Annotated in this window: 51 protein-coding genes and 1 pseudogene (1 of these 52 only partly in view); 44 read left to right on the top strand and 8 right to left on the bottom strand. The window is 45.7% G+C overall.

What is annotated here, in order from left to right:
* Positions 1–24: 24 nt before the first annotated feature.
* The 3 genes and pseudogenes from MHB80_RS26225 (at position 25) to MHB80_RS26215 (ending at position 2,499) form a co-directional block, all read left to right on the top strand.
* Positions 25–432, top strand: a complete 408-nt coding sequence (locus MHB80_RS26225; RefSeq protein ID WP_341279719.1) for an N-acetyltransferase — start codon at positions 25–27, stop codon at positions 430–432.
* Between the two features lie 835 nt (positions 433–1,267).
* Positions 1,268–1,429, top strand: a pseudogene (locus MHB80_RS26220) (transposase); the annotation flags it as partial.
* Positions 1,430–1,767: 338 nt separating this feature from the next.
* Positions 1,768–2,499, top strand: coding sequence for a helix-turn-helix domain-containing protein (locus MHB80_RS26215; protein WP_341279718.1), 732 nt, complete (start codon positions 1,768–1,770; stop codon positions 2,497–2,499).
* Between the two features lie 108 nt (positions 2,500–2,607).
* On the opposite strand, the gene MHB80_RS26210 is transcribed toward MHB80_RS26215, so the two are convergent.
* From MHB80_RS26210 to MHB80_RS26175, 8 genes are all read right to left on the bottom strand, one after another.
* The gene (locus tag MHB80_RS26210; protein WP_341279717.1) at positions 2,608–3,606 is read right to left on the bottom strand and encodes a 2,3-diaminopropionate biosynthesis protein SbnB; all 999 of its coding nucleotides are present in this window, start codon (positions 3,604–3,606) and stop codon (positions 2,608–2,610) included.
* A gap of 27 nt (positions 3,607–3,633) precedes the next feature.
* Positions 3,634–4,845: a hypothetical protein gene (locus MHB80_RS26205; protein WP_341279716.1), complete on the bottom strand. Its 1,212-nt coding sequence runs from the start codon at positions 4,843–4,845 to the stop codon at positions 3,634–3,636.
* Between the two features lie 30 nt (positions 4,846–4,875).
* Positions 4,876–5,115 (bottom strand): phosphopantetheine-binding protein, encoded by a 240-nt coding sequence (locus tag MHB80_RS26200; RefSeq protein ID WP_341279715.1) that lies wholly within the window; start codon positions 5,113–5,115, stop codon positions 4,876–4,878.
* A 19-nt stretch (positions 5,116–5,134) separates the two neighbouring features.
* A complete protein-coding gene (locus MHB80_RS26195; RefSeq protein WP_341279714.1) occupies positions 5,135–6,127 on the bottom strand; it encodes a YpdA family putative bacillithiol disulfide reductase in 993 nt (330 codons plus the stop codon).
* Complete coding sequence (locus tag MHB80_RS26190) at positions 6,124–7,095, bottom strand: BtrH N-terminal domain-containing protein (protein ID WP_341279713.1); 972 nt, start codon at positions 7,093–7,095, stop codon at positions 6,124–6,126. Before MHB80_RS26190 ends, MHB80_RS26195 begins: the two co-directional genes overlap by 4 nt.
* Before the next feature lie 2 nt (positions 7,096–7,097).
* Positions 7,098–7,922, bottom strand: coding sequence for a pyrroline-5-carboxylate reductase dimerization domain-containing protein (locus MHB80_RS26185; protein ID WP_341279712.1), 825 nt, complete (start codon positions 7,920–7,922; stop codon positions 7,098–7,100).
* A 127-nt stretch (positions 7,923–8,049) separates the two neighbouring features.
* Positions 8,050–9,024 (bottom strand): hypothetical protein, encoded by a 975-nt coding sequence (locus MHB80_RS26180; protein WP_341279711.1) that lies wholly within the window; start codon positions 9,022–9,024, stop codon positions 8,050–8,052.
* Between the two features lie 19 nt (positions 9,025–9,043).
* A complete protein-coding gene (locus MHB80_RS26175; RefSeq protein ID WP_341279710.1) occupies positions 9,044–10,030 on the bottom strand; it encodes a 3-oxoacyl-[acyl-carrier-protein] synthase III C-terminal domain-containing protein in 987 nt (328 codons plus the stop codon).
* 111 nt (positions 10,031–10,141) lie between these two features.
* Here MHB80_RS26175 and MHB80_RS26170 point away from each other — a divergent pair, with 111 nt between their 5' ends.
* The 41 genes from MHB80_RS26170 to MHB80_RS25970 all read left to right on the top strand — a co-directional run.
* Positions 10,142–11,068, top strand: coding sequence for a 3-oxoacyl-[acyl-carrier-protein] synthase III C-terminal domain-containing protein (locus tag MHB80_RS26170; RefSeq protein WP_341279709.1), 927 nt, complete (start codon positions 10,142–10,144; stop codon positions 11,066–11,068).
* 116 nt (positions 11,069–11,184) lie between these two features.
* Positions 11,185–12,396 carry an LL-diaminopimelate aminotransferase gene (locus MHB80_RS26165; RefSeq protein ID WP_341283084.1) on the top strand — a complete coding sequence of 404 codons (1,212 nt, stop codon included), beginning with the start codon at positions 11,185–11,187 and terminating at the stop codon, positions 12,394–12,396.
* Positions 12,393–12,791: a hypothetical protein gene (locus MHB80_RS26160; protein ID WP_341279708.1), complete on the top strand. Its 399-nt coding sequence runs from the start codon at positions 12,393–12,395 to the stop codon at positions 12,789–12,791. Before MHB80_RS26165 ends, MHB80_RS26160 begins: the two co-directional genes overlap by 4 nt.
* Positions 12,766–13,809 (top strand): hypothetical protein, encoded by a 1,044-nt coding sequence (locus MHB80_RS26155; RefSeq protein WP_341279707.1) that lies wholly within the window; start codon positions 12,766–12,768, stop codon positions 13,807–13,809. Before MHB80_RS26160 ends, MHB80_RS26155 begins: the two co-directional genes overlap by 26 nt.
* Before the next feature lie 57 nt (positions 13,810–13,866).
* A complete protein-coding gene (locus MHB80_RS26150; RefSeq protein WP_341283083.1) occupies positions 13,867–16,674 on the top strand; it encodes an AMP-binding protein in 2,808 nt (935 codons plus the stop codon).
* Between the two features lie 32 nt (positions 16,675–16,706).
* Positions 16,707–18,584, top strand: a complete 1,878-nt coding sequence (gene uvrB, locus MHB80_RS26145; RefSeq protein ID WP_341279706.1) for an excinuclease ABC subunit UvrB — start codon at positions 16,707–16,709, stop codon at positions 18,582–18,584.
* Positions 18,577–21,447, top strand: a complete 2,871-nt coding sequence (gene uvrA / locus MHB80_RS26140) for an excinuclease ABC subunit UvrA (protein ID WP_341279705.1) — start codon at positions 18,577–18,579, stop codon at positions 21,445–21,447. The genes uvrB and uvrA overlap by 8 nt, the downstream gene beginning before the upstream one ends.
* Positions 21,437–22,759, top strand: coding sequence for a diaminopimelate decarboxylase (locus MHB80_RS26135; RefSeq protein ID WP_341279704.1), 1,323 nt, complete (start codon positions 21,437–21,439; stop codon positions 22,757–22,759). The genes uvrA and MHB80_RS26135 overlap by 11 nt, the downstream gene beginning before the upstream one ends.
* Positions 22,760–22,761: 2 nt before the next feature.
* The gene (locus MHB80_RS26130; RefSeq protein ID WP_341279703.1) at positions 22,762–23,481 is read left to right on the top strand and encodes an acyl-CoA dehydrogenase family protein; all 720 of its coding nucleotides are present in this window, start codon (positions 22,762–22,764) and stop codon (positions 23,479–23,481) included.
* Complete coding sequence (locus tag MHB80_RS26125) at positions 23,474–24,613, top strand: acyl-CoA dehydrogenase family protein (RefSeq protein ID WP_341279702.1); 1,140 nt, start codon at positions 23,474–23,476, stop codon at positions 24,611–24,613. The genes MHB80_RS26130 and MHB80_RS26125 overlap by 8 nt, the downstream gene beginning before the upstream one ends.
* Before the next feature lie 30 nt (positions 24,614–24,643).
* The gene (locus MHB80_RS26120; RefSeq protein WP_341279701.1) at positions 24,644–24,910 is read left to right on the top strand and encodes an acyl carrier protein; all 267 of its coding nucleotides are present in this window, start codon (positions 24,644–24,646) and stop codon (positions 24,908–24,910) included.
* Between the two features lie 58 nt (positions 24,911–24,968).
* The gene (locus tag MHB80_RS26115; protein WP_341279700.1) at positions 24,969–25,751 is read left to right on the top strand and encodes an ABC-2 family transporter protein; all 783 of its coding nucleotides are present in this window, start codon (positions 24,969–24,971) and stop codon (positions 25,749–25,751) included.
* Positions 25,752–25,764: 13 nt separating this feature from the next.
* Positions 25,765–26,559, top strand: coding sequence for an ABC-2 family transporter protein (locus tag MHB80_RS26110; RefSeq protein WP_341279699.1), 795 nt, complete (start codon positions 25,765–25,767; stop codon positions 26,557–26,559).
* A gap of 25 nt (positions 26,560–26,584) precedes the next feature.
* On the top strand, positions 26,585–27,607 hold the full coding sequence (locus tag MHB80_RS26105) for an ATP-binding cassette domain-containing protein (RefSeq protein WP_341279698.1): 1,023 nt from the start codon (positions 26,585–26,587) through the stop codon (positions 27,605–27,607).
* 318 nt (positions 27,608–27,925) lie between these two features.
* Positions 27,926–28,900 (top strand): 2,3-diaminopropionate biosynthesis protein SbnA, encoded by a 975-nt coding sequence (sbnA, locus tag MHB80_RS26100; protein ID WP_341279697.1) that lies wholly within the window; start codon positions 27,926–27,928, stop codon positions 28,898–28,900.
* A gap of 43 nt (positions 28,901–28,943) precedes the next feature.
* The gene (locus tag MHB80_RS26095; protein ID WP_341279696.1) at positions 28,944–29,891 is read left to right on the top strand and encodes a cysteine synthase family protein; all 948 of its coding nucleotides are present in this window, start codon (positions 28,944–28,946) and stop codon (positions 29,889–29,891) included.
* 14 nt (positions 29,892–29,905) lie between these two features.
* Positions 29,906–30,658, top strand: a complete 753-nt coding sequence (locus MHB80_RS26090; protein WP_341279695.1) for an acyl-CoA dehydrogenase family protein — start codon at positions 29,906–29,908, stop codon at positions 30,656–30,658.
* Positions 30,658–32,067: a class I adenylate-forming enzyme family protein gene (locus MHB80_RS26085; protein ID WP_341279694.1), complete on the top strand. Its 1,410-nt coding sequence runs from the start codon at positions 30,658–30,660 to the stop codon at positions 32,065–32,067. Before MHB80_RS26090 ends, MHB80_RS26085 begins: the two co-directional genes overlap by 1 nt.
* A gap of 5 nt (positions 32,068–32,072) precedes the next feature.
* The gene (locus MHB80_RS26080) at positions 32,073–33,392 is read left to right on the top strand and encodes a nucleotide sugar dehydrogenase (protein WP_341279693.1); all 1,320 of its coding nucleotides are present in this window, start codon (positions 32,073–32,075) and stop codon (positions 33,390–33,392) included.
* Complete coding sequence (locus MHB80_RS26075; protein WP_341279692.1) at positions 33,385–34,353, top strand: NAD-dependent epimerase/dehydratase family protein; 969 nt, start codon at positions 33,385–33,387, stop codon at positions 34,351–34,353. The genes MHB80_RS26080 and MHB80_RS26075 overlap by 8 nt, the downstream gene beginning before the upstream one ends.
* 2 nt (positions 34,354–34,355) lie before the next feature.
* Complete coding sequence (locus tag MHB80_RS26070; RefSeq protein WP_341279691.1) at positions 34,356–35,441, top strand: glycosyltransferase family 4 protein; 1,086 nt, start codon at positions 34,356–34,358, stop codon at positions 35,439–35,441.
* Positions 35,442–35,452: 11 nt separating this feature from the next.
* Positions 35,453–36,169 carry a sugar phosphate nucleotidyltransferase gene (locus MHB80_RS26065; RefSeq protein ID WP_341279690.1) on the top strand — a complete coding sequence of 239 codons (717 nt, stop codon included), beginning with the start codon at positions 35,453–35,455 and terminating at the stop codon, positions 36,167–36,169.
* Positions 36,170–36,175: 6 nt separating this feature from the next.
* Positions 36,176–37,345 (top strand): DegT/DnrJ/EryC1/StrS family aminotransferase, encoded by a 1,170-nt coding sequence (locus tag MHB80_RS26060; RefSeq protein WP_341279689.1) that lies wholly within the window; start codon positions 36,176–36,178, stop codon positions 37,343–37,345.
* The gene (locus MHB80_RS26055; protein WP_341279688.1) at positions 37,342–39,132 is read left to right on the top strand and encodes a beta-galactosidase trimerization domain-containing protein; all 1,791 of its coding nucleotides are present in this window, start codon (positions 37,342–37,344) and stop codon (positions 39,130–39,132) included. The genes MHB80_RS26060 and MHB80_RS26055 overlap by 4 nt, the downstream gene beginning before the upstream one ends.
* Positions 39,129–40,160 (top strand): alcohol dehydrogenase catalytic domain-containing protein, encoded by a 1,032-nt coding sequence (locus MHB80_RS26050; protein WP_341279687.1) that lies wholly within the window; start codon positions 39,129–39,131, stop codon positions 40,158–40,160. The genes MHB80_RS26055 and MHB80_RS26050 overlap by 4 nt, the downstream gene beginning before the upstream one ends.
* 64 nt (positions 40,161–40,224) lie before the next feature.
* Positions 40,225–40,482: a phosphopantetheine-binding protein gene (locus tag MHB80_RS26045; RefSeq protein ID WP_341279686.1), complete on the top strand. Its 258-nt coding sequence runs from the start codon at positions 40,225–40,227 to the stop codon at positions 40,480–40,482.
* A gap of 22 nt (positions 40,483–40,504) precedes the next feature.
* Entirely contained in the window at positions 40,505–40,978 is a 474-nt protein-coding gene (locus tag MHB80_RS26040) for a (2Fe-2S)-binding protein (protein ID WP_341279685.1), read from the top strand.
* A 6-nt stretch (positions 40,979–40,984) separates the two neighbouring features.
* Positions 40,985–42,013: an XdhC family protein gene (locus MHB80_RS26035; RefSeq protein WP_341279684.1), complete on the top strand. Its 1,029-nt coding sequence runs from the start codon at positions 40,985–40,987 to the stop codon at positions 42,011–42,013.
* Positions 42,014–42,030: 17 nt separating this feature from the next.
* Complete coding sequence (locus tag MHB80_RS26030; protein ID WP_341279683.1) at positions 42,031–42,294, top strand: acyl carrier protein; 264 nt, start codon at positions 42,031–42,033, stop codon at positions 42,292–42,294.
* Complete coding sequence (locus tag MHB80_RS26025; RefSeq protein ID WP_341279682.1) at positions 42,295–42,780, top strand: peroxiredoxin; 486 nt, start codon at positions 42,295–42,297, stop codon at positions 42,778–42,780.
* Positions 42,781–42,794: 14 nt separating this feature from the next.
* A complete protein-coding gene (locus tag MHB80_RS26020) occupies positions 42,795–45,131 on the top strand; it encodes a xanthine dehydrogenase family protein molybdopterin-binding subunit (protein ID WP_341279681.1) in 2,337 nt (778 codons plus the stop codon).
* The gene (locus MHB80_RS26015; RefSeq protein WP_341279680.1) at positions 45,128–45,907 is read left to right on the top strand and encodes an FAD binding domain-containing protein; all 780 of its coding nucleotides are present in this window, start codon (positions 45,128–45,130) and stop codon (positions 45,905–45,907) included. The genes MHB80_RS26020 and MHB80_RS26015 overlap by 4 nt, the downstream gene beginning before the upstream one ends.
* Before the next feature lie 5 nt (positions 45,908–45,912).
* On the top strand, positions 45,913–47,076 hold the full coding sequence (locus MHB80_RS26010) for an acyl-CoA dehydrogenase (RefSeq protein WP_341279679.1): 1,164 nt from the start codon (positions 45,913–45,915) through the stop codon (positions 47,074–47,076).
* Positions 47,073–48,056: a 3-oxoacyl-[acyl-carrier-protein] synthase III C-terminal domain-containing protein gene (locus MHB80_RS26005; protein ID WP_341279678.1), complete on the top strand. Its 984-nt coding sequence runs from the start codon at positions 47,073–47,075 to the stop codon at positions 48,054–48,056. The genes MHB80_RS26010 and MHB80_RS26005 overlap by 4 nt, the downstream gene beginning before the upstream one ends.
* Before the next feature lie 21 nt (positions 48,057–48,077).
* On the top strand, positions 48,078–49,046 hold the full coding sequence (locus MHB80_RS26000) for a hypothetical protein (protein WP_341279677.1): 969 nt from the start codon (positions 48,078–48,080) through the stop codon (positions 49,044–49,046).
* Between the two features lie 420 nt (positions 49,047–49,466).
* The gene (gene cyoE / locus MHB80_RS25995; RefSeq protein ID WP_341279676.1) at positions 49,467–50,390 is read left to right on the top strand and encodes a heme o synthase; all 924 of its coding nucleotides are present in this window, start codon (positions 49,467–49,469) and stop codon (positions 50,388–50,390) included.
* A gap of 47 nt (positions 50,391–50,437) precedes the next feature.
* On the top strand, positions 50,438–51,115 hold the full coding sequence (locus tag MHB80_RS25990; RefSeq protein ID WP_341279675.1) for a DUF6273 domain-containing protein: 678 nt from the start codon (positions 50,438–50,440) through the stop codon (positions 51,113–51,115).
* 351 nt (positions 51,116–51,466) lie between these two features.
* Positions 51,467–53,032: a response regulator gene (locus tag MHB80_RS25985; RefSeq protein ID WP_341279674.1), complete on the top strand. Its 1,566-nt coding sequence runs from the start codon at positions 51,467–51,469 to the stop codon at positions 53,030–53,032.
* Positions 53,033–53,046: 14 nt separating this feature from the next.
* Positions 53,047–54,795, top strand: coding sequence for a sensor histidine kinase (locus tag MHB80_RS25980; protein ID WP_341279673.1), 1,749 nt, complete (start codon positions 53,047–53,049; stop codon positions 54,793–54,795).
* A gap of 123 nt (positions 54,796–54,918) precedes the next feature.
* The gene (locus MHB80_RS25975; RefSeq protein ID WP_341279672.1) at positions 54,919–56,610 is read left to right on the top strand and encodes an ABC transporter substrate-binding protein; all 1,692 of its coding nucleotides are present in this window, start codon (positions 54,919–54,921) and stop codon (positions 56,608–56,610) included.
* A 201-nt stretch (positions 56,611–56,811) separates the two neighbouring features.
* Positions 56,812–57,671, top strand: partial view of an ABC transporter permease subunit gene (locus MHB80_RS25970; RefSeq protein WP_341283082.1) — the 5' portion only. Its footprint extends 13 nt past the window's final position; 860 of the gene's 873 nt are visible here — the first part of the coding sequence; the start codon lies at positions 56,812–56,814; its stop codon lies off the right edge, out of view.

Genomic DNA, 57,671 nt, shown 5'->3' with positions numbered 1-57,671 from the left:
AATCAAAGGCAGGGGAAGAGTTGAATGGAACTCAAAATTGCATCGAATGTATATGGTCATCAAACAGTATCATTTTTCAATTCATATTTACGTCGAGATAACGATGCAATTTATTCGTTTGAATTTTTTTGTCCTGATGGGGTAAAGGCTGCTATAGGCAGAAAACAGATTCTTTTGGCTCTAGATAATCAAAGAATCGTTGGGGCTTTACGTTTTTATAAGAAAAAAAGCGGTGTCATATCACTTTATCAATTTGCTATTGATGAAGCATATAGAAAACAAAACTTACTTGTTGCAATGCTAGAAATGATCAAGGTGAGCAGTGTCGAATCCTTATGCCCTATCAATTCTACATTCAATGACTACTATAGAAAATCAGGATGGTCTTTATCAGGTCAATTTAAGAACTTAAACCGATGGACATATGGATGAATCAAGTTGAGTTTAGAGAACTTGATTAACGAAAAAACGCTTCATCGTAACACCGAAAGGCTTAGGTCTGTTCGGAAGTGCTGATGTAAGTACCACCCTAATTATATTATTATTAGGGTGGTACTTATCGATGTGGACGCCAAGAAGCGATAAAGATAACTTGATTGCTAAGATGTTTCGAGTAACGATAGCGCTTGAAAAACCGTGGGAACTTACGCATATTGAAATACGATGATAAAAATGAAGCCTGGCACTTGATTTGGACACATGCTCTCTTTATCTCATTCTTTCACAGCTTTTCAAATCATAAGCGATCCGCCTCAATTGGAATAGGCTGAATGAAACAATTAGCTGGTACGTGCGCTTCAGATCAACGGTTAACTTACGATATCCGCAGTTGTAGCCGTCGCCTGAAATCAGATCCATCCGCTGCCAAACATTTTGCTCGTATGCGCGGCGTTATTTCCACGTTGCTAAGCAGCATCTCCCCGTTCTCTCGTCTCTCTCCGATGCCTTAAAAGACCAATTCAACTTCTAAACCACCTAAGTAGTTACTCATGAAGAGACATTTTAGTAGATGCAAACAAATATTAGTTCATTTTGATGCTGATGGAAAGTGAAATATTTTAGCGATTTGCAGGATAAAAGGCAGGAAGGGAAAGTGTATCATCGTCAAACGGATCGTTTTCAACGTACTTAAGGTCAACCCCAAGCGGTAAAACATCCCCTTTTGCCCCGACAGGATAGAACCAGATACCTCCTGTATACAAGAGAGGAGAAGTTTGTAAAAGATCAATAAAGACCATCAAACGATTGGCTAGTAGAATAGGGGGTTGTGAATTCGCCGTGGGTTATCCCGCGATATTTAAATATTGAAGCACAGTTCCAAACAGTAGAAGTGTCATTTGATAAATTTCACGTCATGAAACAGGTCAATGAAGCCGTTGATGATATGCGCAAATCGGAACAGCGTGATGCGCCACAGCTAAAGAAGACCTGATAGCAACAGTGCTTCAAGTTCCCCATTCTTCGTTATACTAAATGCTTATGAAACTCTCAAAACCAGGCATTGCTATGAATCTAGTTAATAACTTGTTACTCGCTCAATAGAGCGAAGGGGTAAAAAACTCGTTTCTGTATAAAAGTTCCATTTAGAGGAATTGGTTGATTATTTTTCAAATTAACGTATGATTAACGATTAAAAAACATTATTTTATGGACTGCTGCAAAAAATTCCTGTAGAGTTGAATTATGGCGATTGATGCAAAACCATAGGTGAATAGTAGCTTTGGGTTGACTAAAAGTTGGCTAGAGAAACTAGGAGGGAAATAATTCATGAATATTGTGGTAGTTAGTGATGATAAAAGTCTCTTCACGGATACTAAGCAGTGTGTCTTGAATGATGAAGTCGGCATCATCCATCTTAGTGATATCGAGTATTTGCAGCCTATTATTTCATATATGGATGTTTTGGCAGTCATATGGTGTAGTTCTAATTTTGCTGGGAACAGTGTTAAAACATATATGGAGCTTGCTGGAAACTGGAACTGTCCTGTATTGATTTTAGGGGAAGCGCTTACATCAAATCATTTCCCAAAAATGGAATCTAATCGTAAAAATATTATGATTAAAAACTACAGTACGAACCCTATGCGTAGGGATCACCTTAAACATTTTATTCAAATGTTAGATAACAATCATAAAAAGATGGAAGGAGACATTGAAATATCTCCTCATATCATTTTGAGCACTGACTTTCAATTGTTATTAACTGAAGGGAACTTTATTCCTTTGCCTGGTAAAGAGTTCGAATTACTAATGTTTTTTGTAAAGAATAGGTATCGTTTTGTTAGTATTCAACACATTTTACTTACGATCTGGGATGAATATACGACCCCTGAGAACGCTAGGCAGTATATCTATAAATTACGGTGCAAGCTTCGCAGCGAAAAGCATCCCTCAGATATAATCATTTATAAAAAAGGTATGGGTTATATGCTACTAGATAATAAGACACAGGGTATTATGTCTCATTTGGCAAATTATCGATCCAGAGTTCAATCATAATCGTTGTTGATGAAAGAACGAAGGCTCCCTCATTTAAGTATTTGAATTACACTGAGGAGCCTTTAGCCTGATTCATGCATACTCTTTTTGAATATTTCAGTTATATTTTTATTGCATGTTGGTATACGGCGTTTGGGCTTCATCTCCAAGAGAATATCCAATTTCGTTTGCAAGCGCCAGTTGGTAATAATACGTACAAACAGCGATATCGAAAATTGCCATTCCCATAGGGTTAAAGAAGATGGGATGGTTCTCTGGAAGGGTCGAGAAGGCTTGGCCGCAGACAATATCTTCAATGGTTTGCACATGTTCTTTGTGCAAGCCTCGTTTGACATGTAGTACTTCAATGTCAGTGCCGGCTCGGCATACCTCCTCCCAATTATCTACAAAGATAGAGGGAGTGCAATCCATGATAGCTGGTGTAAAATCCCTTAGAGAAATATTCAGAAGAAGGGCATTGTTTTTAGGAGGCTGATCAATATAGCCCAATTTGGAAACTGTACAGGTGATGAAGATGTCAGACGCTTGGTATACCTCTTGCCAAGTTTTCTTTTGTTGAAATTTGCTGCCGTATGCTTTTTCGAATGGACCTGGATCGAAGCCGCACAAATCGTAGACGAGAATGCTGCCGATTCGATCACCTAGTAAAGCAGTAGCCATTTGCAAATGCATTTGGCCGATAGGTCCGAACCCAACGATACCCAGAGTGACGTCATCTAGGTGTCGATAGGCTTCAAGCTGCTGGATGATAAGTCCGCTAACGGCTGCCGTGCGGATTCCACTCAACAGGGCCGTATTGAATATCGCAAGCGGAACCCCGCTGTTCATATCGTTCAAGATGGTTACACAATGCGCTCGCGGAAGTCCCTGTTTTGTGTTGTTCGGAAAACTGGCGATCCATTTCAAGCCGGCCATGTTGGTGTTTCCCCCGACAGATGCCGGCATCGCAATGATGCGGTTTTCTGGATTGTTAAAATGCAGATACGGTTTAATAGGCTGTGTATAATCCCCTTGAGAGAGGGCAACTACACTTTCCTCAATTGTTCTAATCGCTGCATGCCAATTGATTCCGAGTTGTAAAATATGTTGGGTAGTCAAATATAACATTCATATCCCTCACTCTTTTGTATTCGATTAAACCTTCTGGACCATATGATAAGTTCGCTGCTCGTTCCATTTTACAAATTGGTGTTGAATGGCAGGAGGCCAGTTCTCTTTAGCTAAGCCGTATTGTGCAAGGAAGGCCAGAACCCATCGTTCTAATCCGAAGGCCAGGCAGCCAGTAACGGCAGGCTTGCCATCGGCTTTGATGGAGAAAGAATCACCAAATACATTGCCGTGGTAATTGCTGGATGCTACGGCTAGGCTTGAATTCAAATACGGAACGGTGAAGCGCAGCTCGTATTTCATCTCTAAATCTCTTTGGAAAAATGATTTAATATTGTAGTCGTTAGTGAAAAATGGATCATTGGCATTCTCAAAAAATCCGTCTGTCATCCATTCCGATAAGCATTCCTTTAATAATGTATGGGAGGCTGCTCTATTGGATTGGACGAATTCATCCGATCCAACGAAAATGATTTCCCTCATGGAAAAGTCAAGCAGTCTGCCAAATGCATCATGATTATTACTTTCATAGCGACTGCAGCGGCCTACGGCTGTGACAATTTGTCCTTCTTTGATTTGCTCAGCTTCAAGCGCTTGGTAACAGTGATAGCAAACTGCAGGGTTTTTGGTGTAAGGCGCTGGCTTCAAATGAGCGCTCTCTAACTGTTCGACATGTAATCCTCCTGAATCTTTGACAGACTGAGTAAAGTCGTCAATCGCTGTGAAGTCCTCGGATAAATGGCTTGTAAACAGTACATGCTGCGGAAAAGAGGTGAAGTGGTTCGTCTTGTTCAAGGTTGAGATGGAAATGAGCGATGGGTAATATTCCAACTTTGCTTTTAGCGGTCCAGCAATTTTGGAGACGATGTACTGATCCAGAAACTCAATCAGCAAGGAGAAGGGCTCCCGGTACGTATACATGCCCTGACCGCTGGGTATGAGAATTTTATTGCGGATAAGCTCTTCAAGAATGTTGGAAGAATAAGGAACAGATACCGAATTCGTAAACTCAATTTTTTGCTTATAGATGAGATTGCGTGGTCCGATTATCCGATTCAAGGCTTCATGCGTCAAATGAAGAGCTGTCGGTTCATCCAATTCCTCAAACGAAGCTATCAATACAGGACCTTCAGCCTGACATACACTAGAAAACTGGCTGGATACAAATTTCAGCAAATAGTTGAGCTGATCGATATGCTGAGGATCAATTTGCTTTTTCAAAGGAATGGTTATTTCCATTAGAGCTACCTCCAAGACCTTGCAGGTCTATTATTTTTTGGATATGGGACTTTTTAGATGAACGTATTGCATAATTTTTTGGATGGTTGAGAAGGTCTCGAAGGTCAAGTCGTTATCCGAAACTTCCATGTCAAACTTTAGTTCGAGATCAACAATGAGATGTATGAACTTAATGGAATTGAGACCTGCCAAAAATAAATCTTCATCATCCGAAATCGTAGGACTAACGGTCATTTGTTTGGAAATAAGCTCGATGATCAACTCTCTCACTAGGGATGATCTCCTTTCCTTATACGAGGATACCAATACGTCGGGCGATGTTGGTGATGATTTTGGAAGCATGGAATCGGCCTGTAGAGATTTGATAGGTGTTCACATCTCTACCACCTGCGTACACGCCTGCAACATAGATGCCTGGAACGTTTGATTCCATCGTACCGTCATTAAATAAAGGAGCTCCAGTATCAGGACTAAATTGTACGCCTAGCGAATCAAGCATTTCATATTGGGGTTGAAACCCAACTAATTTCAGCACAAAATCGTTCTCGATCGCAATCGGGCCATCTGGTGTATGAATATGAACGCGATCTTGCTCGATAGCCGTTACAGTTGAAGAGAAATGGGCTTTAATTTGACCGGCATCCATTAATTTGCGAGCCTCCGCCAACATCCATCTTTTTGGTGTATAAGAAAGATTATCTCCACGATGGACCAAGGTCACTTGCGCATCAACGGCGCACAAGTCGATTATGGCCTCTAGTCCGGAATGCCCGGTGCCAATGATAAGTACTTTTTGATTAGCGAAAAAATGGGCTTCCGTAAACAAATGCAGTACTTTCGGCAGTTCCTCTCCGTCAATTCCCAATTTTCGCGGGTTGCTGACAAACCCAGTTGCAAAAACGACATTGCGCGCCCGATAGACATTGGTTTGTCCACGTTGTTGAGAGGTCACCGTATAAAAACGGTCGTTGCCTTCTTGTACCTGCTCCACGTGAGTCACTTCTTCATATTGATGAATATCCAAATCGAAGTGCTTGACTACTTTATAATAGTATCGCATCGCATCCTTTTTCCGTGGAGGCCCATAGTCCAGTGTGAACGGCACCCCGCCTATCTCGAAATCTTCACAAGCGCCGAACAAGGTCACATAGGTAGGGAATTGGGTGATGTGATTAACGATGCAGCCTTTTTCCAGCACGAGGTAGTCTAAATTGTTTTTTTTCGCTTCTATAGCTGTAGCTATGCCGCATGGGCCTCCGCCAATAATGATGACGTCCTTCATATGACCACCCGCTTCATTCGATTGGTTAGGTTGGAGTAACTTTCCATAATTTCATTCTCGTGTTGGGTAATGAACTCCAGCTCGATTAATGCCTTCGTATAATATTTTTCCTGTTTTGTTAGATGGCCTTTAAGTAAGTAGTTGGCCAGAAGAATCCAACGACCGCTTTGACGGTTAAATTGTTCAGGCAGATTGCCTGCATCGAAGTATCTGGTTAGGAAGTCAGCATGCTGCTTTCGATAGACAGATACATGTTTTAACTTGGAGAACAAATTTAACATTGGGATATATTGCTGGAAGAAATCATCTCCTATCGTAATATCCCCTGCCAATTGGCTCATTGCCGGGAACCCGGCTGTGCGATTGTCGTTCTGCGTCATACTGGCTATGTTCGACTGAATAATAGCTTCCAGTTGCTCTGGTCCTAAAATAGGTATGCCGTCCAGAGAACCGACCAGCATGGGCTGAGATTCATCGTAGGCTTCGCTGAACGCAACTTCCAATGTGGAACGAGGAATCATATGGAAGGGTTCATCGGCAAAAAAATCGACGATATGGTATACATCCGCTACAGGGTCATAACCGTTCACAAGCACATAATGGCGTTCTCTATGCTTTTTATAATAAAGAAGATCATAGGGCATTTCATAACGTTCGACGAATAACATAGGAAGTCGTTCTGCAGTTAGATGATTAGTGATTTTGCAGTGGAGGTTATCCAAACCGCCTTCATCTGGCTGAATGCGGATATGAAAGTAAGTGTCCAGCAGGTGGTTCCTTTCATCGCTGGTATTAAACTGGCTGACCCAGTAATAAATTAAAGGGTCCCTGCGATAGTTAAAGCGCCAGAAAGCCCCAGTAATATCTTGCGAGTTCAGCATTCCCTTTGCTTTTAATCTTGCTATGCAATAAACTGTCACACAATCCGCAAGCTGGCCCTCAATAGGGCTGACCTCAACTTTATACACGTCTATTTCGCTCCTATCGGCTTATTTTGGCGGCTCATTGCCTTGATTAAATGATGTTTCTCCAGAGTTCGCTCGAATACCTCATCAAATACAGCCGGAAGCCCGCTGCGCAGAACATTAACGCCTTCTTGGGTAATGCCGCCCTTTGTAGCGACCTTGGTGACAAGTTCGTCGAACCGCATCTTTTGTTCATAGAGCAGTTTGACCGTTCCATACAAGGTTGTAATAACCATTTCTTCAGCTTCTTCACGGGTTAGGCGACTATGGCGAACACCGGAAGCGACAAATTCATCGAACATGGAAGCGATTAAACCAGGAGCACAGCTTGTTAAGTCGGCAGCCGCTTCAAAATCATCTTCCTCAATGCGTTTTATATCTCCTAATGCTTGAAGCAGCTTATAGAGGGCTGCGATATCGACTTCTTTAACATGCTGATTGTGGCAAACAAGCGTCATTCCTACCTTTACTTGGGAAGTGAGGGTTGGAATTATTTTTGTGATTTTTGCATCGTAGTAAGCTTCTAAATCCCTGATTTCGATAGAAGCTGCTGTGGAAACCAGATGGGTCCCATGGAGATGGTCGGAAATCTGTGCCATAACCGCGCCTATTTCAAGAGGCTTGACACACAGGAAAAGCAAATCTGCCCGCTGTGCTAATTCCTCTGGTGTGTGAGTGATTTGAATAGATGGATATTTATTAATGATCTCCAGCTTCTTTGGGCTCCTGGTGTGAATAATCAAATGTTCAGGCTTTAGTAGACCGCGCTCCAAAAAGCTTTCACATAATAAACGACCTATGTTTCCGTAGCCAATAATGCCAATATTCATCAAAAAACCACCTTTCCGATCAAAAAAAGCGAGGGGTTCGATGTAGATATACGCTTAATTGTAGTCAAGGGAGGTACCGCAATTCCATAACTCTACTGTTAGTTTTGCATGCGCAATCCATCAAAAATTATGCGAGTTTTCGGAGCAGGATGACTCCTGCCGTATGAAGCGGTCCTACGAATAACAGCAGGATCAGGTCTCCCACCAGAAATTTCTCCCGTTTGTGGGCCTCTTCAAGGGATACCAAACAGTCACTAGTAAGTAAGTTGCAGGTCGGGGCGAACGTGCGACGATAAATAGGTGTCTGGCCTCCGGACAGCTCGGCTAATACAGCGTGCAGTGTCGAGTCGAACGACTGTGGAATGATCATCCGGAGTTCTGAATAGCTGATGCCCCAGCTTGCCATGGCTCGCTGCAAGAGGTCGGATGCAGCATCAAGAAGCAAGTCCTTTCCGGTTGCTTCTTTGTTCAATACGAAGGAAGCGATGTCCATCGATTCAATAAAATAAGCGCCTTCCCTAGGAGTTGATGATACCAGGCAGGCGACGGAGCAATCCCCTTTGGGATACACGTCCAAGCTACTGCGCATTTGCGGTGGTGCTAGCTGGTCAGCTGTTATAATGACGGCGGTTTGCTGTGCCGTGGGGGGAGCGTCGCTCCATAAGATTTGAGTTGTTTGCAGGGCGCCTATGAAGGCGGCCGACCCTTGTTGCGAGACAGCGAACGGGAGGGTGCGCTTCATCTTCAATTCCTTTTTCAGCTTTATGGCAGGTGTTAAATAAAGGCTTGGTTCTACCGTTTCATGGCAATAAATCAGGAGACTGCTTTGAGGAAACAAGTCGGGCTCTTTGTTGCTGAGCTTTAATGCTGCTGCGAGGCCAAGGTCTGATGCGGCTTGAATGCTAATAAGCGTAGGCTCGGTTAAGCTGCTCCGTTGCGGCAGCCCTTGATCCAGCATGTCATACTCTTCATATAAGGCGAATAAGCAGTTGTCCCTATCATTGAGGGGTCTTTCGCAGATTTTATCCTCCTGGGAGACGACTTGTCCTTTCAAATTCGGGGTAATATGACTGATATATAAATTCACGTGATTGTATGACATACGTATTCCCCTTAATTCTTTAATGTTGAAATAGGGTGCAGCCAAATGTGCTGCCGTTTCCTGCCGTTAACGTCATAAAGTAATCACCTTGTCGCAAGCGTCCTTCTTTGACTGCCATGTCCAAATGAATTAAAGGATCTGTATTATGGGCATGTCCAATCTCTGACAATGTCGGGTAATACAAACGCTCGCTAGGCACCTTCAATGCCTGAGCTACCTTTTTCCAAGTGGTATCGTTGATATTGCTGACGATAAGCAGGCGGATGTGCTCGACATCCAGATGGTTCTTTTTAAGCATCGAACGTACTATTTTGATTAAGCCCATCGCGAACGTTCGTTGAAACCAAACCAAATCCTCCGGTAACGACTTTTCTCCGTTATAAATCGTTCCCTCGACCGTCAATAAAGAATCGATAATGCGATTAGTCTTCGTTTGGCGTGAAATGAAAGCAGCAGAGGCGGCGTCGGCCATCACCGAGCTGTCCTTCATATAACGAAAATCTTTAACGAACGTCTTGTCGCCAGTAACTAACAGGACGCCATTTACATGCGGATAAAGGCGCAGCATTTTCATTGTAATCTGGAACAGAAAATCCATGCCTGCGCAGTTGACTTGATTAACGGCTAATACTTGCGCATGCTCCAGACGGAATTGTTGTCTAATTTTGGAAAATGGATCAACGAGATGAGGGGAGAACTGAAGTATCGTGCTAGTAAACAGCAGCATATCCACTTCCTGTGGTTGAACGAGTCCTTGTTCAAATAATGGACGCACAGCCTCGAAGAGCATCTGGTCGAGACGCAACTCGTCCTCCACTGCAATCTGTTTCAGTCCGTGATTGGTCAGCAGCGTAAAATCTTCATTTTGCAGACCTAGAAGGTCCCCAAGGCTTGCAATTTCTTTGCGAGCGTCGGGGATATAGTAACTGATATGTTCGACTCCGCCGGTCACCCGTTTGTCATCCTCCTTTCTTAATAGTAACAGCATAATTATTTGGCAACTCATCGTACATCATCCAACTGTTATTCCTTCGTTAGAGTTGTCTTGAGGTACTATTGTTCGTCTCGAAGAGTGACTATAATTAATCATTGCATATAAAATCAGGGGGTGTAGTAAATGATTGGTATACGGGCAGTGACGACGTTCCGTCCCGAGAAGCGGACAGATATTTCAGAATTGGCTGAGCAGATCGGCTTGAGTGAGGAGCAGACTGAAACACTCCGGGACGTTCGTGGATTGAGCTGTGTGATGGACTCGGAAGGACGGACTACGTATGACATGCTGCAAATGGTGATGAGTCGTTTGCTCGAAAAGGTCGATGTCGATCCGGAATCGGTGGCATGCCTATTGTATTCCCATGCCATGCAAAGTCATCCAGGCGGAATGATGTCCTTAGAGAGTCTCAAGAGTTCTTTTGGGATGGAGGGCGTTCCTTCTTTGAGCATATCCGGAATGAACTGTGCGACCGCTATTTTAGCCTTCGATCTGGCTGTCAGTCGGTTGAGGGCATCGTCTAAGAAGTATGCAATTTTATTATTTGCTGAGAAGATCTATACCCCTCTTATGAGGAAAATTGATGATATGACCGTTTTATCCGATGGGGCTGCGGCCTGTTTAATTGAAAAGGGCAGTGAGCGTAATCAAATCATGAGCATCAGTCAGCTTGTGGATGGGAAATTGGCTTCCATCGGCAATTGGAGCGAAGAGGATTATCGGTGGTTCCAACTTTCTTATTTCATGGGCGTGAAAAAAGTTATGCAAGCATCTTTGAAACTTGCTGGCGTGAAAAAAGAGGACGTGCGATGGATTATTCCACATAATGTAAATAAAGATACTTGGTCGTATGCTGCCCGTGCACTTGAATTCCCTGAGCAACATATATTTACAGACAATATTTCTATTTGCGGGCATGTGAATGGTTGTGATCTGCTCATTAATTTGGAAGATATATATAATGGCGGGAGTCTGCAACCCGGAGATGACTACATCATGCTTAGTGTCGGACTTGGCGGTGCATATGGTTGCATGACGATTCGTCATTAAAAATTGCAAGATTAACAGAGGAGTAACATTGCTTTGATTCACACGATTTGCGTTCATTTGTTACAACTTAGATGAACAATAATTATATGAATAGGGGGATGGTGATCTTGCAAAAGATGCAGTTCGAAGGCGCCAAAAGACTGGACGATTTGCCTCCGTATTTATTTTCTGAATTGGAGCAGATGAAACTGGAGCATGAAGCTCAGGGAAACCAAGTGATTGATCTGAGTGTAGGCGACCCTAATTTCCCGACTAGTCCGGAAATTGTTAACGTATTGAATCAAGCTGCTGTTAGTGAGGAGCATCAGCATTATCCGCCGTTTCGGGGCTATCGCCATTTACGTGTAGCCATTGCGGAATGGTATAAGAGAAGGTTTGACATCGAGGTCAATCCCGATACGGAGGTGCTCATCCTTTTGGGCTCCAAAGAAGGACTTTCGCACATATCGCTCGCCTTCCTAGACCCTGGAGACTGCGCATTGGTGCCAAACCCGGGTTATCCGGCTTATCTCGGAGGCATAGCTTTAGCGGGAGGCAAACATGTGGAAATGCCTTTGTTGGAGGAAAATAAGTTTCTTATCGATGTTGATCGTATTGATCCGCTCGTTGCGGAGCGTGCGAAGCTGCTGTTTATGAACTATCCCAATAATCCAACCGGAGAGGTAGCAGATTTGGATGCCTTTACTCGCATAGTGGATTTTGCCAAACAGCACAACATTGTCGTTGTACATGATGCTGCCTACTCGGAGGTGACTTTTGGCGATTACGAGAGTCCGAGCTTTTTACAAGCCAAAGGGGCTAAGGACGTAGGGGTCGAGTTTCACTCTTTTTCCAAAACATTTTGCATGACGGGCTGGAGAATTGGCATGGTTGTAGGTAATGAGGAGGTCATTAACCGGCTGGCCAAGGTCAAAGCGTTTGTGGACTCCGGTGTGTTCGGTGCTATTCAGGAAGCGGCGGCCTATGCGATTGGAACGTATGAAACGATCAAATCAGAGATGAAGTCGGCTTACGAGAAGCGTATACGCATACTTTGCGACGGATTAGCGGCGTATGGTTGGAGGCTGACCCCGCCCAAAGCCGGTTATTTTATTTGGGGGAAAGTACCCGAGGGCTGGAGTTCGATGGATTTTTGCAAAAAGGTGCTCGAAGAGGCTAATGTGATGCTAACGCCTGGCAGCGGATTTGGAAAATATGGTGAAGGCTACGTCCGAATATCTCTGAACGTGAATGACGATCAATTGACTGCATGCATCCAAGCAATCGGAAGTGTATATCAAGTATGTATGGACAACAATCCAAATGGGAAGGTCGGGATGAATAGATGATGGCTGCGAAGGAAATTACAGAAGTGTATGAGAAGTTGTTTGGATTTGTACCGGCGCCGACAAAGGAACGGCATAGCTGGACGTTGGAAGTGAGACCTGATGATTTGGAGCTGCATGAAAGTTTCCGTAAAAACTGCATGCAGTCCGAGCACATCCCGGAAAAGTATGTTCAGTTAATGCTGTTCGGCATGCTGCTAATGGTGATGGCGCCGGGGGCAAAGGTGCATTTGATTGCTTCACGTCGGGCGGGTGCGACATGGGATGAGCTGTATGATGTCATGAAATTAGCATTTTTATTTCGCGGGCTGTCCGCTGCCAATCTTGGCACTGTGTTTATGGAAGAAGTGAGGAAAATGGAAGAGGAGCAAGGTGAGAGCGCTTTGTCAGGCGACTAAGACGATGGAGTCGCACATCAAGGGTCCTATTTTCTTGTCAAATTTGGAAGTGTTCCGGCAAAATGGTTTTTTGGATGCTGTCGTTTCCGATGATGAGCGAGAATGGCATGAACGGCAATCAGAAGGGTATCTCTCTCTGTTCAGAGGGTATGGACTGTGTGACACATCAGCAGCTCAGTCCTCGGAAAAGGCAAGTTCGCCAACCGCAGCAGCAGAGCGGGAAGCTGGAAACGAACGGCTGCTCGAACTGATGAAAGAGACGAGTGCAGTCGTCTTATCCCGTATGGAAGGGACGACCATCGGTCATATGGTCCATTGTCATGAATGGAATCCGCTGCCGGAGATGTTGCCGCCGATTATGCAATTGCACAAGCATTTGAAGATGAAAAAGACGCTTTCTTTTTCCGTAGCGGATCAAGGGTCCGCTGCGCCCTTGGCTTGCATGGAATGGTTAGGGGCAAAGGAACAAGATAAGGAGCGGTGGTCTAGCTTGCTAGTGTGCAGCGACCGGATTCAGTATCCTCAAAGGCGAACTTTGCATGACACTTACCGCAGAGAGGATGCATCGGCCTCATTCGTTATAGGAAACGAGCATCGGGAGTTCCAAATTGTTGATCTGAACATACATACTTGGAGTGCGGGAGGGGCCCACTTTTATGAAATCGATGCTGCAGCTTATGAGGCTTTAGAAATGCAGATGGTCATGCGCATCTTCAGTTATTTCACATCCAACGAATTTGGCGCTAATGGGCCTGTAAAAGTGATTATTCAGCATGTATCGGAGCGCTTTCTGAAAACGGTGGGCGAGCAGCTTCAAGAGGTCGTAGATTTATATATTCGAGACTGGGAGCCGAACGTAAATTTCGGTTGTTCTGACCCGTTATACGGGTTGGTCGAACTTAGAGACAAGCAATTGCTTCAGGCAGAAGATGAAGTCGTTCTCGTCTTTGCCGGTCCACTTGGCGTACTGGGATTTCTCCGCTTGAAGTATGATCTTCATTTGAAAGCAGGGGTTTAAAACGAACTGGAGGTGTGATCCAGAGTGAATATATGGGGTGAAATTCGAGAATCTGCGATGAAGCGTCCCGATAAGACGGCTATTCGTTTTAAAGAGCAAGAGGTCACTTATATGGCGTTAATAGAGAAAGTGGAGTGCTTGGGTGTAAATCTATCTCGTTGGTTGGAAGGCTTCGAATATCCTATTGGTTTGTATATAGGGAACCATTCTGATTTTATCATAGGCTACTATGGTATGCTCAATGCCAAAAAAGTCGTTCATTTGGTTGATAGCAAATGGGGACAGGCGGAGTTGTCGGAGCTGATCACACATACCCATTTGGGCGGATTTCTAATTCGAACTGATGAAGTAGAGACGTTCCCGCTTAGCGAGTGGATTGAGGCTGTGCATACGCATGATGGTCTGACATTGATCACGCTGCGTGCCGAGTATCTTTCCAAAGAATTAAATGCGGAACGCTTGGAAGGAATCGTTTCTTGTCGATATTCATCGGGTACGACCGGGGCCCCTAAATGCATGATGTACGAAGAACGAAACGTGTGGGCTGCAGCTCGTAACTGGTCGCAATCTATTGAATTAAATGAATGCGATATCGTTTATTGCGCAGCCTATCTTACGCACGGCTTGGCTTTTAATACGTCCATACTGGCTCCTCTTAAAGCCGGGGCGACTATCGTGCTTCATCAGGATATAAATCCACGAAGCGTTCTGAAAGTTATTGAAAAGTCAAAGGCGACGATTTTTGTAGCGTTTCCTGTCTTATACGATCTGATGACGACAATTTCTGGAACGCATGTTTTGCGAAGCCTCAGGATGTGCGTATCCTCCGGAACCGTGCTTCATGAAAGCATTAAAAGAAAGTTTAAAGACAAATTTGCCATCGCAATCTCAGATTTGTATGGAGTGGCTGAAACCGGCTTGTCGGTGCTTAGCCAGGGAGACGACTACCAAAGTGTCGGCTACCCGCTGCAGCATGTCAAAATTCGCATTTTAAGTGAGTCGGGGCATGAGCAGAAAAGCGGAGAGAGCGGAGAAATAGCTGTATGGACCGAGTCGCGCGCGCGCGCCTATTATAATTACCCGGATATATTGGAAGGGCGGCTGCTAGATGGTTATTATCTTTCAGGCGATATTGGCTACTTGTCAGAGGCAGGGAAATTGTACATTGTAGGACGCAAATCGGATTTTATCGACGTGGCAGGCAAAAAGGTTGATCCCTATGAGGTGGAAAATGTGTTGAAAGCGACTCCAGGGATCAAGGATGTTGCCGTGTTCGGCTTACCCAACAAGTCGGGGTCCCACGAGATTGTCGCTGTCGCTCTCGTCGCCGATAAAGGCATAACGAGAGAGCAGATTGTAGTGGTTTGTCAGTCGAATTTGACCAGTTACAAATGGCCTCAAGCCATTTACTTTGTGGACGAGATTCCGCGGAACAACAACGGAAAAGTGCTAAGAGAAAAGTTGCGAAAAAAATTCGCGGAGGAAAAAAATGGGTTATTTTATGATATAATAAAAACTAAATTGACCCCTTCAGGAAGCACGAGGCGTTTGTGGATCGGCAATGTGGAAGTGGAGCGGTTTTGGAAAGATAAGTCGCTGCTTTCTTTACCTGGAGACAAAATTAGCCGTTCGCAAGCGATCGTGAACAAGATGGGGGAAATGGTGTTGTTTTTAGCTGGTCCTGATGATGTTGTGTGCCTCAACCATCAGCCAGATGAACAGTTCTTGGCATATGTTAAGCGCTTTCGCGGTGGAAATTTGCCGAAACTAGTTATCCGAGAATCAGGAGTAGAAGAGCTTAATTTAACGGAAAGCTTATTGGAAGATCCGCACTTTTTGGAAGCGCTTAAGAAGGATATTGATCCAAATGTTTGTTTAATTCCCTACGGAACATCGGTTTTGGAGGAGGAGTTAGCACAAACATTAAACATGAGGATAGCGGCGCCTTCAGCTGAAGTGTGCGTGGAGGTAAATAGCAAAGCCTACAGTAGGAGACTGTGCGAGCAAGAGGGTATTCGGCAAGTGCCGGGCTGCGTGGGGGAAACGTTAACGGAATTGGAGGTCGGGTTCAGGAAGCTTATTCCTTTCATGTCCCAAGGCAAGCTGGTTATTAAAGATGCAATGGGGGTTTCCGGTAAAGGGATGGTTCAGTTGGATTCAGAAACGTCCTTTGAAAACCTGATGAAGATGATGAGACGTTCCGCCCGAAAAGCGGGTCACGAACGCGTATCTATGCTTATCGAGCAATGGATCAGCAAAGAGAAAGACTTGAATTATCAAATTTTAGTCACGCGAGACGGTCACATTGAATTGCTGTCTGTTCGTGAAGCCATCGTTCGAGATGGCGTTCATATGGGGCATATGTACCCTGTTTCATTAACCGAGCAACAATCCAGTGCTCTGGAGGATGCCGTAATGAAAATCGGCCGACGATTAATAGAAAGCGGCTTTTTCGGCATTGCTGGAATCGATGCCATGATTGGATGCGATGGGCATTTATATCCATGTTTGGAGATCAATGCCCGATTCAATATGGCTACTTACCAAAATCGGATACTGCAGGAATGGATGCCTCAGCAAAGTGTCATGATGGCTGTGCCTATTTATTGCACATTGCGGGAAAACATATCTTTTGAGAGCGTCCGAGATGCTCTCGGCGAATTGCTCTACTACCCGGGACGGAACTCAGGAGTCCTTATACACGCTTTTTCTACCTTAAATAACGTAAGAAGCGATGGGCAGCCGCGGAAAGGGAGGATGCACACGCTCATAATAGGTAAAACTTTTGAAGAATGTCAATTGCTTTCTTCCCAGACAGAACGGTTGCTTGAAAGACTCGTGATAGAGGGGACAGCCGTGCTTTAACGCATTTAGCTAGAACAAGGAGGCTGTCAGTCATGCGAAGCAAAAGGGAGTTCCGAATGGTCTCAAGCTTTAAGCCAACAGGAGATCAACCGCAAGCCATTGATCAATTGGTGGAAGGAGTAAATAGAGGAGACAAGTATCTTCTTTTGAAAGGGGCAACGGGAACTGGAAAGACGTTTACGATTGCTAATGTCATTCAGCGGTTAAACCGGCAATCATTGGTGCTGGTTCATAATAAAACGCTAGCTTCCCAAGTCTGGAGTGAATTAAAGGAGCTTTTTCCCCACAATGCGGTTGAATATTTTGTCAGCTATTATGATTTTTATCGGCCGGAAGCCTACATCAAGCATCAAGATTTATTTTTGGAAAAAGAAGCGACGATTAATCGGGAAATTGAACGATTGCGTCATTCTGTCATGGCTTCCTTGCTGGAAAGAACGGATGTTATCGTAGTTGCAAGCGTATCCTGCTTGTATCCGTTAAGTCATCCTGATGAATTTGCCAGCGCTTCGTTCATTTTATCGGTTGATCGGCAAGGGGATTTTTCCTACAAACGGGATCAAGTCCTGAAAAGACTGGCTGACAGCCAATACGTCCGCAATGATATTGAATTCAAGCCCGGGACGTTCCGGGTGCGCGGGGGAGTTTTTGATATTTACCCTGTTAGCTACCATGATCAAGCGGTACGCGTACAGTTTTTTGGCGACGAGTTGGAAGAGTTATACATTATCAATGCAATAACAGGCAAAATAGAGAGATCGATAGACAGCGTGCATATTTTCTCAGCGTCCTTCTTCGTAACGAACCGCAATCAAGTTCAACAGGCTATCCCGCTCATTCGGGAGGAACTTGAGGAGCGGTTAGAACAGCTAAATAGCGAAGGAAAGCTGCTGGAGGCTTCACGGCTGGAAAGCCGTGTCCGTTACGATTTGGAAATGCTGGAGAATACGGGCTATTGCTCCGGAATCGAAAATTATTCTGTATACATTCAGAACCGCGAAAAGGGTATGCGTTCTTATAACCTTTTAGACTACTTTCAGGATGATTATCTTGCTGTCATGGATGAATCCCATGTGACGCTTCCTCAGCTGCGAATGACAGGAGCGGCTGATAAGTCGCGGAAGCAATCTATTATTGACAGCGGCTACCGCATGCCTTCCATTTTGGACAATCGACCTATGAATTATGAGGAGTTTGAGGCCTCGCTACCTCGTATCATCTATATGTCGGCGACACCGTCAGAGTCCGAGTTGTCAAAGGCGAGTACGATTGCTCAACAGATGATCCGCCCAACGGGTGTACTCGATCCTCAAGTAGAAGTGCGTCCTAATGATTGGGCTGCGGAACATCTCCTTGAAGAAATTAATAGCACGGTCACGCAACACGAGCGGGTTCTAATTACGGTGTTGACCAAGAAGCGGGCCGAGCAATTGACGGAGCATCTGAAGGGCCAAGGGGTTAGAGTCCAGTACCTCCACTCTGAGGTGGAAACTACGGAGCGAAACGATATCATTGCTAGCCTCAAAAAGGGAGATATCGACGTCTTGATTGGAATTAACTTGTTAAGGGAAGGACTGGATTTGCCCGAGGTGTCTTTGGTTATCGTAATGGATGCTGATCAGCCCGGCTTTTTACGATCGACTTCAGCGCTTTTGCAGATTATCGGCAGAGCGGCCCGTAATGTCAACGGCCGAGTATTGCTTTGCGCAGACTCCATTACGTTGGCCATGGAGCAGGCTATGGAGGAAACGGCTGAACGCCGCAGCGATCAGGAGGCTTATAACAAAGCCCATGGCATATCTCCTATGAACATCAAGAAAAAAATAAGATGGAATATTAACGAAATGCTGGACACTGCGAACAATCGGATGACGAATGACCGGCGAAGCGAGGGTGATGACCATGTATGATTTGACCCTGCGCATTAAAGGGGCACGGACGCACAATTTAAAGAACGTGAACCTGGAGCTTCCTTTTCGTCAATTTGTAGTCTTCTCAGGCTTAAGTGGTTCAGGCAAATCTTCTCTGGCCTTTGATACCATTTTTGCAGAAGGGCATCGCAGGTATGTAGAATCGTTATCCACCTATGCGAGGCAGTATCTAGGGCAGATGGATAAGCCAGAGATTGACTCGATAGAAGGCCTGACGCCTTCTATCGCAATTGATCAAAAAAATACGAATAAAAATCCGCGATCTACAGTAGGAACAATCACCGAAATTTACGATTATATGCGTGTATTGTATGCCAATATCGGGGTCCCACAGTGTCCTGTTCACGGCATAGCGATTGAAATGAAGAGCGTGGATCAAATTATGAACAGGCTCCATCGTCTGGAGGAAGGGCAGGTTCTCTATATTTATGCTCCTATCGTAAAGGGGCGTAAAGGGGAGCATGTCAAAGTGCTAGAGCGCTGCGCGGAGGCCGGGTTCGTTCGCATTCGTGTGGATGGAACCTTGTATAAGCCAGGCGTGACTGTCTCTTTAGACAAGAACAAGGAGCATACCATAGAAGCCCTCTTGGATAAAGTAGTCTACGAAGAAGGTAGCCTGCAGCGTATCGTCGATGCTGTGGAGAAAGCTGCTTTAGAGTCAGAGGGTCAAGTAATCATAGAGGTCGAGCAACAGGATCGTGTGAATCGGATGTTTTTCAGTTTACGTCAAATGTGCCCTCACTGCGGCTTTTCGGTAGAGGAGCTTTCCCTGCGATTATTTTCATTTAATAGTCCCTATGGGGCTTGTAAAGATTGCCATGGACTGGGGTCCACGCTGCAGGTTGATCTGGATCTACTGATTGAGAATGGTACAAAATCAATTGCTGAAGGCGTTTTTGAAAATTGGGCCAGTTCTTCAGCCATGTGGTATCACACGTTAATTGACAATGTATGCCAGCAGATGGGCATTCCTAGAGAAGTCCCTTTTAATCAATTGACGGATGATCAACGTCATTTACTGTTGTTTGGAACCGGGGATCAGCCCGTATGGCTTGAATATGAGTCGGACCGTAAGCAGCGAAGAATACATGCCCCCTTTGAGGGAGTGGTTACAAACATCAATCGAAGATATCAGGAAAGCACCTCTGAAGGGGTACGGAAAAAACTCGAGGAGGTGATGAGCCACAAAGTGTGCTCTTCCTGCAACGGTGATCGTTTGAACCCGAGCAGTTTATCTGTGAAGATCGCTGAACGAAACATTGCAGAGCTGTGCAGGTGGCCTGTCGAAGCGCTGCAGGAATGGTTTGCAGGGTTAAGCTGCAAGTTGAACGAAGAACAAACCGAAATTGCGGAGCCTATCGTACTGGAAATAACGAATCGAATTAGCTTCCTTTTGGACGTGGGATTAGGCTATCTCTCTCTTGATCGTGCGGGCTTTACCTTATCTGGAGGTGAATCACAGCGGATTCGACTAGCGACGCAAATTGGGTCGGCCCTATCAGGAGTGACCTATGTTCTGGACGAGCCTAGCATCGGTTTGCACGAGCGGGACAATCAGCGATTAATCAACACACTCAAACGGATTCGCGATCTCGGCAATATGGTCATCGTCGTAGAACATGATGCCAATACAATGCTGGCATCTGATTATATGGTAGAAATCGGTCCAGGGGCTGGCAGCCAGGGCGGTTATATTGTTGCGAAAGGGACGCCGCATGAATTGATGAAAATGGATCATTCGATTACCGGTCTTTATTTGTCGGGTCGCAAACGAATTGAGATTCCAAGCGAGCGAAGGGCAATAACGGAGCGCAAGATTACCATTTTCGGAGCGCAAGAGAACAATTTGAAAAACGTTACGGTCACGATTCCTCTGAACACCTTCACCTGTATCACAGGAGTATCAGGGTCGGGGAAGAGTACACTTGTTCATGACATTCTGTACAATCACCTGGCTCGCGAGCTCATGAAGGCTAAACGGGTCAGAGTCGGCAAGTTTGAGCGGATGACAGGTAGGGAATATCTCGACAAGATCATTCATATCGACCAGTCCCCGATCGGCAAGTCGCCACGCTCTAACTTGGCAACCTATACAGGCATGTTTGATGAAATTCGCAATCTGTTCGCGCTGACAGCGGAAGCAAAATTGCAGGGCTACAAGAAAGATCGCTTCAGCTTTAATGTAGCCGGGGGAAGATGTGAAGCCTGCAAAGGTGACGGTGTCAAAAAGATCGAGATGCATTTTATGCCTGATATTTATGTGCCTTGTCATGTGTGCCAAAATAAACGCTTCAACAACGAGACATTGCGCATACGCTACAAGGGAAAAAGCATTGCTGATGTTCTCGACTTTACGGTAGACGAGGCTGGAGAACATTTTGCTCTCATACCGAAGATCATGCGGTACGTCAAAGCTTTGAAGGATGTTGGTCTCGGATATATCAAAATTGGGCAGCCGGCAACTACCTTATCAGGAGGAGAAGCCCAACGCATTAAGCTGGCCACCGAATTGTCTCGTCCGGGAACGAGCGATACGCTCTACATTTTTGATGAGCCCACTACGGGACTTCATATGGAAGATATTAATAGGCTGCTGTTCGTTCTCCACTCTCTGGTCAATCAGGGGAAGAGTGTTGTCGTCATCGAGCATAATTTGGATGTGGTGAAAACAGCCGATTACATCATTGATATGGGACCCGAAGGTGGAGAAAAAGGAGGGGAGTGCATCGCCTGCGGCACCCCTGAGGAGATTGCTCGCCACGAGCGCTCGCTTACTGGCAAGTATCTGGCTCCCATACTTGACAACAACCAATCTGGAAGAGGTGTAGTCAATGAAATTTGATTATAGGCAACAGCATAACGTGCTTTGTATCCAAAATATTCCGGTCACGCAGCTAGCGGCTACGTATGGAACACCTCTGTTTATCTATGACGCAGATCGTATCCGTAAGCAAGTAAAGAAATTTTCGCATGATCTTCATCCGAGCGTGAAATTGTTTTATTCCTTAAAGCCGAATCCGAACCCGACAATCGTAAAGATGATTTATGATATGGGGGCCAATTTGGAAATTTGTTCACCAAATGAGCTGGAAATTTGCAAACAAATAGGGGCCTCCTCAGATCGATTGCTCTACTTGGGTCCGGGAAAGACACAGAAGGAAATCGAGATGTTATTGGATGAGCAGGTCGGCTATTATGTGGTGGAATCGGTGCAAGAGCTGAAATTGCTCAACGAAATCGCGGAAGCGAGAAGCGAGTTCGTTACGGTCGGTGTTCGTATCAATCTGAATACATCGGCCAAAGGCTCGAAATTGACGATGGGCGGGCAGCCTCGCCAATTTGGAATTGATGAGGAGCAAATGGAAGAGCTGTTCCACCATAGCAGCGAACTTCGCAGGGTCCAAATCACGGGTATCCATGCATACAACGGTACGAGAATCTTATCTGCAGATGTCATTATTGAAAATACGAGATATATTCTGGAGCTGGCGAAACAAGTGGCCCGCACCTATGCTATCGATCTGGAGTTTGTTGATATCGGAGGCGGATTTGGTATTCCTTATTTCGACAATGAGGGAGAGCTTGATTTTGCCAGCGCCTGTTCTGGAATCAACGTCCTTGTGGAGCAATTTCACAAGGAGATAGGGAGGGAAATCCCTATTTTCGTAGAATCAGGCCGCTACGTTGTAGGAGAAAGCGGTGTTTACACGACTAAGGTGTTGTATACAAAGAAGTCTAAAGAGGTCTTGTTTGCTACGGCGGATGGAGGAACTAACCATCACATGGCGGCTGGGGGAAATGGAAATGCGCTGAAAAAAAACTTTCCTATTAAAGTCCTGAACAAATGGGAGGACGAACCGGTAGCCTCTTACCACATCTCGGGTCCTCTGTGCACGCCCAATGATTTAATAGCCAAATCGATTCCTCTTCCTAAGCTTGAGCAAGGCGATTTGGTCGGTATTATGAATGCCGGCGCATATGCCTTAACGGCCAGCCCGACTCTGTTTCTGAGTCATCCAATGCCCGTTGAACTGCTTATCGATGAAGGAGAAGTAACGGTCATACGTGAGCGGGATGAGTACGGCCTTCCTCGACTAAGATCAATCGACAGCGTTCTGGCTGGAAAGCCTGCTGCTGGAATGAAGGAGAGCTGAGTATGTTTACAACTCTTCGACGAATACTTTTTGAAGCTCCACTCCCATCTTTAACAGATAGGATTGAGTTTCATACTACGACTCTTTCGGCTTTCCTGGGCATATCAGGAATAGCTGCTGGTATTTACTCAAATCAACGTCTAGTTATATGGGGAAACCAGCTTAATTATCCCGTTTGCTTTCGTAAACAAGATGGCATTTATTTAGCGCAGCATGTGACACTGGAGGAAGAACGCCATATCGGCCCTCATGTAGTAAATGTGGTCACTCCAGTGAACGAGAAAAAGCTGGAGGGCACCGAACAAATTGCTGCTGAGACGACATTGCTAGACATCCAAATGATTATTGCAGCTTACATGAATCGATTGTGCATGGATATTTTAAAGCAGTGCATTACGTATGCCAAAAAGCGGCAAACGTTTGGTGTACCTATTTATAAGCATCAAATGGTAGCAGATGCCATTGTGATTGGCGCAAGCGAACTTGAAGGGAACGTATTGACGCTATTGGAATGGGGAGAAAGCATGCTGGAGGAGATAGAAAGCTCTGAACGAATAAAAAGGCTGGCGCAGGTATCCTTCCTTATTGCGCAATTACCCGAGATTGCTGATCGAATCGTGCCGGTCATGGGCGCTTATGGAATAAGTGCGGATGAGTGGATCAAGTCCAAGTTGTTGGAAGTACATCATTTTTCATCTATTCGAGGTGAGAGCTATGTATGAGGATTTACGTGTTTGTTTAAAGGATTTCGCTGCAGAATATCGGTCATTTGCCTTGGAAGCAGACCGCCTGGGAGACATCCCTGCAGCCCATCTAGCTAATAAAGAGTTTCGTCAAATCTGGATGCTCGGTACGCCTCAACAATATGGAAATACAGGGATCAAGCTTTCCAGAAATAACGTGTTCTACGGCAATAAGTCGCTGGAAATGGCCATATGTACAGAGGAACTGTCCTATGGAGATCCAGCGATGGCTCTATCGATGCCGGGCGCGCAATTGCTTGGCCCTATCGTTATGGAACTTGGGACAGAGGAACAAAAAAGTCGGTTTTTTGAAAGCTTGACATCGAGTGAGCCGATCTGGACCGGATTCAACTTGACGGAGCCGGATGCTGGCTCGGATGTGAGCGGGTTGCATACCGTCGCTGTGCGCACGGGAAACGGAGGGTATGTTTTAACTGGAGAGAAACGATACATTGCTAATGCGAAGAGAGCGCAATGGGTAGCGGTTTTTGCTAAATTGAACCATAGCCAGAATCCTCTTGCCATTCAATGTTTTCTGCTGCATGAGAGCGAATTTGTGGGAAGTCAATGTACGCGATTATCCGATCATACACTGGGCATGAGGGCCGCTGAGCTGGGATATACACAGTATCACGCTCTGGAAATCTGCGAGGACAGCCTGCTCGGCATTGATAAATCGGCCTTACGCCGGGGACTTCATGGAGCCGTTAACGTGTTTTTTAGAATGAGACCATGTACAGCCTCCATAGCTATAGGGTTATCCCGCGCGATGATTGACTACGCATCGGAGCATTTGAGTCTAAATGTCAACGAAACGATCTCCTTGCAGCGATTGCAGTGGAAAATGGAGAAGACAAGACGATTGGTTTATAATGCGGCGTCCGAAGTGGATAGAGGCGTGTTTGATGTCAAAACATCCTCCATGGCCAAATGGATGTCAAATGCATTGGTGTACGAAGTGAGCCGTACGGTCCATCAGTTAGCGGGCCTAGAAGGCTGGCTGGAACATCCGTTGTTGGAAAAGTGGCTTCGGGATGCACGGATGATCGAGTTTATGGAAGGCAGCACGAATATTCATAAACGGGAAGTCGCAAAGGAATTGTTCAAATAATTGAAGGTTTATAACTTAGGAGGCGATGGAATGAGTACAACGACGTTGAAGAAAGAAGTTCAAGAAAATATTTTAAAGGTGCTGGCCAAGCTGCTGAAGGAGGATGCAGAGAACATTAGCCTTGATGCAGATTTGTTTGAGGAAGTTGGAATCGATTCAACGGGTATTATTGAGCTATTGCTAGAGTTGGAAATATATTGTAGTATAGAGTTCGATATGGAGGAGCTGGATCCTTCCCATTTATCATCGGTGAATACGCTTACTGATTATATCGTATTTTTGAAGAGCGATGAATAGTTGAGTAAGCAGTTTTCAATAGAAGAGGTTACAATTAAGGGATAGGGAGGGCAACGGAGTGTATGCCAAATTAGTAACAACCGTGTTTAAGAAAAACACCACGTACCGTCTTACGTTGCTGTTCCGGATCTTGACAACGATCATTTCTGTGTTGGCGACCCGCCAGGTCTGGTCTATTTTGTATAGAGATGGTTCAAACGCAGGCGGATTTACACTGAGCACGATGTTGACGTATGTGACGATTGCGATGATTTTACAAGCTTTTTACAGCTCAAGTATCGCATTTGAAATTAGCTCGAAGATTCAAACGGGAGGAATTGTACAGGACTTTCAGCGACCGTGGAGCTTCCAAGCTGCCATGTTTGCTTATTCCTTCGGTTCTGTTTTAGCAGGGATCGTCTCGGTTGTCTTGCCTATCCTGATTGTAACGTTGGTTCTGTTTCCAATCGATGTGCCGAGCAACCCGCTGGCCATTTTATATTTTTTTGTAAGCATTTTACTTGGACTTATCATTAACTTTTGCATTCAGTTTTTAATAGGTATGCTTTCATTTATATTTGTCGAAGTGTGGGGCTTTGAAATTATAGTGGGATTAACGGTTTCTCTTCTTTCAGGACAATTAATACCGCTTGCCTTTTTTCCGGAAGGCTTGTCCAACGTAGTAAATTATTTACCGTTTCGAGGTTTGTACAGCATTCCGATTTCCATCTATACGGAGACGATCGTCGGTTCAATTTGGAACGAGCTTCTCTATCAGGGCATATGGGCATTAGGGCTTTGGTTGCTCATTAGTTTGACTCTCAAGTACTTTCAGCGCGTATTAACGGTAGCAGGCGGATGAAAAGGAGACGAATATGAATTTTTTTCAAATATACTGGAAAATCCAAAAGGCCAATATTCGCGCGAGAATGGCGTATCCGTTTAATTTTTTTCTGGGAATTTTTTGTGTAATGGGGTTTGGTATTTTCTCAACGTTATTTTTATGGATCTTGACAAGGAATTTCCCCAATATCATTGGATGGAACTTTTATGAGATACTTTTTGTATCTTCATTTAATATGTTCTGCTACTCCTTCAGCTTGATCTTCTTTATTCAAATTCAAGACATTGATAACTATGTTCGAAATGGCGAGTTTGATCGTATTTTGATTCGTCCGATGGATTCCCTACTGCAGTTTGCGGCATTGCGGTTCAATATAAACAGTTTGGGGACGGTTCTCTACTCTCTGACCACTTTGATTTATGCCATGGTGCATATTCCAAATTGGGATGCAGTTTCTGTCGGGAAGATGTCCCTTTTAATGATCTCAGGAATTATCGTTTCGCTTTCTGTCCAGTTAATTCTTGGTTCAACAGCGTTTATCACCCTGCAGAGCGCAGGGTTATTCCAACTACAGGAAGTTGTTTATGGGAACATGTCCAATTACCCGATCACGATCTTTTCTAAAGGGATTCAGTTTTTTCTGACCTTTATTCTCCCTATCGGATTCATTGGATTTTATCCAAGCACCGCTATTTTGGGTAAAGGCAATGTGTTTTTTGGGCAGGATTCTTGGTTGATATGTGTGATGGTTGCTTTTATTTTGGGGATTGTTGGTTATTTGTTATGGAATAGAAGCATTCAACGATATTCAGGGGCCGGATCGTAGTTGGCTTGGGAGGAGAGAGAGCAGGATGGAAATGATCATTGAAGCGAAGGAGCTTTCTCGGGAGTTTACGGTATATAACAATAGCGGTTCTTCTTTTGTAATGTTAAATCAGATGCTCTTTCGCAAAGGCCAAAAAAAATGCGTCGTAGACCAATTAAACTTAACGATCAACAAAGGGGAATTTATAGGCTATTTGGGCCCTAACGGTGCGGGCAAATCGACGACAATCAAAATGTTGTCCGGAGTACTTCGACCTACAAGCGGCGAACTGAGCGTATTAGGAATGAGTCCGACAAAAAACCGCAAGGAATACGCGAAACATATCGGCGTTCTATACGGCCAACGTACGCAACTGTGGTGGGACTTACCATTAATAGATTCATTTGAGCTGCTCAAATCGATATATAAAGTGCCTGATTCATTTTATAAAGATCGGCTGTATAAATTTGTGGAGCTTTTGGACATGCAAGAATTTTTGAATCGTCCTGTTCGAGTCCTTTCCCTCGGTCAGCGCATGAAAGGTGAGATGGTAGCGACTTTGCTTCATAATCCTCAAATATTGTTTCTCGACGAGCCGACTATTGGATTGGATGTGCTGGCCAAAGACCGTATCCAGAACTTTTTGCGGACGATTAATAAGGAAGAAAAAGTAACCATTATGCTAACCTCGCACAATATGGATGATATCGAGAAGCTTTGTGACCGCGTCGTTTTGATTGACCATGGCAAGGTCATGTTTGATGGAAATCAGCAGGAGTTGAAAAGACTAACCCCGCAGAAGAAGACGCTGATTATTGATGTAGCTGCGGAGGATATTGGGAAAACGCCAGTGATCTCGCCCGTTAAAATAGAGGAAAATAGAATGTATTTTGAAATTGCGGACGATTCCGAAGTGCCGAAGATCATTACGCAGTTGTCTGTTTCATTTACTCTTCTGAAAATAGAAATGCTTGAGCCTGGCATTGAAGATGTTCTCAAAGAGTTGTATGCCACTAGGAATTACAGCATTACATCCGATTCTGCACCAATCATGGAGACAGCACAGTGAAGGAGATTTCCATATAAAAAGGATTCAATTCATCCTGTGTCCGTTTACGCAGTAGAGGGTCTCAAGAAGCCCCTTCCATTGCTAATTCTAAAAAAACAAAAGCACCCCTAGTCTGAACACTTTTTCAAAGTGTCCAAGCTAGGGGTGCTTTTGTTTTCCGTAAAAATGAGGAAGTCTTTTTTATGTGGAAATTTATCGTTTTATAACGGAGGATTCACTTTAATTTCATTTTCCATTTCTTATAAACTTACTAATATTTAATAGACAGTGAACAAGTTGCCAAGAGATCAACCCTAACAAAGGAGGTTGGATGTATACATGTCTCTTTCCCCAAATAACATATTGCAATTAATTGGAAACACCCCGCTGTTATGGATGGAATCCTTCTCCGATAAACGAGCAAACGTTTTTGCAAAGCTTGAATTTGCAAACCCCGGTGGCAGCATGAAGGAACGCTCGGCCTTGTATATGATCGAGCAGGCTGAGAAAAAAGGACTGCTCCGGCCGGGAAGTATGATTATTGAATCAACGTCAGGAAATTTGGGGATCGCATTAGCCATGATCGGTGCTGTCAAAGGTTACCGTGTGTTATGCGTCGTAGATCCAAGAACAGCTGAAGAAAATATAAAGATTATGAAGGCTTATGGCGCTAAGCTGGATATCGTTCAAGAGCCGCACCCTGTCGGGGGGTATCAATTGGCGCGAATTGAAAGAGTGAAGGAACTGCTGCTTCAATATCCAGATGCCTTTTGGACAAATCAGTATGAAAACCCGGACAATCCGGATTCCTACTACTATGGATTGGCGAAGGAGATTGACCGAGATTTGGATGGCAACATCGATTGCCTGTTTGCTCCCGTCAGCACTAGTGGACTCATTACGGGCTGCGCCCGTTATTTTAAGGAAAGAAATGCTGCGGTTCAGATTATCGCCGTCGATGCTGAAGGTTCTACCATTTTCGGTGGGGTGTCCAAACCTAGAAAAATGACCGGAATTGGCGGTAACCTTGTTCCTGTCCATTTGAAGATGGATCATATTGATCGTGTTTATCATGTAAGTGATCAAGATAGCTATCTGATGTGCAGGCAAATTGTAAATCAAGAGTCAATGCTTGTAGGACCCTCTTCGGGAGCGAGTTTACACGCGGTTATGTCGTATATGGAGTCTTGTGAAGTAACGGATCGCCCGTGGAATGTAGTCGTCATTTTTCCCGATAATGGTGAGCGCTATTTAAGCGGTTTTTTGAGTGGACTAACGGAACCTGCTGCTCAGGAGCGGGAAGTGTTGATCTAGTAATGGATGTAACTTTTCACACAGCCAAGGAAGGAAGTGGGGTATGCCATTTGTCCGATCAGTTATGGAGTTATGCGGAAACACGCCAGTGGTTCGCTTGCAGCGAATATCAGGGAACGTCTACTTAAAGTTGGAAAGCTTTAATCCGGGCAAAAGCATTAAGGATCGCCCTGTACTGGAGATGATGGAAGAAGCGGAACGGTCGGGACGGCTTCGAGGCGGTATGACTATCGTAGAATCCACATCCGGGAATACGGGTATTGCGATAGCTCTCTATGGCAGAAAGAAAGGTTACCGCGTTCGATGCATTGTGGATGAAAATATTCCTACGGAGAAATTAAAGCTGATGCAAGCTTATGGCGCTGAAGTCGAAATGATTAAAAGTGATGGACATATTAAAAATGCGGACTTAACAGAGTCAAGAATCACGCGTGTAAAAAGCTTGTTGCAAGAAAGTGATCAGTATATCAATTTTAATCAATATAATAATGAGTGCAATTCTGCTGCGCACGAGAAATATACCGCGGAAGAGATTTTGCTTCAAGCGCCGGATGACTTGAAAGCAGTTGTTCTTAGTGTAGGAACGGGTGGCAGCATAACGGGAGTGTCCAGAAAAATCAAACAGAAACGTCCAGACATCCTAATTTATGGAGTCGAACCGTCGGGTTCAACCTTGTTTGGGGGAGAGAAAGGTCCTTATTTACAGCAAGGACCCGGCAACTACTTCAAGCCTGCTGTGCTGGATTATACCTTCATTGATGACCATAGGAAAGTGAATGACCTGGACGCTTTCAGCATGGTAAGACAGTTGGCTCAAAGAGAGGGACTGCTAATGGGAGGCTCTTCAGGTGGAGTTGCGCATGCTGCGATTGAAATCGCCAACGGGTTGGGAGGCCAAGGCTCAGTATTGGGTGTATGTCCAGATAATGGAGGTAAATATTTGGAAACCATCTATTCGGACAAATGGATGGAAGCAAACGGATTTAAGTAAATGAGGTTGCAGATATGAAGATTGAGGGTTGGGCAGAAATGGGAATGAGGAATGATTTGCAGCAGCAAAAAGAAGTGGAGCAGTTATATGAATGGGGCGGACAGCGTATCCGCGGAAGTGGGCTTCTGAGCTTGATGCCATTGTCAAAATCGGATAAATGTCTAGTATTGATCCCCAATAGCGTTATCGATCAGCTCGATTCGTCAGAACAGTTATACGGGCTTCTCCACGGAAGCGTATATCCTTTTTACCCGTCCGAAGTGACGCCATTAATAAAATGGACTGGATGTACAATCGGCCAAGTCATCCCTGATACAACCTTTGTTGGTAGCGTAGTGGAGGAAGCTAATGGTGAACTTTCAAGGTTTTTATATGACAGTTATTTGGCATTTGCCTGGCTCATTATGATTCCCTTCCAAGACATGATTGAAAAGGCTTTGGTTTATAGTAAACAACGCAAAGCATTCGGTGTTGTCATCTATCGTCATCAATTAGTGAGTGACGCATTCGTTCAAGGGGTGACGGAGTACGAGCTAAATCGGCTGTACCTTCAGCACCTTGCTGAAAGCAATCAACACTTGCTGCCGCAACTCATTAGGAATATCAAGTTTCTCGCCGCCGCAGTCGCTGAATCGGCAGATTTAATTACACCAGTGATGGGCGCATATGGCATGACAGATGAAGCGGCAATTCATGAAGCCATTGTTAGGATCTATCATTTGTCCTGTATATGCCAAAGCTTATCAGAAACGGGGTGCAGGGTGTAATGGGAGGTTTGGCTTCTTTCACTGAACCGTTCAAATATGGGGATAAGACAGCGATTTCAGTCGACCATCTTCGTCTTTCCTACAAAGAAGTTGCAGAATTGGTGAAGCAGATCCGCTTGTCTCTTAACGGGCAGTCCATCGATCAGCATGAACGTATAGGGCTTGTTTTGGACAATCGATCTATTTCGTGCTTGCTCGTTTTACTAGCAGTGTTGGAAATAAGTCCAATTTTGCTTTTGATTGACAATCAAATGAAAGCGTTGGATCTGCAACATCTCGTTCGTACGAGCAGCATCAAGCGTTGGATTGTTCCTGGCGGGTTCGACGTAAGTGTGGGAACGGAAACGGTGCAGTCCACGGCACCCGTCTACAGGGAATATTCACTTGTTTCATTTAAGGGATACGATCAAGAAAATAAGAATCAGGCTGAGGAGCCTTGCTTGCTTCAGGCCACTTCCGGTACCGGGGGAAGAGTAAAGCTGGCAAAAGTCCCTTATTCAGCGTTGGACATCGGTTCCCGTTGGTATGACGTGTGGTTTGGCTTCAAAGAAGAGGACAACGTGCTCTCCACCGTTCCTCTCCACCATTCCTTCGGCTTGATTGGATCTTTCCTAGCTACGCTGCGGGTAGGAGCAACCTTCGTTCACTGCGTAGAACCGACTCCCCGCAAGGTCGTTCAGCTTGTTCATTCGGAAGCATGTACCGTGTTGTTTGGGGTTCCCCTGCTGCTTCAATTATTGGAAAGCTCGAACTTGATTGCGCCAGATGCCTTGGAGTCGCTTCGCCTTCTCATTTCATCAGGGGCCAAACTAGAGTCTTCCAAGAAAGAAGCCTTTGACAAAAAGTTCTCCAAGCGCATCCAGCAAGTCTATGGAAGCACGGAAACGGGTGTGATAGCTGCATCTTCTCCTGATGTGGAAGAGCCAGAGGGGGCGGTTGGTTTGCTTTTACCGGATGTAGAATGGAAGGATGGGGGGGATCAAGCCTTTGCCATCCGAAGCAGGACTCTCTTTTTAGGTTATTTGGGTGAAGAGAGAACGTCATCTGTGTCGATAGATCATTATTATCAGACCGGTGATCTCGGATATACAGCAGATGGGTACGTGTATCTCACTGGGAGGTCAAAGCCATTTATTAACGTTTCCGGTCGTAAAATTGATCCCTATGAAGTGACGAAGGCGATGCTTTCTCATCCTGACGTTCGGAACGCTAAAGTGTTCGGCATAAAAGATCCCTACTATGGAGAAAAAGTCGTTGCGGAAGTGGAGTTGGAGTCTGAGGTTTCAATGGTTCAGTTGCGACAATATTTATTGGACAATTTAGCTCCGTATAAAGTTCCTGCCACGATTGAAGTTGTAGAGCAGATCAATTCCAGTTGGAAAAATACGTATATTCAAAATGAGGGGTGAAGTCATTGCAACCCTATGGAAATGCAGCAGATATTAGTGTCATGGGACTCGGTTATGTTGGGTTAACGCTGTCGGTCGCTTTTTTGACCGTAGGAGAAAGGATTCATGGTGTGGAAGCCCAAGAACCGAGAAGAAAGCAGCTTCTTAAGGGAGAAGTGGATTTATACGAGCCTTCGGTAAAAGAAGTCGTAGCTGAAAAAGTAGGGAGCTTGTTTGCGGTAACTGCCACATTGCCTGATCGCCCGCAAGTTGTATTTATTTGTGTAGGAACACCTTACGACAAAGCATTAGATCGCCCTTCGTTGGAGCATTTGGAAGCCGCCGTTCAATCCATCGCGGAAGTCATGGATGAGCAAACACTTGTAATTGTTCGCAGCACTGTGCCGATTGGCACTACACGCGAAGTGGTGCTTCCCATATTGACGGCAAAGGTGAAAAGACCTAGGCTCGTTTTTGCCCCGGAGAGAACGATTCAAGGCAAAGCGGTGGAAGAACTGAAGCGCCTGCCCCAAATCATTGGTACTGAAAATGAGGAGGATTTCAAATTCGCTGCTGCAGTTTTTGCAAAGTTATCGATTCATTCCATTCGGGTCAGTTCTTTTGAGGCGGCAGAGATGATCAAATTGACGTGTAATTCCCACACGGACGTCATTTACAGCTTTGGAAATGAGGTCGCGGCTATAGCTGAGAGTTACGGGCTAGATGCTATGGAGATTGTAGGAGCAGCCAATTTAAATTACCCTCGACCCGACATAGCTAGGCCAGGTTTCGTAGGGGGCTCTTGTTTGACTAAGGACCCGTTTCACCTGATGTATTCGTCCCGAAATAAAGGTTACGAGCCGCAGCTGATTTCAGCAGCGCGTCAGTTGAACGAATCATTGTCTGGACGAATTGTAAGTCGATTGGATAAAAATCGTGACGAGCTTGGATGGGAATGGTCAAGCTTGGACGTTCTAGTAAGCGGTTTCGCATACAAAGGGGTACCGCAGACCGATGATGTTCGAGGAAGCGCGGTTCTGGATATTTTACCTATGCTGAAACAACTGGGCTGCCGCGGCCTTTACGGTCATGATTTCATTGTGAGTGAGGGTATGATTGCATCATTGGGGGCCACACCGATCTCCTTAGAAGATGGAATAAAGAAGTGTCAAATCATTCTTATTCTAAACAATCACCCGCAATATGCAGAAATGGACTTCCATTTGTTGCTGGACAATCAGGAGGACAAGAAGATGGTTTACGATCTATGGGGCGTTCTAAGGGAAAAGTCCAGTGTTCTGCAAACGAAATGTAACTTTTATCAAGGGGTTGGTTTTGGTGTCTAATATACTCGTAACAGGCGGAACTGGATTTATAGGATACCACCTGGTCAAACATTTATTGAAAAAAGGACATACAGTAACTCTAGTAGACAATTTTTTCAGAAGTAAACAGGATGAGAGCATTAAGGAGATTCGCTCGGATATTAAAATGATTGAAGCAGATTTAACCAACGCTTTAAACACCCTTCCGTTGGACAAGCATTATGATGTTGTTTTTCATCTGGCTGCAATTAATGGTGTGAAATACGCGAATCAGATGCCGGATTATGTACTGCGAACGAATCTGCTAAGCACAATCAACGTGCTTGACTGGTGTGCGGAGCACAAGCCTGATACCGTGCTATTCGCGTCGTCCAGTGAAGTTTACAATAACGCTTATGCGTGGGGAGATTTTCCATTGCCAACATCGGAGAACACTCCGCTATGCATCGATGTCGACATTCCTCGAAATGCTTACGCAGGCTCCAAATTAACGGGGGAGCTGCTGACATTAAACTATGGAAAAAGGCATGGCTTTAACACCCGAATGGTTCGTTACCATAATATTTATGGTCCACGTATGGGGTACGATCACGTTATTCCTCAGCTTATTTCCAGGGTGATGAAAAAGGAGAGCCCTTTTCAGCTATATGGCGCTGACCAAACCCGCGCTTTCAGTTACGTCACGGATGCTGTTGAGGCCACCTATGAAATAGGCATGTTGACTGAAGGCCATCATACAGTCAATATCGGAAATGCCAACGAGGAGATCGCCATTCGTGAGCTGTGTCAAAAGCTGTTCCGATTAATGAATTGTCAAGAGCCCATTGTGGACGCTCCGCCATTTCCGGGATCGCCAGATCGAAGATGTCCGGATACAGAGCTGCTAAGACGGTTAACCGGATTGCAGCCTAAAGTGTCATTGGATGAAGGGCTGCAACACACACTTGAATGGTACTTGAGCAATGCCATGGAAAAGGTGTAGTCATGAGGCTGTTAATTATGATCCGCAGCTCGCACCCTTCTGTATCCGGCGCTGATCACATGGCGATGATGACGGCCCGACAGCTGTCGGTCTGCGCAGAGATACAAGTTACGCTAGCTCTAAGCAGCAGCATGTATCCGCAGTTCCATGCCTGCACAGAGCATGGAGTAGAGCATTTGTTTATCCCGACGGACGTGCGCCAAGCCAAGCTCATAATCGAATCTCGGGACTTTGATGCGATGCATCTGTTTGATTTTGTAGATGCCAACTATTTGTGGCTTGCCAACGATTGGCTGAACAGCGGCAAGCCTTTGTATGTAACACCGGCCTCGGACATGCGGCTATGGGAAAATGACGAGCTGGGATTGAACTTGTGCAGAAATGCGCAAATGGTATTTGCATGGACGGAACACGAGAGGCGCAGTCTTCTTGAAACGTCAGGCATTCCCCCAGAGAAGGTTACGGTCCTGAAATACGCCGTTACGCAGGAGGAGCAGTCAGCCGTTGATTTCAGGCAGGCTTTCTCGATCCCGCAATCCGCTAAGCTCGTTTTATTTTTAGGTAGAAAGCTAACGTTTAAAGGCTATGAACTCATATTGGAATCGATGTCCGCAATATGGAGTGAGTTTCCACATGCATGGTTCGTCTTTATTGGACCTCGAACGGAAACTTCCGTGCAAGCATTTTCTTCGTATGGACATAACGAGCGGATGCTTGAGATGGATATGGTTGACGAACAAATAAAACGGGCCGCCTTGCAAGCGTGCGATCTGCTTTGTCTGCCTTCCAAGGTTGATGTTTTCCCTATTGTGTTCTTAGAGGCATGGAGTTTCGCTAAACCAGTAGTGACTTCCCGGTTTCCCGGATCAAATGAAGCTGTCCGGCATGGCATAGATGGATTGGTGACGGATCCTGATGCTCCTTCCGTCACAGAAGCTATTCGGAGTCTGCTGTCCGATTCAGCTTATGCGGTTCGACTGGGAGCGAACGGCCTTGAACGGGTTCAGCGGGAACATACATGGGATGCAATGATAGCAACACTGTTGGACGTTTATTCAAAGCATAGAGATGAGGTGAAGTTAAGATGAGGGCTGTTATCATGGCAGGAGGTTGGGGCATCAGGCTGCTGCCTTACACGAAAGTGCTTCCTAAACCTTTACTGCCGCTGAACGATACACCGATATTAGAAATCATTTTGCGACAGCTCAAAGAAGCGGGCTTTACCCAGGTTACTATCGCCTTAAACTATAAGGCTGATACGATTCGCAATTATGTAACCGCAAGAACAAATTTTGGCATGAACATTACCTTTACTCATGAGAAGGAGTCACTAGGCACAATAGGTGCTTTGCGTTTAGTGCAGGATCTTTGCAATGAGGAGCCGATGCTCGTTATGAACGCCGATGTATTGACGGACTTTGATTTCAGAGCATTTTATCACTTTCATCAAGAGAATCGCTCCATGCTTTCCGTGATGCTCTCCAAAAAGAAAGTTCATGTCGATTTTGGTGTTGTTGAATTAACGGACGACAATCGAATCGTAGGGATCACAGAAAAGCCTGATTTTGACTATTTCGTTTCTTCGGGAGTATACATGATGAATACTTCAGTCATTAATTACATCTATGAACGGTCGATGGGTGTTCCGGATTTGATTAAAAACTTAATTAGTGATGGTCATAAGGTTCATTCGTATCTCCATGAGGGTGTGTGGATGGATATCGGGACAGGAGATAGCTTGATTGAGGCATCGCGGTTTTTTCTAGAGAATCGTCAGCTGTTTCTAAAAGATGAAATTACAATTAATTCCATTTGAGAGTGGGTGAAGGGCGTGGACTGGAGAGTTCCATTATATAGTTTAACAATCGACGAAGAAGAAATAAAAGCAGTATCGGATGTTATGAGGGATCGTTGGATTACGATGGGGCACCAAACGGAGCAATTCGAAGCCGAATTTTCCCAACGTTTAGGTCTGCCTCTTCCCTCTGTTGCCATGAACAGCTGCACGGCTGCGCTGCATACGGCTATGCACGTTCTAGGTATTGGACCTGGCGATGAAGTGCTCGTGCCTTCCATGACCTTCGTAGCATCAGCTGCTTGTATCAAAATGGCAGGGGCTAAGCCCGTATTCGTTGACTCGCAAAGCTTTCACGATTTTAACATGGATCCGTTGGACTTGGAGAAAAAAATAACGTCCAACACCAAAGGTATCGTGGTTGTCCATTATGGGGGATACAGCGCTAACATGCCGATCATCCTTGAGATAGCAAGAAAGCATGATCTGAAGGTGATAGAAGATGTCGCGCACGGACCGCTTGTCCATACGTCGCTGGGTATGCTCGGTACACTGGGCGACATCGGCTGTTTCAGTTTTTTTTCAACGAAAAATATGACGACGGGCGAAGGCGGCATGCTCGTTTCCAGAGACGCAGATTTATTAGCTAAAGCGAAGCTCCATCGTTCCCACTATATGGGCACTAGTTCTTGGTCCAAGCATCACGGTCGCTCTGTGTCTTACAACGTGACCGGGGTAGGGATGAACTATCGGATGACGGATATCGGCGCGGCCATGGGGAGAATTCAATTGCAAAAATATGATGCCAATCAACAGGCACGGGAGCAGCTTGTCCAGCGCTTCCGTTACCGCTTACGCTCGTTGCCCCAACTGATACTGCCTTATGCGGACATTCCGGAAGCAGCGAGCAGCCATCATATTTTTCCTGTTTTGTTGCCGATGGATGCTGACCGTTCTGAGTGGATTGAACGCTTGAAAGAAGCAGGCATTCAAACGAGTGTTCATTATCCTGCCTGCCATTTATTTCAATATTATATGGAAAGTGAAGGGACTCGGAAGGGGGACTGCCCGGTAGCGGAGGCCATTGCTGAGCGAGAGCTGACACTACCCCTTCATCCGCATTTGAGCTTCGAGCAAGTCGATTTGGTTTGCGACGAGCTTGAACGGATCTGCGCGGGGGAGAGGATGCTGAGGTGACGCTTGGTTTTAACTATCATCCCTCGCAGAGCGGATGCGGATTTTGGCGCAACTGGAATGCTGAAGAAATGGAACAAGATTTTAAGCAGATGTCCCAGTATGGTTATACAATCATTCGATTTTTTATTTTTTGGCACGATTTTGAGCCAGAGGAAGGAATATATGATGAACGCATGTTCCAGCGGTTATCGGAGTTTGTTCATCTGGCTCATCGTTATGAATTACAGTGTGTTCCCGCTATTTTGACCATTTGGATGAATGGGCAGCTTTTCGATCTCCCTTGGCGCGAGAACAGAAACCTTTGGAAGGATCCGCAAATGGTGGAGCGATCAGCCGCATTCGTAAAGAGAGTGGTGGCAGAGCTAAAAACGCACACGAATATTTTTGCCTATGATATTGGGGACGAAATGGTTTATATCGATTTTGAGACAGTCACAGGGCTTTCGGAGCGCGAATCTCAAGAATGGATTGGCAAGATGACCCGAGCTGTGAGGGAGATGGACACGAGGGCCAAGGTGTGGATGGGCAGCGACTCTCTCTTTTTACTTGGAAACCATTATATGACGGCGAAGCATATAGCCAGCGATTTAGATTGGATTGCTATTCATGGGTTTCCGCTTTGGACGTCATTTCAAATCGAGTCGAACGCCTCGGTCAAAGCTTCTCAATATGTTCCTTTTCTCGTGACTCTTGCTTCGCTGTACGGAATTCCCATTGTGGATGAGTTTGGCCTGTATGGAGCTTCTGAAGAAGTCCGGGCGGCCTACATCCGCGCCAGCGGGGCCAGCTGTCTGCTTCATGGGGCCAAGGCGATTATCTCTTGGTGCTGGAAGGATTTTTCCAGCGTGGACAAGCCTTACCATCTGCGCCCTAGCGAGCGATTTGTCGGATTTATAGAGGAGTCAGGTACAGCGAAGCAGAGTGAGCATGCGTTTCGGGAATGCGGAAAATTAGCAGAGGCATTAAAGGGGGGGACTCCGGCTCGACCCGAAGTGGCGATTTACGTATCGGAACAATTCGAGAAGGGGAACGCGAATACGCTGGATGACAAGTATACGAATGGAAGCGCTTTGTTTTACAGCTATTTATTGTTAACCGGACTTCATGTACCGTTTGAATTTGCTCAAACGGATTTGGAGCGCTACAAGGTCGTATTCGTTCCTTCTGCCCATCACATGACCCATTGCGACATCGAAAGGCTCAAGAACTATGTGCAGGCTGGAGGGACGGTTCTTTACACGCCTGGCCATTATTTGCATGGCTTTGGCGGCGAATCTCTCTTTGGCGTGGAGCTTGCCGATTTCACATTATCAGAGCAGAGTCAGGGCACGTTTCAATTGGAGAATACGCAGTATTTCATTCCCTGGCGCGATGCTGGATTCGACCAAATTCCTGTTATTCGGGCCACGACTGCCGAAACCCTTTGCCGATATGATTGTTCTGGTACACCTGCATTCACGGTTCGTCGTTGGGGTAAAGGTCAGGCCTATTACCTCAACGCACCCATTGAACGTCTGCTGAATGTCGCTTTTGGTCTGGAACAACAAGCTTGCCACCGATTATATGAGTATGTGTTGGAAGCGGCAGGAGTGACCCGTCCCGTCCGATTCAGCAACCCCGATATAGAGGCATTCGTTTACCATTATCCAGGGCTTCGGGAAGTGTATCTGGTCAATCACTCCCAAGAGTTGGCGATAGGAAGGGGATGTCTGGACACTGGGCAGACCTTTGAGTTTGAGATCGAGGGGAAAACCTGCTTGAGAATGGTAAGGGAGGTTTGTTTATGAAGGTGCTGGTCTGGAACGGGACGAGGCAGATAGAGCTTCAAGAAATGGAAAATCCATCCTTGAAGAAGCCTTCTGATGCCATTATTCGGGTGACGAAAACTTCTATTTGTGGAACAGATTTGCATCCTTATCGGGGGCATTTGCCGGATTTCCCGGAGGGAACGGTTATGGGCCATGAATTTACTGGCGTTATTATCGAAATCGGTCATGATGTGCAGAAGGTGAAGGTTGGAGACCGAGTGGTAGTCTCGGATATTGTGGCGTGCGGTACTTGTTGGTATTGCCAAAAAGAACTTCACTATCATTGCGATTCTGCTTCATTGTTCGGATATGGCAATGTCGTTGGTTCGTATGTACCTGGGGGACAAGCTGAGTATGTGAGAATTCCTTATGCAGATGTGGTTCTTCTTCCGATTCCAGACGAGGTAAGTGATGAGAAGGCGCTTTTTGCTGGCGACATATTGGCTACAGGATATGCTTGTGTAGAAGAGAGCGGTTTCCAATCCGGGGATACAGCTATCGTTATCGGGGGAGGGCCTGTTGGACTTATGACGGCACTTTGCGCACAAGCAATGGGGGCGCAGAAAGTCTACATTATGGAATCCAATAAACATCGCCATGAAGCAGCTGCGAAGATCGGCGCCATTCCGTTTTACCCTTATGAGCAAGAGCGGATTAGGGCTGCATGCGGCCCTGGACCTGATGTTGTATTCGAAGCGGTCGGCAAGGATGAGACGCTGTTGGCTGCACTTCGTTTGGTCCGACCCAAGGGAACCGTCGTATGTGCAGGTGCACATCACTCGAAGGCTATGCCCTTTAACACGGAGCAGGCGTTTGCGAAAGAAATTACACTTCAATTTATTGTGGGCAATCCGATCAAATATGGTCCAAGGCTGCTGGAATGGATTCGCAGCGGAGTTTTGGACCCGACGATTATTATTAGTCATCGAGCGCCCTTTCAGGATGTAGTGGAAGCTTACCGGCAGTTTGACAATCAGGAGATTCTGAAAGTGGTTCTGCACTTTTAAGAGGTCGGAAGCCCCGTTCGTGAAATGAGAGTAATCGGAGACTAAGGAAAACGAGGGGGAAGCTATGAATCAAGAACAAGCCGCGCTGCTGCACCGTGTACTGTTGGACGTGGGGATTGAAGCTTCTCAATTCCGCCACGAGGCTGTATTCGGGACAGCCGAGTTACCTTTAGATTCGGTGATGTTTATGCGCTTGCTGGTAGAGCTCGAGAATGCTTTTCAAGTCGAAATTAACTTGTTGGAGCTTACCAGAGGAGAAGCATTGACGTATGGGCAGTTATTGGACTATTTGGCTGAGCGAATTCCTAATGATGCTTACTGAAGCTAAAGGAGTAACGATTTCTATGAATCCGAAGAAGCAGTTTCAAATAAAGGTTAACGGTGAGAATCAGGTCGTGCCCTGTCCCGAAAATCGCGTATTAGCCGATTGGCTCAGAGAGGATTTGAGACTGACGGGAACGCATATCGGATGTGATACCGTTTCGTGCGGAGCGTGCACGGTTCTGCTAGATGGGATGCCGATCAAGGCTTGCAGCACGCTGGCTTGGCAATGTAATCATAGCGAAGTGGTAACGGTAGAAGGACTTTGTCCAGAGGGGCAAGGACTGAGTTCCCTGCAACAAACATTTCAAGCCCACTACGCGCTGCAATGCGGGTTCTGTACTTCCGGGTTTCTCATTATGGCCTCCCATTTGCTAGAACGCAATGAGAAGAAGACAAAAGAAGAAATTGCGCAATTTGTAGAGGGCAATTATTGCAGATGTACGGGGTATTCTCCGATTATTGATGCCATCCATCAAGCGTTGGAGAGGAAGTGACGTAAATTGCATATATTGAAGCGGATTTATCAAGAACGGGAGAATGGAAAGGCATCTGTACTTGCCACAGTGCTTGCTACTTCCGGATCGACGTATCGAAAAAAAGGGGCTCAAATGGTCATCTTTGAGGACGGGGAACGTGAAGGACAACTAAGCGGAGGCTGCCTGGAGCGAGATATCGTGGAACAAAGTATTCGGCTCCTGCAGTCGAATGAGCCCCTTCGACTGCTTACCTATGTGGGAGACGACGATCCTGTATTCGGATTTAACAAGGGGTGCCAAGGTACGGTTCATCTGCTATTGGAAAAGACAGAGTGGCTGTATCAGCATCGAAGCAGGCTGTTAAAGGCTCTGGCTCTGGATTATCCCATCCGTTACGGCATATGGCTGAAGGATGGAAATGCAGGCAGGCAATTGGGCTCGCGGATTTTACAAATCGGGGAAACCATCATCGCTGATCCGGGAATGGAGGGGATCGAATTTATGAGCAGCGACGGTCTCCACGTACAGCAAATCGAGCGGGAACAGAGGCTGTTGCTTATTGGGGCCGGATACGATGCCATACCGGTAATGGATTTGGCAAGCAAACTATCGTATGAGGTTCATGCCGCCGACTATCGCGAAGCGCATTTTGAACGTGCATCCCAACAAGCACCGGGAGTCAAGCTTAGTCGGGTTGGACGGGATAAGGAGGCGCTAGCTGAGTTTCTTCTTCGTTTCTCGACGAATACGGCGGTAGTCATTATGAGTCATGATTTTGATTATGACCGTTTGGCTTTAGAATCGGCGTTGAAGCGGTCTTTTTTGTACATTGGGGTACTTGGTCCACGGCATCGTTTAAATCGATTGTATGGGAGCGAGTCGCCGCCCGGTTGTATTTATTCACCGATTGGTTTGGAGATTGGCGCACAGACGCCAGAAGAGATCGCAGTTAGTATTCTAGGTCAAATCATTCAAACGTTTCGTTCTCGGATGGCTAATGTTTCTGGAGATGTAGCTGTTTCAAAGAAAAATGGGGAGCTTGTCTGGCGATAAGGGAGAGGAGCACGCGAATGAAATCGATAAAAACTCGTATTACAGAAGCGTTAATAAAAGTTTCGGAAGGTGTCTTCTCGAAAGAAATGATTGAGCAAGTCGAAGATCGTTTAGAAGAGCTGGGCATCAACTCTCTGACTATGCTTAAATGGCTCGTATTAATGGAAGAAGAATTCGGCATTGAATTCGATATGGAAGACGTACTTTCAACAGGCATCATCTGGTCGTTGGAGAAATTGGAGCTTTACATCGAACAAAGCGAAAAGGAAGAGGTGTTCTGAATGAAATTAGCTATAGGAGATCAAGCACCGGATTTTACATTGTCCTCAACGGGACCCGTGAACGCTTTTACCCTGTCGGAGCAGCGGGGGAAGTTTAGTATTTTGTTCTTTTATCCCAAAGACGGTACGCCGGGATGTACCTCCGAGGGCTGCGCAATCAGGGATCGTTATGAGGATCTCACGATCGCTGATGCTGTTGTGGTGGGGATTAGTCCCGATCATTTACAATCACATGAGCAGTTTTCCGCATTGAATGGGTTTCAGTTCCCCTTGTTGTCGGATGAAGATTTGACAGTTGCGGGCCAGTATCGGGTAGTGAAGGAGAAGAAGTTTTTAGGCAAAACCATTATGGGAATTGAGCGGGCTACGTACATCATTGATCCAGAAGGCAAAGTAGCGCATATTTTTGAACAGGTAGACCCCCTGGCTCATGCTCAGGAACTTGTGGATACGTTAAGGAAACTCGTAACGGCCATATCGTCTTGAAAGCAGGTGGGGATGTGAGGGAAACAAGCTCGAAGCTGCGAAAAGAGGATTATCGTCTATTGCGGGGGGAAGGGCGCTTTGTTGCAGACCTCTTTTTTCCAAATACCCATTATGTCGGATTTATACGCAGCAAGATGCCGCATGCGCGTTTGCTGCTAGTAGACATCGAAGCCGCACTGCACAGTGAAGGAGTTGTCGCCATTATCAAGGCAGAGGATCTGCCTGCCGAGCTTGGCGAAGTGCCGATGATTTGGCCTCTGGAAGGACTGCGCAACCCGGGACATCCGCTGCTTGCCAAAGATACGGTTCGTTATAAAGGGGAGCCGTTTGCGGTCGTTGTAGCAACCTCGCCTGAGGCGTTGAATCAGGCGATGGCTTTGGTTAACGTGGTTTACGATCCGCTGCCATCCATTACTAGTTTGTCACAAGTGATAGGCTCCTCAGTTCCCCCCATTCATGAAGAGGCAGAGGGTCACAAGGCATACTGTTGGATGAAGGAGTATGGGGATCGCAGTGCGCTAGACAGGGCGGACGATCGCTTGGAACAGCGCTTGGTCGTTCCGCGAGTCGTACCAAGCCCCATCGAGACACGAGGTATTGTTGCAAGTTACGACCCGGTGCTGGACGAGCTTAAGGTGTGGTCTTCCACGCAGTTTGCGCATGTGTTGAGGTTATCTTTAGCGTTAACCTTACCGCATCCGGAGAATAGACTGCAAGTCCAATGTCCAGATGTCGGAGGAGCTTTTGGAGCTAAAATGAACGTGTATCGGGAAGAAATTTTGGTCGCTTATTTATCTAAACGATTGAAGAAAGTGCTGAAGTACATCGAAACTCGCTCCGAGCATTTTCTGGCAACGACGCATGGCCGGGATCAAATTCAAGAAGTTACCGCCCATTACCGTCATTCGGGAGAAATAGAGGGATTGGAAGTTCGGATTCATGCAAATATGGGAGCTTATTTGCAGGCGGCGACGCCTGGCATTCCTATATTTACGACCCAAATGCTATCAGGATGCTATCATATCCCTTATATTCGGGTGGAAGTAATAGGATATTATACAAATCAAACACCTACAGATGCCTATCGCGGAGCAGGGCGGCCAGAGGCTAGCTATCTGGTGGAACGCACGATTGATTTAGTCGCTCAACGTCTGCATCAAGATTCGGCGGACATACGCATTCAAAATTTCATTCAACCAGAGGAGTTTCCCAAAAAAGTAGTGACGGGTCTTGTTTACGACAGCGGCAACTACGCAGAAGCATTGAAGCAAGCTATCGAGCTCGTTGGCATGAATCATTGGAAAGAGGAGCAGCACATTCGGAGGCAGCGGGGTGATGTTAAGCAAATCGGCATAGGGATCTCTTCCTACGTTGAGTTTTGCGGAAGCGGTCCATCTCGACACAATGCCGCCTTGGGACTAATGACGGGAGGCTTTGAATCAGCTGTCGTACGGATACTTCCGACAGGAAAAGCGGTTGTTATTTCGGGAACATGTCCCTCCGGACAAGGCCATCATACCTCTTGGTCGATGCTTACTGAGCGTCTACTCGGTATTCCGCTTCAGGATGTTGAAGTGGTCACTGGAAACACAGTGAATACCCCCTGGGGTTCAGGAACTTTTGGGAGCCGCAGCGCGGCGGTTGGCGGGGCGGCCATTTATCGGGCTTGCGAGAAAATAATAAAGAAGGTTATCGAGTATGTGGGCTTTCTATGGAATAAACCTGTAAGCAGTCTCGTTTTTGAACAGGGAATCGTTAAAGCGGGAGCTCAAGAAATCGGAATTGTCCAAGTAGCGCATCAGCTGTATTTAGCCCATCAACTGCCGCCAGATATGGAGCCCGGTTTGGAGGCGACGGCATTTTTTGAACCTGATAACTACACATTTCCCTTCGGCTGTCATATTTGTATTGCGGAAGTGGATACAAGCACAGGACAGCCCAAGATACTCCAATATGCTGCGGTGGACGACTGCGGAGAAACGATTCACGAACAAATTGTCGAGGGTCAAGTACGGGGAGGCATTGTTCAAGGGATGGGACAGGCTTTGTGGGAGGCGTTCGTTTCCCCTAATGATCAAGGCTTGATGGAGACGGACTCTTTTAGAACCTACCGTATGCCCAGGGCTACGGATATTCCCCCCATTTTGCTGGGAAGAACATGCACGCCATCTCCAGTTAATCCCTTAGGGGTAAAAGGAGTAGGGGAATCCGGGGCTATCGGCTCGCCACCAGCCATCATGAACGCGATTGTGGACGCGTTGAAGTTATACGGGGTCGAACACCTGGACATGCCAGCTACCCCCAACCGAATATGGCAAATCATTAAGGCCAAAAGAGGAACGATTGGATGAAATTATTTAGACCGGATACGATAAAAGAGGCTGTTGAGCTGTTAAGTATTCATCCGAAAGCAGAGATCGTAGCCGGGGGCCAGATTGTGGTGAATCAGATCCGGCAAGGGCTTTATTTCCCTGAGGCTTTGCTGGATACAACATCGCTACTGGAGCTTCAATCTGTCACGGAGTCGGACACCCATATATGGATTGGGGCTGGTGTCACGCATTCCCGCATTGCTAGCGATCCTATCATTGACCGCTGTTTACCTGCTTTGAAGCAGGCTGCCGAGCAGATTGGTGATGTTCAGATCCGCAATCGGGCAACGATGGGAGGCTCTCTCGCTTATGCGGATACGATTAAGGGGGACTATTGGGGGCTCCTATACGCATTGAAAGCCGTTATTCATATCCGTTCCTCTAATGGAAGCCGTCTCGTGCCAATTGATGAATGGATAAAGGGTCTGCATCAGACAGCTCTAAACAAAGGGGAGCTTATTGAGGCAGTTGAACTCCCTAAATGCGTGAATAGCGAGTATCGTAAAATCCAGCTTGCCTACCCAGAAACAATCGGCATGACAAGAGTACTAGGGGAATTCGAGGCTTTTGTCGCCGTCAGTGGTCTGATGGACCGCCCTTTTTTTATGACAGACGCTTTAGATGGAATGGACGATTTCAGTCTTCAATTAAAGGGACATACGTTCGATTATGTGTGCAGGCCGGTATCAACACAGATCGAATACGCTTGGCATCGAATACGCATCGAATACAGACGCATGGTGGAAGGAGAGTGAAGTGAATGAACGATCGATGGAAACAATGGCTAGAGCCGTACGCCGCAGCAATGCGAGAGCTTGCGCTGGAGAGTGATCGTCGTGGCGAACCGCACGAGCGGTATAGGACGGACCCCTTTTTCCGGCCGCTTCACTTTTTTAATACACCTTCGATGTATTGGGATGGTATTCAGCTGGGTCAGGGGGAGACGGTGTTCGGCACTCGTTCCATGGAATTTGTCCAGTTTGCTGAAGAGCTTTCCTTCGGTGATCCGGGACTGTATTTGGCGCTCCCAGGTCCTAACCTGGCAGGAACCGTAGTTGGTAAAATGGGGACGAACGAACAGCAAGACGTGTTCTTCTCCTTATTTTGCAAACGTGTGGCCTGGTCGGCCTTCGCTATTACGGAGCCTTCCGCAGGATCGGACCTTGCGAATCTCAATATGACTGCCGAACTGCAAGAAGACGGAACTTACTTGTTGAACGGAACCAAAAAATATATTGGTAACGGAGCGGTTGCAGAACGCGTTATCGTGTTCTCACGTGTTGCCAAGAAGAATGCCCCCGTTAAGCTGCTTCCTTCCGGTATGGGAATCGAGGCTTTTCTCATACCGACTCCTGCACACGATGTTAAGCAAGCATGCGAAGGGACGCTTGGCTTAAAGGCCGCACGATTGGGTGTGCTGGAATTCCAAAACTACAGGGCAGGCCCTGATCAGGTGCTTGGCCATCACCTCAGCCCACTACGAAGAGGCTTCAGAGGCGCTCTTGAAACCTTTTATCATATGCGTCCAACGACAGCGGCTTTGGCACTGGGGCTTTGCCGCGCCATTGCAGATTATGTGCAGACTCATGTGAAGCTGGATAAGAACGAGGAGATTCAGACGGCTAGATGGGCTTGGGAAATGGACAGAGCTCGACAGCTTATTTACTTTGCGGCGCGTCAAGCGGATGAAGGACGATTTGACTCAACCTACCCTTCGATGGCAAAACGGCATATGAATCAATTGGTTTTGAAAATTGTGCGTGAGGCTAGTCAAATAATGGGTGTTTGTGGTCTTCGTGAACATCCGCTGCTGGAAAAATGGTTTCGCGATGCCAAGATGATTGAATTTATGGAGGGGACTACGAACATTTTATCACGAGAGGTAAGCCAACAAATCGGGATGAACGGCTGGGTTTTAACATGAAGGCTCAAGATGCGAAGCCGTCCCCCGTTTATGTATCTGATTTTTCCGTCTATGTGCCGGAGGCTGCTGTAACGGTCGAGCAAGCCGGGGAGCAGCTCCGACAAAGTGGAATCCCTTTCGATCATTCTGCCCTGCAACACATTCGCGAGATGGGCTTTCATCGAGTGCCTTTGAATCAGCATTCTTATCTGGAGGAGATGATTTATCGCGCTTGTGCCCCTGTTATAAGAAGCTTACGCAGTCGACAGAAGCCTGTGGATCGAATTATTTTTGCCCACACCTTGCAGGTTGACTTCCATGACCGCAACTTATTTGCCAAGTTCATTAGCGATTTTTCGCTTTCAAGTACCGTCTCCTATTCGATTTCGCAGCAAAATTGTGCAAGCGTGCACTTTGCCCTGCATGCCTCGCAGTGTTTGCTGCGTTGTCATGACCACATACAGGGTGTTCTTCTAGTAACAGCAGACCAATGTTTTCATCCCTACTATTTGAAAATCCCAGACTCTTTAATGGGTGATGCCGCCAGCTGCTGCTATATCAGTAAAGAATCTAACGAACAATCGCATGAATTAATAGATACGCACAGCTTAGTTGACGGCACATCCTATTTAGGTGCGGAATCTGCCCCGGAAGATTTGGTCTGGTTTAACACTTCCTACTACTTCTCCATTCGACAAGTCATTAGAGAAGTGCTTAGACGCAATGAGATGAATGTAGGCCAGATTGCCCTCATCATCGGCAGCAATGTGAATGTGAAGACATGGAGGATAATGGCTAGCTATTTGCAATGTCCGGAAGAGAAGTTTTTCCATACTGTTCCTTCGGTCGGTCATTTGTTTTGCACGGATATTATCCATAACATTGAAACAGCGGTCAAAGAAGGGGGATTGAAGCCGGGAGATTACTATTTGACAGTCACGATTGGTATGGGAGGGGTATTCGGCTGTGGACTGCATCGGTACTTGCCCGTGGCAAATTGAGCAAGGCGGGAGGAATGATGGGTGAAAGAGCTGTTTATTTCGGGGCTTCAAGTTTATATACCTGATCGGTGCGTTTCTGTTCAAGAGTATGCGCGGTGGCGGTTGCCAGAGGAGGAGGAGCTCGGCAATCCGCTCGTATGGATGTTTGATTATTATGGTATTCCCTTCAGACACGGTTATGAAGATCAAATTTCGCCGAAAACGGGAGAGGGGGGCGGGATTCCGATCTTTGGTGAGCCTGTATCTGATGTGTTGATCCAATATATTCGAGAAAAAGCTCCGGAAACTGCAAGTCAGGCGGACTATGTGTGCTATTGTCACGAAACAGTCGAGCCAAGTAGAACGATGGTGCCTGCATTAAAAATGAAAAAGCTGCTCGGAATGCATCGCACAGTACCATTTTCTATAGGTCATCAGGGGAGTCTCTCCCCCGTTTCTGCAATGGAGATGTCCCATGCGTTGCTTGCAGCAGGAGATTCAAAGCGTCTGTTGTTAACAGTGGCGGATTCAACGCTGCTTCCTTTTTCCCGTATTCGTCCGGTATCCTATGTGCTGGGTGACGCTTTGGCTATCATGTGGCTCGGAACAGCCGAGGGCAAGTATCAGGTAAAGCATTATGCGTATGCAACGCTGAATATCGAGCGATCCTGGAAACAGCCTTGGGATTCGGAGAGCATTCGAGAGGCGGAGATAAGGTGTATCCAATCGCTAGAAAAGCTGCTGCAAACGATAAAGCATCCTGTAGACGGTGTTATTTTGCCGCATCTTTCCACTTGTTTTCTTATGGAGGCAGGAGCTATGGCAGCCTCGTATGGGTGGCCCGTACTTGCAAGAAATGGTTGGGGATGCATTAACTTATTGGGGAGCGATCCATTCGTCACGTTAAGTGGGCTAGAACAAGAGGAACGAACGTTTAGCGGGCAAATGCTGCTCTTAATCTTTGCCAGCGTTCATCATGGGGCGGCTATTCTTCTTTTGAGAAAAATGTAATCAGAATAAGTGAGGATAAGACGATAGAGGGGTTCCTTTCCATTTCTACAAACAGAACCTCATTCAGCCTATTCCAAGCTTTATTTTCTTTCAACAAAAGATTAATTCATTACAATAAAGTGTTGTTGCAATAGTGTGCTTTTGAATCTGTTATTCGAGTATCAGCAGCCCAATCTCGACAGAGGATGGGTTGTTTTTTCATGCGGATAATATTGATAAATAATAGATGCTGACCATGCTGTCTCGAACCCGCAAACGGGTTGTTCACGAAAGCGACAAGGATTTTTGACAGAATCATGAGGGTTAATTAAGTAGCAGCAAATAAGTGATGCTTTATGGTAACCTATAGAGGTGACCTATAGAAAAGACCTATAGAAAAGACCTATAGCAGTGAAATCAGATACAGGGAGTGTTATTCTCATGTTGATACAAAGCAATACAACGAGTATTGAACGAATACCCACCTCCATTACGAAGGTGCTCTTTGAAACGATAAAGTTTGGCATTATTAAGTCGAACCTCATTGCGATGGTCGCAGGGCTTAGCATGGCGCTGTACGTTCATCAGTTATCTTTCTTCGATAAGATCGGCAACATTGTGCTCGCTTTGATCGGATCTGCCTTGGTGATTGGAGCGGCTGGCATCTTCAATAATTTATATGATCGTGATATCGACGCCATTATGGAACGGACGAAAAATAGGCCGACTGTATCAGGAGTTGTTGACCTCTGGAGCGGGCTGATCATGGGAATCTGGATCGCCACAGGTGGACTTGTCGCCTTGTATATTTCTTCTCCGCTCGCAGCTTACTGCGGCTTTCTGGGATTATTCCTCTATGTCGTGCCTTATACCATGTGGACGAAGCGCAGAACGATCTATAATACGGAGGTGGGAAGCTTGTCGGGTGCGATGCCTCCGCTGATCGGCTGGGCCGCGATTTCACCTGACATTTTTCACCCTGGCGCAATGGCGTTGTTCCTGTTAATGGTGATTTGGCAAATGCCGCATTTTTATGCCATTGGAATTCGTCGTATGGAGGAATACCGGGCGGCTAACATCCCGATGCTGCCGGTCGTCAAGGGTATTCGGAGAACGTACGTGCAGATGAACGTATATCTGGTTGCGTTGTTCCTTTGCAGCTTCTTGTTCTGGTCCTTTAATCCTTATATCGCTGCGGCGAATGCGCTGCTGAGCTTGATCTGGCTGATCCTGAGCGTCGACGGATATCGGCGGAAGCCAGAGGAAAAGTGGGCGCGTTCGATGTTCATATTCTCGCTCAACCACATTACGATACTGTTGCTGATGATCGTCGGCTACTCCTTGGGTGCTCCTCTATTTCAGTAGAACGATTTGAGCTATTACGTTAGTTAAAACGAATGGAGAAGATCCTCGTGGAAAATGTTGATTTGGCTTGCACGCCATTTCGGAACGCAGAGCCCGGCGCACTCCTTACTTTCGGCACGTATCCGCAAGCGGCGGATGGCACAGACAGAACGCCAATCATGTGGCGGGTGCTGCAAAATTCAGGCAGCGAGCTATTCCTGTTGAGCGAGTTCATTTTAGACTGCAGGCGGTATCATAGTGAATTTGTCGATATCTCGTGGCATAGTTCTGATATGCGTAAGTGGCTGAACGATGAGTTTTATAATACCGCGTTTAACGACTCCGAGAAGAGGTTCATCCAGACTGCGTATTGTACGGATAATGGAGAGGGAAGTGCAGACACGTTTGACAAAGTTTTTCTGCTCAGTGTCTCGGAGGTGCGAGAACTGACCTACAAACATGATGAAGTCGCTTTAAGCGCGAAACGTCGAGCAATAGGAACGGGATTTTCCAAAATAAAAAAGGCAGATGGCTGTCACTTGTATGTGTATGATAAGACGGTCAAAGCGGACTATATTATCGAAAATGGTGAAAAATCAGGCTGCTCTTGGTGGTGGCTGCGAACCCAACCTGTTAATTCTTCACGTGCGTATTTTATTGGTCCACGCAGCAGTGTACGCAGCTATGGTCTTGTTAACTTAGCTCGTGACGGTGTGCGCCCCGCATTGAAGGTAATCGTTCCGTAGTTTTTATCAACGGATGTCCGTGTTTGCACATGTATCGCTTAAACAATAAAAGGTCGGTTTTGGATCACTTAGACGTGATCTGAAACCGATCTTTTTGCGTGAATGATAAGGATTAACAGCAGAATCCATACTTTGTCCAGGCCAAAGGCTTCAGCGATTTGATCCTTCTCATAACCGGCCATCGGGTTGGTGCTTAGTGTGATTTGCAAAATGGGCCTGCAACTTCTCTTCACTAGGAGAATTGTAAACGATAAAGTATACTTTATAGCAAGCGAAAAACGGGCGATCATTTTAAGCTGTACACCATTATATGATGAAAAGCAAGGCTGCACGTTAAGAGGAGGATCAGCTATGTATAAGGTGCTCATTGTGGATGACGAAATATTTGTGCGAAAGGGCCTGATCAATTTAATGAATTGGGCCGCCATGCAATTCGAAATATGCGGAGAAGCAGAAAACGGAAAGCAAGCTATTGAGCTAATTGAACGACTGAAGCCTAATCTGGTTATTGTTGATATTAGGATGCCTATGCTCGATGGTCTCGAGCTGATCAAGCATGTGAAGGAGGAGGGAGACCATCAGCCGTTATTTATCATTATAAGCGGTCATCATGATTTTACTTATGCACAGCAAGCCTTGCGCTACAATGTATCGGATTATATTTTGAAGCCAGTGGACAAGAAAGAACTGGGCGCCACTTTGAAAAAGGTGGAAAATACGCTGAATCAAATGCAGCTGTTGTCATATACAGGAGAGAAACCGCTCGCTGAGACCATCATCGCAACCTTGCTGCAGACAGAGCCCAACGACCAGGTCATTCAGCAAATTTCCCATATCTTGCAGCTTCCGGCCGCTTCTCCTTACACTTATGTCATTGCAGAAATACAGGATATGCAGCTACCCGGATCATTCGATTATTTACCGGCCATGCAGACGGCGCTTCAGCGGTATATGCAGCGCGAAGGGACGCTTCCGCTCGTTCATGTGCGCGAGAACAATCAGTATGGACTTATTGTCCCACAAGCATGGCTAATGCAATGGGGCGATAACGAGCATACGGCTTATGCCTGGCTGCTGGATATGCTTGAGAAAGAGCTGGGAACGACGATAAGCTTATTCATCGGAAGCAGGGAGGAGCATCTTAAGCGCATTGACCAGTCTGGGAGCAGCGCAAACCAATGCCTGAATTACCGTTTTGCTGCAGGCTCGCGCGGTATTATAATGGCTTCTGAGATGCTCCCGCTGTCCTTATATTATTTTGACGTAGATGAAGAATTGCACAGCAAATTGATTACCGAGATGGAAGAGAATGTGCGTGAGGGCTATGAGGCTGTCATCCATACTATTTTTGAACAATTTCAGCAATTGCGTTTTGCTCCAGACGCGGTCGCCAATACCATCAGACGGAGTATTATTGCGGTCATAAACACCATCAGACAATTTGAAGGGGACGAGAAGGAGCTGCTGCTGCTGAATGAGCTACTGGATTGGCGAAATAAATACCGCAACCTGAATCAGCTTCGGCATATATGCTTGCGTTTTGTAGAAGAATCGGCTGGCTATATAGCCGCAAAGCGAAGTGAAAAAGGAAAGGGCAGCATTGAGAAAATAAAAAAATATATTGATGCTAATTTTACGGATAATATAAATTTGAAAGGAATCGCAGCAAAATTTTATATGAATCCAGTTTATCTCGGTCAGCTCTTTCGCAAAAGCTATGGCATGTATTTTAATGAGTATTTGCTTTCACTGCGCATTGAAGAAGCCAAGCGGCTGCTGCGGCAAACGAACAACCGTATGTATAAAATCGCAGAGCTCGTTGGATTTCCGAATTCGGATTACTTTGCAACACAATTTGAAAAATTGGAAAAAATGACTCCGACAGATTATCGCAATAAGATTATTGGCAGAAAATAAGGAGGCTATGCGGGGTGTTCAAATTTAGTCTGCATCATTTAAAGCTGCGAAACAAGCTGATTTTCATCTATATCGTTTGCGTATTTATTCCCATTGTGCTGACGAATATTATGTTTTACAACGTCATGACCACTAAAATAAAAAATCAGAAGAAGGCAGACGCGGAACTGGCAATTACGCAGATGAAAAAAGAACTTGGCGTCGCCATTGATGATGCCGCAGGCATTACCTATTTGTATTCCATTGATAAATCGCTGATCCATCATCTGAATACAGAATATAAAACCTACGATCAATATATCGAGTCGCTTGCATCCATTTCCAACATTTTCAACCGTTCGGACAAGGAATATAAAATGCTGAGCTCGGCTGTCATCATGAGTGATAATCCGACTATTTTGGTCTCTGGCGATATAGTCAAGCTTGATGATGCGATCCGGGCCAGCGACTGGTATCAGCATGTGGAAGATTACAGCAATACGTATCCGTTTTTGCATGTAACGCCGGACAACATCAGTGTCATTCAAAAAATATCAGATCAGCGTGATCAAGCCTACGAGCATATAATAAAGATTGATTTAAACATGGAGTACATTGCTCAATTAATAGCACTCTCCAGCTTTGAGGGCGATATCTATATTTTGGATCCAAGCAATCAGGTTCGCTACAGCCATCTAGTTAATGGGCAGTTGGGCGACCAGCTAGCGGCAGGCGACAAATGGACGGTCAATGAGATTAAAAAGCCAGATGAGCCGATTGTCATCCAAAAGCAATATCATGATAGACGTTATATGGAAGGCTGGACGTTATATGGCGTAATGGATGAAAAGAAGATATTGTATGAGGTGCGACAGTCAGGACAGTTTATTTTGTGGTTCGCGATCATAAATTTTCTTGTCCCTACCCTCATCATCATCATGGTATCCCGTTCCATCCATTCGCGAATAAAAGATATTTTAGTGCACATGAAGTCAGTGAGGAACAAAACGATTGGAAGAATCCCCTATAATCGGGAACGGGATGAGATTGGCGAGCTTGCCGTTGAATTTAATCGTATGAGCGAGCGAATAGAAAATTTGATTAATGATGTTTATGTAGCGGATATCCAAAAAAAGGAGCTGGAAATACGTCAAAGACAAGCACAGCTTCATGCGCTGCACAGCCAAATCAATCCTCATTTTTTGTTTAATGCACTGGAAACGGTCCGTATGCGAAGCCTGATGAAGGGAGAATCAGAAACGGCCAACACCATTCATAATATGGCTAAAATATTCCGCAAGTCGATTTCGTGGAAGCGCAGCTTCGTTACGATACGTGATGAACTGGAATTGATTGAAAGCTTTCTGGAAATCCAAAAGTATCGGTTTGACAATAAGCTGCAGTTCCAGATTGCTGTTGAACAATCCTTACTGGAATATGAAATACCGAAAATGACTTTGTTGCCCTTCGTAGAAAATGCCAGCATTCACGGCGTTGAAAGCAGTCCCGGAATAGGCTTTATTACCATTCAAATTGGACAAGACAAGGGACGGATTTTATTTGTTATTGCCGATAATGGAGGCGGCATGAGCGAAGAAAAACTGGAGGAGCTGCATCATTACTTTTCCGAGGACGTTACAATGGGCGATTCGGTAGGCATGAAAAATGTGTTAACACGCTTGAAGCTTTGTTATGGAGATTCGTTTGATTACACGATAGACAGCCATGCGGGGAAAGGCACACGTATTATGCTGCGCTTGCCAATGGGTAATGCAAATCATTAAATTAGCCGGTCAGATCCTTTACTTTACAAAGAACATTCTAAGGTTTGCGGTGTAACATTGCGCCCTCATTTCTTTTATAATGAAAGTGCTTACAATTATTGTTGCAAGAGAGGGGACAAAGTAATGATCAACAAGAAATGGCTAAAGACAAGTATGGCAATTATAATGGCTTCGGCACTGCTTATTGCAGGCTGCAGCAATGGTGGAGAAAAGAACGCTGGTAACAATGAGGCAGGTAAGACGGAGGGCTCCGAAGTAAGTACAGAGCCGGTAACCTTTACTTACTTTGGCTTCGGCTCAAACAAGGATGTGCTTGCCAGCGACACGACCATCGGCAAGGTGCTCGAGCAACAAACAGGTGTTGACTGGAAGATGGAATTTGTCGTCGGCGATGCGAGCACAAAGTCTGGTGTTATGATTGCCGGGGGAGAATATCCCGACGTTATATCTCCAGTTGCGGAGCTTGAGAAGCTGATTGATGCAGGAGCGCTTATTCCATTAAATGATTTAATCGAGAAACATGCCCCGAACATTAAGCGGGTATATGGCGATTACATGGATAAAATCAAGAGCGAGGACGGAAATATTTATATTCTTCCATATACCGCCAATGTCAACGGATATTTGACTGAGCCGGACATTGGGCAAGGCGCTTTCTGGATTCAACGCCGCGTATTGAAGGAATTTGGCTACCCTGAAGTGAAGACACTCGATCAATATTTTGAGCTGATTGAGAAATATCAAGCCAAATATCCTACGATGGACGGTAAAAGTACAATCGGATTCATTACTTCCGCAGGTGTGTCAGGTGATTTCTACTCCATTACGAACGTGCCTATGCATTTAGCCGGATATCCAAACGACGGCAATGTAATGGTTGATATGAACACCCATGAAGCTAAAGTGTATGCAGCTTCGGATTTCGAGAAGAAATGGCTGTCTGCATTGAATGATATAAACAGCAAAGGCTTGCTTGATCCAGAGACCTTTACAGCTAACAAGGACCAGTATCTTGCAAAGCTGACTTCCGGTCGTGTGCTTGGGTACTTCAACTATGGATGGCAGACAGGAGATGCTACCAACAACCTTAAGGCTGCTGGCAATGACGATCTTCGTTATGTAGGGCTCCCAATCGTATTCGACGAAAGTATTAAAGATGCTTACATCGATCCTCCTGCATTTGTCAACAATCGCGGGATCGGGATTTCCGTTAGTGCAAAGGACCCTGTCCGTATTATTAAATATTGGGATAACCTGCTGACCGAAGAGAATCAGAAGCTGGTTCAATGGGGGCAAGAAGGTGAAACCTACTCCAAGAACGAAGAAGGCCGCTTCGTGATGGATAAGGAACAGCTTGCCAATCGTAATGATAATCAGTTTAAACGTTCTTACGGATGGGCGTATTTTGATTATGAATGGCCGCGTTATGGCAGCAACTCTGTATTTGAGGATGGCAATTCCTACAGTGTAGGCAATCAGCCTGAAGTAGCGGCTGCGAATTATACAGAAGGCGATCTCAAATTGCTTGAATCCTATAAAGTGGAAACCTTCTCCAAGATGTTTGCGCAGCCGGTGGAACGACCATGGTATCCTGCTTGGAGTATTTTGAAGGAGCAAGGCTCTCCCGAACAGATTTATAATCAAAAATCCGAGGATTTGCAAAAGAAATACTATCCTAAACTGGTGTTTGCATCCAAGTCAGCCTATGAATCCATCTGGAACGAGTATGTGAAAGAATTCGGCAAGCTGGACGTTGCTGGCTTTGAAGCATTTATTACAAACAAGGTGAAGGAACGTGTTGCAGGCAATTGGTAAGCTTGAATAATTATCTAATATGAGATGAGGCTATGAAAAGGTGGGGTTAACTCCGCCTTTTCATTCCAAAATTTTGTATTATTAGAAAATTTATATATAAAGGAGACAACTGGAGTGGGGAAACAGACTGAGCTAATTGTAGCAACGGCTACTGGCCGCTTGCACAAAACAAACTTATTAAAAAGACTATCCAAGCAGAAAATGCTCATGCTGATGTCTTTGCCATTTTTAGCTTGGGTCATCTTATTCAAGTACGTTCCGCTTTGGGGCTGGACGATCGCTTTTCAAAAGTTCAAGCCGGCTAAGGATCTTTTTGATCAAAAATGGGTTGGGCTTGATAACTTCACGTTTTTATTTAAAGAAGAGGCCTTTTATCTCGTATTGCGCAACACGATTGTCATGAGTTCCATTAATCTCGTATTAGGATTCATAACAGCTATTGTATTAGCGCTGCTGCTTAATGAGCTGCGCAACGTTTATTTCAAAAGAACGGTGCAAACGATTAGCTACTTACCTCACTTTATTTCCTGGGTTGTTGCGGCAAACATTGTGCAAACCGCACTTTCTCCCGAGGGTATTGTCAACATCCTGCTGCTGAAGCTGCAGCTGATTGATCAGCCTATTCTCTGGTTAGGTAAAGGAGAATATTTCTGGGGCATTCTAGGGATATCTGAAATATGGAAAAATGTAGGCTGGAACACCATCATCTATCTTGCTGCCATTTTAACGATCGACCCTGCGCAATATGAGGCGGCAGAAATGGATGGAGCGTCACGTTTACAGCGTATTTGGCATATTACACTCCCAGGCATGAGACCGGTCATTGTCATTTTATTAATTATGAATCTTGGATTTATTCTTGAATCTGGATTTGAGCCGCAATACTTGCTCGGCAATAGTATGAACGTGGACTATTCAGAAAATCTTGATATATTTGTTTTGAAATATGGCATGCAGATGAATAACTATGGTTTGGCAACGGCAGCCGGTATGTTTAAGACGGTTGTCAGCTTTATCTTTCTGATCGCAGCGAACCATATTGCGAAACGGTTAGGTCAAAG

Origin of the sequence: Paenibacillus sp. FSL H8-0537 (assembly GCF_038051995.1) — a bacterium.
Classification (GTDB): domain Bacteria; phylum Bacillota; class Bacilli; order Paenibacillales; family Paenibacillaceae; genus Pristimantibacillus.
This window is presented reverse-complemented; position numbering and strand designations above follow the sequence as displayed.

Excerpts from the sequence above, each read along its gene's own strand:
- uvrA (WP_341279705.1), top strand. The coding sequence starts at position 18,577 with ATGTATGATTTGACCCTGCGCATTAAAGGGGCACGGACGCACAATTTA.
- MHB80_RS26110 (WP_341279699.1), top strand. The coding sequence starts at position 25,765 with ATGAATTTTTTTCAAATATACTGGAAAATCCAAAAGGCCAATATTCGC.
- MHB80_RS26010 (WP_341279679.1), top strand. The coding sequence starts at position 45,913 with ATGAACGATCGATGGAAACAATGGCTAGAGCCGTACGCCGCAGCAATG.
- MHB80_RS26120 (WP_341279701.1), top strand. The coding sequence starts at position 24,644 with ATGAGTACAACGACGTTGAAGAAAGAAGTTCAAGAAAATATTTTAAAG.
- MHB80_RS26040 (WP_341279685.1), top strand. The coding sequence starts at position 40,505 with ATGAATCCGAAGAAGCAGTTTCAAATAAAGGTTAACGGTGAGAATCAG.
- MHB80_RS26015 (WP_341279680.1), top strand. The coding sequence starts at position 45,128 with ATGAAATTATTTAGACCGGATACGATAAAAGAGGCTGTTGAGCTGTTA.
- MHB80_RS26105 (WP_341279698.1), top strand. The coding sequence starts at position 26,585 with ATGGAAATGATCATTGAAGCGAAGGAGCTTTCTCGGGAGTTTACGGTA.
- MHB80_RS26165 (WP_341283084.1), top strand. The coding sequence starts at position 11,185 with ATGCAGTTCGAAGGCGCCAAAAGACTGGACGATTTGCCTCCGTATTTA.
- cyoE (WP_341279676.1), top strand. The coding sequence starts at position 49,467 with ATGTTGATACAAAGCAATACAACGAGTATTGAACGAATACCCACCTCC.
- MHB80_RS25985 (WP_341279674.1), top strand. The coding sequence starts at position 51,467 with ATGTATAAGGTGCTCATTGTGGATGACGAAATATTTGTGCGAAAGGGC.
- MHB80_RS26130 (WP_341279703.1), top strand. The coding sequence starts at position 22,762 with ATGTTTACAACTCTTCGACGAATACTTTTTGAAGCTCCACTCCCATCT.
- MHB80_RS26160 (WP_341279708.1), top strand. The coding sequence starts at position 12,393 with ATGATGGCTGCGAAGGAAATTACAGAAGTGTATGAGAAGTTGTTTGGA.
- sbnA (WP_341279697.1), top strand. The coding sequence starts at position 27,926 with ATGTCTCTTTCCCCAAATAACATATTGCAATTAATTGGAAACACCCCG.
- MHB80_RS26175 (WP_341279710.1), bottom strand. The coding sequence starts at position 10,030 with ATGAGTTGCCAAATAATTATGCTGTTACTATTAAGAAAGGAGGATGAC.
- MHB80_RS26095 (WP_341279696.1), top strand. The coding sequence starts at position 28,944 with ATGCCATTTGTCCGATCAGTTATGGAGTTATGCGGAAACACGCCAGTG.
- MHB80_RS26090 (WP_341279695.1), top strand. The coding sequence starts at position 29,906 with ATGAAGATTGAGGGTTGGGCAGAAATGGGAATGAGGAATGATTTGCAG.
- uvrB (WP_341279706.1), top strand. The coding sequence starts at position 16,707 with ATGCGAAGCAAAAGGGAGTTCCGAATGGTCTCAAGCTTTAAGCCAACA.
- MHB80_RS26180 (WP_341279711.1), bottom strand. The coding sequence starts at position 9,024 with ATGTCATACAATCACGTGAATTTATATATCAGTCATATTACCCCGAAT.
- MHB80_RS26025 (WP_341279682.1), top strand. The coding sequence starts at position 42,295 with ATGAAATTAGCTATAGGAGATCAAGCACCGGATTTTACATTGTCCTCA.
- MHB80_RS26085 (WP_341279694.1), top strand. The coding sequence starts at position 30,658 with ATGGGAGGTTTGGCTTCTTTCACTGAACCGTTCAAATATGGGGATAAG.
- MHB80_RS26065 (WP_341279690.1), top strand. The coding sequence starts at position 35,453 with ATGGCAGGAGGTTGGGGCATCAGGCTGCTGCCTTACACGAAAGTGCTT.
- MHB80_RS26195 (WP_341279714.1), bottom strand. The coding sequence starts at position 6,127 with ATGAAGGACGTCATCATTATTGGCGGAGGCCCATGCGGCATAGCTACA.
- MHB80_RS26210 (WP_341279717.1), bottom strand. The coding sequence starts at position 3,606 with ATGTTATATTTGACTACCCAACATATTTTACAACTCGGAATCAATTGG.
- MHB80_RS26205 (WP_341279716.1), bottom strand. The coding sequence starts at position 4,845 with ATGGAAATAACCATTCCTTTGAAAAAGCAAATTGATCCTCAGCATATC.
- MHB80_RS26215 (WP_341279718.1), top strand. The coding sequence starts at position 1,768 with ATGAATATTGTGGTAGTTAGTGATGATAAAAGTCTCTTCACGGATACT.
- MHB80_RS26030 (WP_341279683.1), top strand. The coding sequence starts at position 42,031 with ATGAAATCGATAAAAACTCGTATTACAGAAGCGTTAATAAAAGTTTCG.
- MHB80_RS26135 (WP_341279704.1), top strand. The coding sequence starts at position 21,437 with ATGAAATTTGATTATAGGCAACAGCATAACGTGCTTTGTATCCAAAAT.
- MHB80_RS26150 (WP_341283083.1), top strand. The coding sequence starts at position 13,867 with ATGAAGCGTCCCGATAAGACGGCTATTCGTTTTAAAGAGCAAGAGGTC.
- MHB80_RS26050 (WP_341279687.1), top strand. The coding sequence starts at position 39,129 with ATGAAGGTGCTGGTCTGGAACGGGACGAGGCAGATAGAGCTTCAAGAA.
- MHB80_RS25975 (WP_341279672.1), top strand. The coding sequence starts at position 54,919 with ATGATCAACAAGAAATGGCTAAAGACAAGTATGGCAATTATAATGGCT.
- MHB80_RS26045 (WP_341279686.1), top strand. The coding sequence starts at position 40,225 with ATGAATCAAGAACAAGCCGCGCTGCTGCACCGTGTACTGTTGGACGTG.
- MHB80_RS26070 (WP_341279691.1), top strand. The coding sequence starts at position 34,356 with ATGAGGCTGTTAATTATGATCCGCAGCTCGCACCCTTCTGTATCCGGC.
- MHB80_RS26185 (WP_341279712.1), bottom strand. The coding sequence starts at position 7,922 with ATGAATATTGGCATTATTGGCTACGGAAACATAGGTCGTTTATTATGT.
- MHB80_RS26125 (WP_341279702.1), top strand. The coding sequence starts at position 23,474 with ATGTATGAGGATTTACGTGTTTGTTTAAAGGATTTCGCTGCAGAATAT.
- MHB80_RS26005 (WP_341279678.1), top strand. The coding sequence starts at position 47,073 with ATGAAGGCTCAAGATGCGAAGCCGTCCCCCGTTTATGTATCTGATTTT.
- MHB80_RS26170 (WP_341279709.1), top strand. The coding sequence starts at position 10,142 with ATGATTGGTATACGGGCAGTGACGACGTTCCGTCCCGAGAAGCGGACA.
- MHB80_RS26225 (WP_341279719.1), top strand. The coding sequence starts at position 25 with ATGGAACTCAAAATTGCATCGAATGTATATGGTCATCAAACAGTATCA.